The organism is Caballeronia calidae (assembly GCF_900044055.2).
Taxonomy (GTDB): Bacteria; Pseudomonadota; Gammaproteobacteria; order Burkholderiales; family Burkholderiaceae; genus Caballeronia; species Caballeronia calidae.
In genome coordinates this window covers 171,284-225,770 of the sequence record NZ_FCOX02000007.1, presented here as the reverse complement: position 1 = coordinate 225,770, position 54,487 = coordinate 171,284, and the positions used below count along the sequence as shown (strand labels likewise).

The following is a 54,487-nucleotide window of genomic DNA, read 5'->3' as shown; positions in this document are numbered from 1 at the left end:
GGCCTATGAGGGCACTCGCTACTGCCGGACCACGAGAGTACTTCTGTGCCGGGGCCGGCATGAAGTACTTTGGATGGGGAAAGCTGTTTCTTTGGTTACTTTCTTTGCAGCAGCAAAGAAAGTGACTGCCGCCCCGCACAGGGGCAATGCAAATAGACCGACACGAAATTAGGTTTCATGACGTGCATGGCCGATGCAGTTAGATAACAGCGTAAGCAAGGAAGCACAAGCGTTCCCGATGGACCGGTCGGCCGCGAAGCGGGCCGGAGCTATTTGGCGCCTTACCAGTCAGTTGAGCGGCGCGATGTGACAGACCGTGCGCGATCCAAGCCCGGAAAGGCCTATGAGGGCACTCGCTACTGCCGGACCACGAGAGTACTTCTGTGCCGGGGCCGGCATGAAGTACTTTGGATGGGGATAGCTGTTTCTTTGGTTACTTTCTTTGCAGCAGCAAAGAAAGTGACTGCCGCCCCGCACAGGGGCAACGCAAATAGACCGACACGAAAGCAAGCTCCACAAACGAAAAAAGCTCAAGGCTGATCGATCAGCGACCGGGTCGCTTCAGCAACCAGCCCCCGCAGCCAGCGCACTTCATCCGAGTAATGACAACGCTCATGCCAAAGCTGGTAATACTGCATCGGCGGAAAATCGAGCGGCGCGGGCACGACCGCGAGCGGCAGGAACCGCGCATAGTGGTCAGCAAACAACCGCGTCGTAGTGAACACGAGATCCGACTTGATGAGCACGTAAGGCGCGAGATTGAAGTAAGGCAGCGTGACGACGACATGGCGCTTCAGTCGCTCCCGCGCGAGGTGCACATCGATCGCCCCGCGCTGTCCGACGGAATAAGGCGTGGGCGCGAGATGCGGCGCGTTGAGATACTGATCGAGCGTGAGCCCGCCGCGCTTGGCGAACGGATGCGTGTTGCTGACGAGACACACGATCTTGTCGACGAAGAGATTCGACAAATGCAGTTGCTCCGGCGGCTCCGGCCAGTTCCCGACGACGATATCGAGCTTGCCGTCCTCGAGCGCCAGTTCGTAATCGAACGCGGGGCCGAGCGAATGAAACTCGAGCGTGGCGTTCGGCGCGGCCTGGCGGAAGCGCTCGACCACCGTCGGCACGAACAGCACGTTCAGATAGTCCGGGCAGCCGATGCGATAACACCGCACGGACGTGGACGGATCGAAGTTGTGCTGCTGAACCTTGATGCGCTCGATCTCGCGCAACGCATTCTGCGTCGGTTCGAGCAGGCGCAGGCCGTACTCGGTGGGCACCATGCCGGACTTGCCGCGCACGAGCAACGGGTCGCCGGTGATATCGCGCAGGCGGCGCAACGCAGCGCTGATGGCGGGTTGTGACTGATTGAGCTTGACGGCCGCGCGGGTCACGCTGCGTTCCATTAGAAGGGTATGCAAGACGCGCAATAAATACGTATCGATCGCCTCGCGTTGCTGACTCATGTTATCTCCACTATATGTTCTGGCTGATCGACGCAGGGGCGTGACATATCATTTTTAATATGTCGCAAAAATTTCGTCAAGGTGTGGCTAACCCGCAAATAATGGCTCTGCGGAAAAATGGCGGGCTATTTTGAGTTGTCGACTTAATGACCCGAATTCTGTAAATTCTGGCCGCGGCCCAATTCGTGCGACATCGAGATGTCACGCACCGGCCTCGCGGTAACTTTTTCCAGCCCGGCCTGCTCGGTGGCCGAGCGCATTTCTGGATATCAATGGGCGACGCCATCTCCACGTCGACGACGCCACCGCGCCTGGCGTTGTCCGGTATCAGCAAGCAGTATCCGTCCGTCAAGGCGAACGACGGCGTGAATCTCGTCGTCATGCCGGGCGAAATCCACGCCGTGCTCGGGGAGAACGGCGCGGGCAAGTCCACGCTGATGAAAATCATCTACGGCGCCGTGCGCCCGGACGAGGGCGAGATCCGCTGGCAGGGCGAAGCGGTCGAGATCGGCAGCCCGGCGGCGGCGCGCAAGCTCGGCATCGGCATGGTGTTTCAGCATTTCTCGCTGTTCGAGACGCTGACGGTGGCCGAAAACATCGCGCTCGCGCTCGACGATAAGTTCGACATGAAAGCGCTCGGCAAGCGCATTCGCGAGGTGTCGAAGGACTACGGCCTCGATGTCGATCCGCAGCGTCACGTGCACAGCCTGACGGTCGGCGAGCGGCAGCGCGTGGAGATCGTACGCTGCCTGCTGCAGAATCCGCGCCTGCTCATCATGGACGAGCCCACGTCGGTGCTCACGCCGCAGGCGGTCCAGAAGCTCTTCAAGGTGCTGCGCCGCCTCGCGTCCGAAGGCTGCAGCATTCTCTATATCAGCCACAAGCTCGACGAAATCCAGTCCCTCTGCGAGAACGCCACGGTGATGCGCGGCGGCCGCGTGACGGGCAACGTCGATCCGCGCAAGGAAACGCAGGCATCGCTCGCGCAGTTGATGGTCGGCCATTCGCTACCCGACTACACGCGCCGCGAGCACAATCCCGGCGACGCGCGGCTCGCGGTGAAGAACCTGTCGGTCGCGAGTCCCGATCCGTTCGGCACGTCGCTCGACAACGTGTCGTTCTCCGTGCACGCGGGCGAGATTTTCGGGATCGCGGGTGTATCGGGGAACGGGCAGGCGGAATTGCTCGCGGCGCTATCGGGCGAAATCCGCGACAGGCACGTCGCCGCCGATGCCGTGTCGATCTGCGGCAAGCCCGCCGCACGTCTGACCGCGGGCGGCCGGCGGCGCCTCGGCTTCGCATTCGTGCCCGAGGAAAGGTTGGGGCGCGGTGCGGTCCCGGCGATGTCCCTCGCCGATAACGGCCTGCTCACCGCGCATCGCGAGAACATGGTGCGCGGCGGCTGGATCAAGGCGGGCACGGTGAAGGCGTTCGCGGAGCGCTGCATCAAGTCGTTCGACGTGCGCTGCGGCGGCAGCGATGCGCTCGCGCAAAGCCTGTCGGGCGGCAACCTGCAGAAGTTCATCGTCGGACGCGAGATTCTTCAGGAGCCGAAGGTGCTAGTCGTCGCGCAACCGACATGGGGCGTCGATGTCGGCGCGGCGGGCTTCATCCGTCAGCAGTTGCTCGATCTGTCGGCGCGCGGCGTCGCGATTCTCGTCATTTCCGAAGAGCTGGAAGAGCTCTTCGACATCTGCGACCGGCTCGCCGTGATCGCGCGCGGCAAGCTCTCGCCGGTGCGCAAGACGAGCGAAACGAACGCGGAGGAAGTCGGCCTCTTCATGGCCGGCCTTTTCGAAGGCAAGCCCGCTCCCTCGGCCGAACCCGGCTCTCTCCTGAAGCACTGAACGAACGATGATCTTTCCCTATCGACTCGAAGCTCGCCCGACGCCCTCGCGCGTCATGCAGCTCGCGGTGCCCGTCGTCGCCGCCGTCGCGACGCTCGTCATCGGCTTCCTGATTTTCAGCCTGGTCGGCCAGGACCCGCTGCGCGCGATGCACGCGTTCTTCATCGAGCCGCTGTCGAGCATCAACGGCTGGTCGGAGCTCGTGCTGAAGGCGTCGCCGCTATGCTTGATCGCCCTCGGGCTCGCGGTCGGCTATCGCGCGAACGTGTGGAACATCGGCGCGGAAGGGCAGATGCTGCTCGGCGGCATCGTCGCGGGCGGCATCGCGATTCATGCCGGCGATGCCGCCGGCTGGTGGACGCTGCCGTTGATGATGCTCGGCGGCATCGTCGGCGGCATGCTGTGGGCGGCGATTCCCGCGCTGCTCAAGAGCCGCTTCAACACGAATGAAATTCTCACGAGCCTGATGCTCACCTATGTCGCGACGCAACTGCTCATCTATCTCGTGAGCGGCCCGTGGCGCGATCCGGAAGGCATGAACTTCCCGATCTCGGCGATGTTCGGCGACGACGCGCTCTTCCCGCGCCTCTACGGCGACTGGCACTGGACGTGGCTCAAGGGCACGCGCATCAACGCGTCGGTGTTTCTGACCGCGATCGCGATTCCGTGCGTGTGGCTCTTCATGAGGAAGAGCTTCGCGGGCTTCCGGATGAACGTCGGCGGTCTCGCGCCGCTCGCCGCGCGCTACGCCGGTTTCTCCGACAAAAAAACGATCTGGACCTCGCTGCTGCTTTCCGGCGGCCTCGCGGGCCTCGCGGGCATGGGCGAAGTGGCCGGCCCGATCGGCCAGCTTCAGGCGGGCTGGTCGCCGGGCTACGGCTTCACGGCGATCATCGTCGTGTTCGTCGGGCGGCTGCATCCGGTGGGCATCGTGCTGGCCAGTCTGCTGATGGCGCTGCTGTATCTCGGCGGCGAAGCGGTGCAGACGTCGCTGCAATTGCCGCAGGCGCTCGCGGGCGTGTTCCAGGGCTTGCTGCTGTTCTGCCTGCTCGGCTGCGATCTGTTCGTGAATTACCGCGTCAAGCGCAGGACGCCCGCGCATCACGCCGCCTAACGAGCTTCGAAGAATATGGATATCAATCAAGCCAGCAATCTCGCCTCGAGCGCCGTGATCGCCGCCATTCCGCTGATGTACGCGGGCGCGGGCGAGCTCGTCGCGGAGAAGTCGGGCGTTCTGAATCTCGGCGTCGAAGGCATGATGCTGATGGGCGCGGTCACGGGCTACGCCGTCACCGCGATTACGGGCAGCCCGTGGCTCGGCATCGTCGCGTCGGTGTTCGCCGGGCTTGCGATGGCGCTGCTCTTCGGCTTTCTCACCATCACGATGCTCGCCAATCAGGTCGCCACGGGCCTGTCGCTGACGATCTTCGGCATCGGCTTTTCGGCGTATGTCGGCAAGCCGTACACGTCGGCGGCGGTGCGCTCGACCATCGACGTGATGCCGATTCCGGGCCTCGCGAACATTCCCGTGCTCGGCCCCGCAATCTTCTCGCTGACGCCGCTCGGCTATCTCGCGTTCATCATGTTCGCGGTGATCGGCTGGTTCCTCTACAAGACGCGCGCAGGGCTCGTGCTGCGCTCGGTCGGCGAATCGCCCGCGGTCGCGCATTCGGTGGGCTTTCCGGTCGTCGGCGTGCGCTATGGCGCGACGCTCTTCGGCGGCGCGATGGCCGGCATCGCGGGCGGCTATTACTCGATCGTCTATCTGCATGTCTGGCAGGAACAGTTGACGTCGGGCCGCGGCTGGATCGCGCTCGCGCTCGTCGTGTTCGCGACGTGGCGTCCGGGCCGCCTGCTGATCGGCGCGCTGCTCTTCGGCGCGGTGATGGCGCTGCAGTTCTACGCGCAGGCGATCGGCGTGCCCGTGCCGACGCAGTTCCTCGCGATGCTGCCGTATATCGCGACGATCGTCGTGCTCGTGCTCATCTCGCGCAATCCGAACACGATCAAGCTCAACGCGCCCGCATCGCTCGGCAAGCCGTTTTTCGCGGCGAGCTGATGTCGCGGCGTTGCGCTTGCGCAGCATCGCGGTTTCATCGACATTTTTGACCGATGAAACTGATGCCGGCCTGCATAGACCGTTTCACACACAACATCGACCAGGAGAATCACAATGAATAAACCATGGCTGAAGGCGATCAAGGCGACGGTGGCACTGTCCGCCACCGTCGCGGCGCTGAGCGCGCGGGCCGCGGACGCGCCGGGTGTCGCGTTCGTCTATCTCGGCAATCCGGGCGATGCCGGCTGGACCTTCGCGCACGACGCGGGCAGCAAGGAAGCCGAAGCGAAGTTCGGCAGCAAGATCAAGATCACGCGCGTGGAGAACGTGCCGGAATCGGCGGACTCGGAGCGCGTGTTCCGCGATCTGGCGAACAAGGGCAACAAGGTCATCCTGGCCACGAGCTTCGGCTATCAGGATTTCGCGCTGAAGGTCGCGAAGGATTTTCCGGACACCATCTTCCTGACGGCCACCGGCTTCAAGAAGGCGAAGAACTTCGGCACCTATGACGTGCGCATGTATCAGGGCGCGTACCTCGCGGGCGTCGCGGCAGGTTATGTGACGAAGACGAACACCCTCGGCTTCGTCGCGTCGGTGCCGATTCCGGAAGTGGTGCGCAACATCAACGCGTACACGATGGGCGCGCGTTCCGTGAATCCGAAGGTCCACACGAAGGTCATCTGGATCAACAGCTGGTTCGATCCGGGCAAGGAGAAGCAGGCGGCCGAAACGCTGATCGGCCAGGGCGCCGACGTGCTGCTGCAGAACACCGACTCCAACGCGACGCTCAACACCGCCGCCGAGAAGAAGGTCTATGCCTTCGGCTGGGATTCGAACATGAAGAAGTTCGGACCGAGCGCGCACCTCGGCTCGGTGGTCGCGCACTGGGGCGTGTATTACAACTCCGTGGTCCAGCAGGTGCTCGACGGCAAGTGGAAGAACGATCCGGTGTGGCTCGGCATTCCGCAGAAGGCCGTGGATCTCGAAGACCTGAACAGCGGCGTGATCCCGGCGAAGGCGATGCAGGCGGTTGCCGCGAAGCGTGACGAGCTGCATACCGGCAAGTGGGATGTGTTCAGCGGCCCGATCAAGGACCAGTCGGGCGCGGAGAAGGTGCCGGCCGGCAAGACGCTGTCCGATCCTGAACTGCAGCGCATCAACTGGTACGTGGAAGGCGTGGACGGTTCGCTGCCGAAGTAAGCGAACGGTTCGCCGCAAAGTACAAAACGCGCCTCGCTTCGCAGCGAGGCGCGTTTTTTTATGCTTTGCGCAAAAGCATCAATCCTCGATGCGCAGTCCCACCTTGATCGTCACCTGCCAGTGCAGGATCTTGCCCTCCTCGACGTGCCCGCGTGTTTCCACCACTTCGAACCAGTGCATGTTGCGCAGCGTCTTCGACGCCTTCGAGAGTGCGACGCGCACGGCGTCATCGCTCGATTGCGGCGAGGAGCCGGTGAGTTCGATCTGCTTGTAGACGTGTTCCGACATGGTGTTCTCCTTGTAGTCGAGCGACCAGTTGTGTCGCGAGAAGCCTGCAATACCGATGCAGCAAGGCACGCGCCATCACGCTCTCGCGCGTGGCTTCCATTAAAGGACAGGAAAGCCCGCGGGAGTAGTCGGGATTTGCGCGAAGCGCGCGGGACGCGCGAACGACGACGCGCCGGGCCTCGTCACGAGGTCCGGGCGCATCAGGGTGAAACAGGGAACGTCAGGAAAGGATCAGCGCAGCGGCCGCGAGGCGGCGTCGCCCGCGTCCTGACGGCGCGTGCCGCGGCGCCTGCCTGCGGAGACCGTCGCGCCGAACTCGCTCAGGATCTGCGTGCGGGCACGGCTCGCGAATACAAGGAAACCGAAACCGTTCGCCTCGTACCAGTAACCGCCGTTCTCCAGTCCGTCGAGCGGCTGCTCGAGCGCGTTGGTGATCGATTCGACACAGCGCCTGTGCAGCTCGTCGATGGCCGGATACGGCGGCTGGGCGCCGCGCACGCTGCACAGCAGGACATCGAGCCCGGGCAGAACGTGGGCGTACAGCACCGGCTCATCCTGGGCGCGAGCGCGCGCGATCTTCGTGTCGAGTTGACCGAATGGCTTGAAGTGCCGAAGCACGGCGAGAAAAGACTCGTCGCCATCGGCCTTCACGCGTTTACGCTTTTTCGGGAAGGACATAAAAACTCGCCTGAAAAAGAATTGCAAGAAACGCAGCGTCCTCATGCGGCCACTCCCGTCTTGCGCGCCGCACGTCGATCTTTTATAGCGCATCGATGTGATTAGGTCACGGTGAAATCGGGCCCGCCGTATCGTGACCGGCAAGCTGCCGGAGCACATAGCGGCGCACGATTCGTGCCGATGACCGTTTGGCGGCCCGCCTTGGCATCCCTCTGAGCATCTATCCCAATAATAGTCCCGCTGCTACCCGCGCGAACAGCTTTCCTAAAGAAAAAAGCGGGTGGGCGCACCAAGGGTGCAGGGTGGCATCAGGGGAGACCCACGCGCGGCGCGCGGGTTCCGCTGCTTTGGCGCGGGTTTGCCCGGCTAGACGCGCGGCGACCTCTTCAGTTCGTCGCGAATCTCGCGCAGGAGCAGCACGTCTTCCGGCGTCGCGGGCGGCGCGGCGTCGGCCGGCTTGCGCAGATTGTTGATGAACTTGACCATCATAAAAATGATGAACGCGAGAATGATGAAATTGATCAGCGTGGTGATGAACGAGCCGTAGCCGAACACCGCGACGCCCGCGGTCTGCAGATCCTTGTACGAATCGGGATTGCCCTTGAAGGTTGGCGGTATGTGCCCGAGCCGCACGAAGAGATTGGAAAAATCGAGCCCGCCTGTGGCCACGCCGACCACCGGCATGATCAGATCCTTGACGACTGAGTTCACGATCGTCGAGAACGCCCCGCCGATGATGACACCGACCGCGAGGTCCATGACGTTGCCCTTCAGGGCGAAGTTCTTGAATTCTTCGATCATGCTCATGCGCGGCTTCCTCCGGTTCGAGTTGGACGATTGTGCGGGCCAGGGCGGCAGCAAAGGCTATGCCATGAAGACGCCCGCGTGACGCGTTTCATCGCGGGCACCGTCCATGATAGTCAATTCGATTGCGCGCCGCCCGCCCGCCGAAAATCGCGCGGGCTCCCGTGAGCTGGTGTGAGCGTCATGCGGCCGGCACGCGCCCCACGCTGATCGCCGCGCAGAACGCGGCATGATCCGCGACCGTCTGCGCGCCGTAGCGCTCGGCCCACATCGCGTACGCGGCGTCGAGCCGGTCCGAGTTGCCGCAATAGCCCGCGATGAGCGCGGCGTCGCCGGTGCGCGCGTGCGCGCGGGCGAGCAGCAGGCCGAGGCACCACGCGTAGAAATCGAAGGTGGCGCCATGCAGCCAGTCGACCGGAATCGAACCGCGGATCTGTTTCATCTGGCGTACGTAGAAATCGCGGCCGGAGATGGTCGTCCAGCCGAGCAGCGCGTCCGACGAGCTTTGCATCAACCGCTGCCCGTGCACCACGCGGCGTCCCTGATGCCGATACGGCTCGTCGAGCGGCGGCACGAACGGCGCGGCGGCGGGGACGATGCCTTCCTTCACCTGAATGAAGAGCGGATCGCCGAGCGCGCGGCCCTGCATCAGCACGAGATACGCGCGCGTGCCGACGCTGCCCACGCCGACGACCCGATGCGCGACATCCACGACGTCATAGCGCTCGAGCATCATGCGCCATTCGCCCGCGATGGTCTGCAGATACGCCTTCAGGCCATCGATCACATGATTTTTCTCGGCGGCGTCGAGTTTCGTGAGGATCGGCGGATCGACCTTGAAGCGATAGCTCTTGCCCACCGGCTCGGCGACTTTCGCGAGCATCGTCGCGTGCGAGCGCTTCATCGCGCGATCGACCGTTTTTTCGATGGTCGCGCGTTCTTCGGCATCGAGCTTCGTCGGCGCGTCCATGTGCAGCGCGCTCGCGTAGGAGCGCATCTGCCAGAGATCGTACGGGCTCACCTGCCAGAGATCCGCCATCGTCGTGCGATACGCGGCGCACGCCGAGCGCACCGCGCACTCGCGCCCGGCGGCATCGACGCCGTTCTCGCGCGCCGCGACGTTGATGCTCGCGGTCAGGCGCTTCAGATCCCACTCCCACGGACCGACGAGCGTTTCGTCGAAGTCGTTCAGATCGAACACGACGTCCTGGCGCGGCGTGCGAAACAGGCCGAAATTGTTGACGTGCGCATCGCCGTCGATGATCACGTTGTGCCCGATCGATGGCGACCTGGCCAGATCCCACGCCATCACCGTCGCGGAGCCGCGCAGGAACGCGAACGGCGATTCGGCCATGCGCTGCATGCGCAGCGGGATGAGCCGCTCCTGCCGGCCCGCGTTGCCCGCGAGCACCCGCTCGACCGGGTCGGGGCGGTCCGGCGCGGGCGTCCAGGCGCCGTGTGCGTCGAACGGAACGGCGTCGCGCAGCGCGCGGCCATTCGCGCGGCTTTCTTCGGCGGCGCCGTTGATCGGAGAATGGGCGGAGGCGAAACCGGGGCGCGTGGACAAGGCGTGTTCTCCTTCGGTGGAGGGCGTGTCGGATTCGTCGAAGGCCAAGCATTCGGCGCTCCCGAGAGGAACGTTTTACACGCGGCGCGCTCGAAGCGCGAGCATCGGAGCATCACGAAGCGCATGATGAAACTGGCCGCGCGCTGCCGTGTGATACGGGCATGCGAAATGCTTTCGATAAGCCGCTCGAGGCTTCGCATCTGGCCGAACACCCCCGCACGATCCCGACGCCTTGTGCGTCAACCAATCGAATACATCATCTCATGCCGAACGAACTCCGCATTGCCGAAGGCTCCCCGTTCCCGCTCGGCGCGACCTGGGACGGAAACGGCGTCAATTTCGCGCTCTTTTCCGCGAACGCAACCAAGGTCGAGCTGTGTCTCTTCGACGACAAGGGCGAGCAGGAAACGCAGCGCATCGAGCTGCCCGAATACACCGATGAAGTCTGGCATGTCTACTTGCACGGGCTCGAGCCCGGCACGGTCTATGGCTACCGCGTGCACGGTCCGTACGAGCCTGAAGCCGGACATCGCTTCAATCCGAACAAGCTGCTGCTCGATCCGTACGCGAAGGCGCACGTCGGCGAGCTGAAATGGGATGACGCCGTGTTCGGCTACACGCTGCACGCCGAAGGCGACGATCTCACCTTCGACGAGCGCGACAGCGCGCCCTTCATGCCGAAGTGCCAGGTGGTCGACCAGAGCTTCACGTGGACGCACGCGACGCGCGTGCGCGTGCCGTGGGAGCACACGATCTTCTACGAGACCCACGTGCGCGGTTACACCAAGCTGCATCCGGCGATTCCGGAGCACATGCGCGGCACGTTCGAAGGGCTCGGGCAGGACGAAGTGGTCGAGCACATCAAGAGCCTCGGCGTGACATCGGTCGAACTGTTGCCGATCCACGCGTTCGTCAACGACAGCTACCTGCTCGACAAGGGCCTCACGAACTACTGGGGCTACAACACGATCGGCTTCTTCGCCGCCGATCCGCGCTATTTCGCGCGCGGTCCGGGCGTCGTCGCGGAATTCAAGGAGATGGTCGACCGCCTGCACGAGGCCGGCCTCGAAGTGATTCTCGACGTCGTGTACAACCACACCGCCGAAGGCAACGAGCGCGGCCCGACGCTGTCGTTTCGCGGCATCGACAATGCGTCGTACTACCGGCTCATGCCGGAGGAGGCGCGCTATTACATCAACGACACGGGCACGGGCAACACGCTCAATCTTTCGCATCCGCGCGTCCTGCAGATGGTCACCGACAGCCTGCGCTACTGGGTCACGGAGATGAACGTCGACGGTTTCCGTTTCGACCTCGCGACGATTCTCGGCCGCGAGCCGTACGGCTTCGACGAAGGCGGCGGCTTTCTCGACAGTTGCCGGCAGGACCCGATTCTGTCGAGCGTGAAGCTCATCGCGGAACCGTGGGATTGCGGCCCGGGCGGCTATCAGGTCGGCGGTTTTCCGCCCGGCTGGGCGGAGTGGAACGACCGCTATCGCGATACCGTGCGCGAGTTCTGGAAGGGCGACGAAGGCGTATCGCCGGAGCTCGCGACGCGCATGACCGCATCGGGCGACAAGTTCAACAAGCGCGGGCGCAGGCCGTGGGCGAGCGTAAACTTCATCACCGCGCACGACGGCTTCACGCTCAACGATCTCGTGTCCTACAACGAGAAGCACAACGAGGCGAACGGCGAGGACAACAACGACGGCCATTCGGACAACAAGTCGTGGAACTGCGGCGTCGAAGGTCCGACGGACGATGCGGAAATCCGCGCACTGCGCGAGCGCCAGAAGCGCAACATGCTCGCGACGCTGCTGTTTTCGCAAGGCACGCCGATGCTGCTCGCGGGCGACGAATTCGGCCGCACGCAAATGGGCAACAACAACGCGTACTGCCAGGACGACGACATCAGCTGGGTGAACTGGGACATCGACGACGACGGCCGCGCGCTCATCGAGTTCGTGCGCAAGCTGACGACGCTGCGTCACACGCTGCCCGTGCTGCGGCGCCAGCGTTTTCTGACGGGCGAATTCAACGAGAACATGCAGGTCGCCGATGTCAGATGGCTCGGCACGACCGGCGACGAACTCACGCAGGAGCAATGGGACGATTCGAACATGCGCTGCTTCGGCCTCGTCATCGACGGACGCGCGCAGGCGACGGGCATCCGCAAGCCGGCCTCGGATGCGACGCTTCTGCTGATCGTGAATGCCTATCACGACGTGGTCGATTTCACGCTGCCGGATATTCCCGGCCCCGACGAATGGATCTGTCTGATCGACACGAATGCACCGATCCGCGAGGAGTTGCCGGAGTTCGGCTCGGACGACGTATATCAGGTGACCGGCCGCTCGCTGCTGCTGTTCGCGTTGCAGCCGCGCGGCGCGACGAAGCGCATCTTCAAGCGGCTGGAAGAGGCGCTGACGGACGAAGTGCCGCCCGAAAGCGCGGAGAAGAAGGAGGGCGGCTGATTCTGGCCGCGTAGCGCGACCGGTTATGATGCGGTCTTTGCGATAACGCTCGGAGGCGGCGCAAGCCGCCTTCATTTTCTTGCACGATGCACGTATCACGAACGCATGAACGCGCGAAGCTTCGCGGCCGCGCGGCGCTGAACGCATGATCCTGCATGCCATCCTGCGCGTCGCGAGCTGGGATCAGCTCGAGCGCATCTGGGAATTCATCGTCGGATTCTTCAAATTTCTCTGGGGCCTCTTGCGCTTTCTCGGCGGCGGCTGATGCCCCGATTCTCCGCGCCGAAAAGACAAAGGCCCCGCGAACGGGGCCTTGATCTTTCATGTGCGGCGCGAGGTCAGGAATCGCGCCAGTTGTCGTCGTTGCTGCCCAGATCGAGTCCGCCGCCACCGCCGTCGTTCCAGTCGTTCGAGCCATTGCCGAAATCGAGTCCGCCGCCATTGTTGTTGCCGAAATCGAGTCCGCCGCCGTCGTTCTGAACCGGGCGATCGACGGGCACTTCACGTTCGATCACACGGTCGCGCCCATGCGACAGCGCCTGGCCCAGCAGCACGCCGGTGAGAAGGCCGCCCATGCCGCCACCCAACCCGCCGCCGCCTTGCTGGATGATGACGGGCGGCTGCTGACCTTGTTGCGGCGGATAGGGCGGATAAGGGCCCTGTTGCGGATACTGCTGCTGGCCGCGTCCGAAGCGCTCGGCTTCCTGCGCATACGGCGATCCGTTCGGCGCGCCGGGCTGTGTGTAATTGGCCGCGTTGGGATCGGGACGGCCTTCGGCGCGCGCTTTCAGGCTCGCGACCTGATTCTCCAGATCCTCGATGGCATAAGGCGGCACCGGATTCTTCGAGTTCGACAAGGACTCGACCATTTCGCGCAACTGCGTCTCCGCGCCTTCGACATCTTTCAGCAATGCCTCGTGGCCCGGCGCGGTGGAGAGGCGCACGTCGAGCTTGAGCGTGCGCACGTCGTTGAGCAGTTCGGTCGCGCGCTTGATCTGCGCGCGGCGGTCGTTCTCGGCCTGTCCGTCGTCGCGCGCGCGGGCGCGGCGCAGGCCCCAGCGCAGCACGAGCGCGATCGCTGCGATCAGCACCGCGAGACCGATCCATCCGGCCATGCCGACGCCGTGTTTCTGCGGCGCGGGTGCGGCCTGGTTCTGGTTCTGACTGAACGGATTCTGCGCGACCGTGGCGTTCGAGCCGTTATTCGAGCGCGGCGAGATGTTCGCGCGCGTCGCATCGGCCTGAATGCGCGCCTGCGTGGCCGCGAATCGCGAGGGATCGGTGAAGCTCAACGAAGGATCGAGCGATTTCGCCTGCTGCAGTTGCGAAAGCGCGTCGTCGTAGCGGCCCTCGCGATCGAGCACCTGCGCGTAGAGATAGTGAGCGTGCGCGTTCTTCGGATGCGCTTCGAGCACTTCGCTCAGTTGCGAGTCGGCTTTTTGCCAGTTGCCCTGCGTCATCGACTGCTCGACCTGCTGCGCGGTCGGCACGGCGAACGCGAGCGGGGAGGCGAGCGACAGCGACAACGCGAGAGCCGTCAAAATCTTCTTCATGATGCGGACCGGACGCGATGAACGTCCGTCTCCTGTCGATGCTGCGATCGGGTGATGCAATTCGTATTGCTCAAGGTAACGCATATTCGTGCGACGCGCCGCTCGCCCGGGAGTTCGCGGCGCGCGCACTTTTCAGATGCCGATGCCGATATTTATTGCGCCGGCGTATTCAACTGCTTCTTCAGCGCTTCGAGACGATCCTCGACCGAAGGCCCGCGATTCAGCGCGGCGAGCTTCTCGTCGAGCGCCTTGCCGGATTTCTGGTCGGCGGAATTGAGGCGCGCATCGGAGCGGGCGTTCGCGAGCTGGACCTTGTCTTCGAGTTTCTGGAAATCCTCCGCAAGATTCTTGCCGCCGATACCGCCGAGCGCCGTCGCCGCGGTGTCCTTCGCCTGCGCGATCTGCTGCTTCGCCTGAAGGATGTTCGAGCGCGCGTTGAGATCGTTGCGGCGCTGACGCATGTCGGCGATCTGCGACTTCAGATGCTCGACCGAAGGCTCGAGCGTTTGCAGTTCCGCCGCGAGTGCATCGCGTTCGGTATCGGCGTTCGCCTGCGCCGCGAGCGCTTCGCGCGCGAGTCCTTCGTCGCCCGCCTGCAGCGCGCGCCGCGCGCCGTCCTCGTACTTCTTCGCCTTGTCGGCGGCGGCGTCGCGCTTGCTTTGCTGCGTCGCGACCTGCGCTTCGATCTCGATGAGCGAGTTCTCCGCCTTCGCGATGCTGTCGTCGAGTTCGCGCACGATCTGGCGTGCATCGCGCGAAGGATCCTGCATGGTGTCGGCGGCGTCGTTCAAGAGCCCTTTGACCGTGCGCGTGATGGAATCGAAAAGCGACATGTATTTCTCCTGGATGAAGACGGCGGCGTGCTCGCCTGCGTACCACGCGGCTCGAATGTGAGGCGCAACGCGCGGGATTGCAAGCGGCGCGTGAGTCCACGCGCACGCCGGGTTTACCCGCTCATTAGAGCATGCCGCGACTTAATCGGGACTTAACGGAAGGTTAATGAGTGTAACGGCGCGCGATGACACGGCGCGCACGGCCCACGGTGTGAAAAAGGGGAGGCGGGCCGTCAGCGCCCGGAGCGCGTGCCATCCGTCAGGGAGGCGTCGTCGCCTTGATCGGCGTCGTGCTCGAGTTCGGTTTCGGAGGCATCGGGAGCGGGATGGGCGGGCGGCACGCTGCGCGCCTGCGCCGCGCGCTTGGTCGCGTTCGCCGCCGCCTCGCGGGCTTCGCGCGCGGCCGCTTTCTCGGCGACGCTCTTCAGCGCGGCATTGAGCGGGTCGGGGGCCTTGGGCGCGCGCAAACGGTCGACGAGGCCCGCCACCTTGATCTGCTCGCTCGTCGCGTTGAAGTTCAGCACCGCGCGCCGCATGAGTTCGCTCACGCTGATGCCGAGGGTGTCCGCTGTCTTGCTGATGGCCAGCTTCTGCGCGGGAGTCACGAAAACAACGATGCGTTCGCTGGGTTTGGTCGTCATGAGCGGCTCGCAAACAGTAAGGCGATCGTAACGTAACGATTCGCGACTTCGGTTCATCAAACGGGGACGACAGTGTTGCCGCAGGCTACCCGAAAGACGCGCCAGGGGCCTGCGATCCGTGCATCCATCATATCGGTTTGCGCGCGGCCGTGGGTGCGGCCCACCTCGCATCGCAAGCGATGAGCATCGCGCGAAAGCGGCGCGCGATCAACGACTTGGCTATTTTCTCATACGGTTGTCCACAAGGCTCTCAACACTTGCTGTGGGTAACCGCGCATTTCCGCGCGTCTCGCCGGGCGAGCGGCATTTACTTACAAAAAAATCCCGGCGGTTTTGTAGCGGTCCGCGCGAATTCTTTAAAATGCGCTGTTACTCTCGGTCGAAACCGGCCCGCACATCCGCTCGTCCCGTCTTTGCAGTAGCGCCGCCAACGGCGCATCGCAGCGCGGCAGCGCGCGCGCTTCGACAGCGCGCCGAACGATCCCAGTCATGCCTATCATCAAACGACCCGACTCATCGAAATCCTCGCGATACGATCGCGAACCCCGCTGGAACGACTCTCGCAACGATTCACGCAATGACTCGGGCGGCCGCGACGGCGGCGGACGCAACGGCGGTGGCGGCCGCAATGGCCGCGACGGCCGCGGCGACCGCAACGAACGCGGCGGCCGAGGCCGCTCTCCGTTCGGACGCATCGCGCTGTGGTTCGCGGGTCTCGCGGCCATCGGCGTGGTGGTCGGCGCGCTCATCGTCGGTTATGCGCTCGTCGTCATGGGGCCGAATCTGCCGTCGCTCGATGCGCTCATCGACTATCGGCCAAAGGTGCCGTTGCGCGTCTACACGGCGGATCACGTGCTGATCGGCGAATTCGGCGAGGAGCGCCGCAGCCTCGTGCGCTTCCAGGACATTCCCGACCAGATGAAGAAGGCCGTCCTCGCGATCGAGGATTACCGCTTCTATGATCACGGCGGCGTGGACTTCGTCGGCATTTTGCGCGCGGGCGTGACCGATCTGATGCACGGCGGCGCATCGCAGGGCGCGAGCACGATCACGATGCAGGTCGCGCGCAACTTCTTCCTGTCGAGCGAGAAGACCTACACGCGCAAGATCTACGAGATGCTGCTCGCCTACAAGATCGAGCGCGCGCTGACGAAGGACCAGATTCTCGAGCTGTACATGAACCAGATTTATCTGGGCGAGCGCGCGTATGGTTTTTCGGCAGCGGCGCGCGTGTATTTCGGCAAGGATCTGAAGGACATCACGCTCGCCGAAGCGGCGATGCTCGCGGGCCTGCCGAAGGCGCCGTCGGCGTATAACCCGGTCGTCAATCCGAAGCGCGCGAAGGTGCGTCAGCAGTACATCCTGAAGCGCATGCTGGACCTTAACTTCATCACGCGCGAGCAGTACCAGCAGGCCATCGCCGAAGAGATTCACACGAAGTCCGCGGGCACCGAGTACGGCGTGCATGCCGAATACGTCGCGGAAATGGTGCGGCAGATGATGTACGCGCAGTACAAGGAAGAGACCTACACGCGCGGTCTCACGGTCACGACCACGATCGATTCCGCCGATCAGGACGCCGCGTACAAGGCCGTGCGCAAGGGCGTGATGGACTACGAGCGCCGGCATGGCTATCGCGGACCGGAGGGCAACATCAACCTGCCGTCGAATACGGATGACCGCGCCGAGGCGATCGAAGACGCACTCGTCGATCATCCCGACAACGGCGAGCTCGTCTCCGCGGTCGTGACGGCCACGAGCCCGAAGCAGGTGACGGCGCAGTTCGTCGGCGGCGATACCGCGACGATCGCAGGCGAGGGCCTGCGCTTCGTGGCGGCCGCGCTGCGCAGCAATGCATCGAAGGCGCTCGCGATCAAGCCGGGCTCGATCGTGCGTCTCACGAAGGACGACAAAGGCAACTGGCAGATCACGCAGCTTCCGCAAGTGGAAGGCGCGCTCGTGTCGATGACGCCGCAGGACGGCGCGATCCGCGCGCTCGTCGGCGGCTTCGACTTCAACAAGAACAAGTTCAATCACATCACGCAGGCATGGCGTCAGCCGGGCTCGAGCTTCAAGCCGTTCATCTATTCGGCGGCGCTCGACAAGGGCCTCGGACCGGCGACCATCATCAACGACGCGCCGCTGTCCTTCCCGGCGGCCGGCGGCGGCGATGCATGGGAGCCGAAGGACGACGACCAGCCCGACGGCCCGATGTCGATGCGCACCGGCCTGCAGAAGTCGAAGAACCTCGTGTCGATCCGCATCCTGTCGTATATCGGCACGAGCTACGCGCAGGACTTCGTCACGCAGAAGTTCGGCTTCGACAAGGACAAGACGCCGCCTTATCTGCCGCTCGCGCTTGGCGCCGGACTCGTCACGCCGCTGCAGCTGAGCGGCGCGTATTCGGTGTTCGCGAACGGCGGCTATCGCATCAATCCGTATCTGATCGCCGATGTCGCCGATGCGCGCGGCACCGTGATCTCGCGCGCCAATCCGCTGACGGCCGGCAGCAACGCGCCGCAGACGCTCGAGCCGCGCAACGCGTACATCATGAACAGTCTGCTGCACACGGTCGCGACGCAGGGCACGGGTTCGGGCACCAACGTGCTGAAGCGCAACGATCTGCAAGGCAAGACCGGCACGACCAACGACGCGAAGGACGGCTGGTTCGCGGGCTATCAGAAGCAGCTCGTCGCGGTCGCGTGGATGGGCTATGACCAGCCGAAGACGCTCGGCAGCCGCGAGTTCGGCGCGCAGCTCGCGTTGCCGATCTGGGTCGAATACATGGGACGCGCGCTGCGCGGCATTCCGCAGCAGCAGATGCCGATGCCCGATGGCCTCACGACCGTCGACGGCGAGTTGTTCTACGCGGACCGCACGCCGGGCGCGGGCTTCGTCGCGAGCATCGGGCTGGATAACACCAACCCGATGGCGGGCGATGCCACGACGATGGGCGGCGTCGGTCCGGCGGGCATGCAGGCGCCACCGGCGCCGCAAGTCACGACCGACGAGCGCAAGCAGATCATGGATTTGTTCAGCAAGCACTGATCGGCTTTTGCATGGCCGATAAAAAAGCGCGCCGGGCTTCAAACCCGGCGCGCTTTGTTTTTGATCGCGATGCGCTCAGTGACCGACGGTTGCCGCCGACTTCACCGCGCAGTTCACGTTGAGCGTGGACTTGTCGGCGAACGAAAGCGTGAGGGGAATCGTCGAGCCGACCTTGAGCGGCTTGCCCGGCTCTTCGAGCATCAGGTGATAGCCCTTCGGCGCGAAGCTCAAGGTGCCGTGCGCGGGGACATCGACGGAATCGACGGCCGACATCGTCGCCGTGCCGTTCTTGCTCTCGGACTTGTGCATCATCGCCATGCCGAACGCGGGCGTTTCCGCGGCGGTGAGCGTCGCGGGCTTGTCGCCGTTGTTCGCGACCGTGAAATAGCCCGACGACGGGACGTTCGGCGGCATCGCGCGGACCCAGCAATCGCGCGCTTCGAGCGTCGCGGCCTGGGCGAAGGAAGCGCAGGCGAGCGCGCCCACGAGTACAGCGATTCTCTTCATTGTGTTCTCACTTGACGGTGAAGTTGTAGTGACCTTGCGTGCGGTGCCCATCCGCGGCGACCGCGGTCCATTGCACCTTATAGATACCCGGTGCGAGGTCGGGGAGCGCGACGCTCATGTGTTTTCTGTCGTTCGTATCGACGGTGGATTTCGCGGCGTTGACCTGCGTGCCTTGCGCGTTCGTGACGATGAGTTTGCTGAAGGTCGGTTCGAGGGCTTCGCCGAAGTCGATCGCGACTTCGTGCGGCGCGCTGACGGTCGCGCCGGGGCCCGGGTTCTGCAGCTTCGGCAATGCATGCGCGAGCGCGATATGCGCCGTGCCGGCGAGTGCCAGCGCGAGCGCGCCGCGCATGAGCGATGATGAAAGCATGATGTGTCCTTGCGTGCCCGAGGCGCAACGCGCATCGGGCGATGACCGATTGGATGATGGCGCTTCGCGCCGCGTCATGCGGCGAGCGAAGTCTTTGCGTATGAACGCGAATCAGGCGAGGGCGGGCGGGGCGCGGGGTTGCGCGGCGCCGGGCAGTTCGCGGCGCGGCGCGTCGGTGAGAAGGGGCGCATCGAGAACGTCGCGCGACGAAAAAGCGTGGACGGCCCGATCGGACGATGCAGGCGGCGTGGGCGCGTGCGCGATGAGATCGCAATAAGCACACGCCTGCAGATGACCGGCGACACCATGCTCGACATGACGATGCGCGTCTTTCGACGCTTGCGTATCGGATGCGCATACGGACGCGAGCAGTGCATCGATGCGCGCATGTTCGAGCGCCTGCGATGCGGCGGGCGCGAGCGAGAGCAGCAGGATCGCGCATATCGCTGCGAGCCCGCCGATCTTCCTGATGATGCCCCGACGCAATGAATGCATGCCGCGCTCTATCCGACTCGTTGCCGATACAAGGACGATGATGAACGGACGATTATGCCACGCGTGTTTCCATGCTCTTCGCTTCGAGCCGAGGCGCTTCGACGCAGCGTCGCTTCTTCGTTTCATCTCTTTTCTTCGATCGAAGCAAAGAAGGCATTGCATCGAACTAAGCGATGGCTTATAATCTTTTCTTCGACGGACGCGGGGTGGAGCAGTCTGGCAGCTCGTCGGGCTCATAACCCGAAGGTCGTAGGTTCAAATCCTACCCCCGCAACCAACCCGTCCAGCATTACATCGAAAAGCCCGGTCAAGCCGGGCTTTTTGCTTTTCTGCGCGCATGTCCAATGCGCTCGACGCAAGGCCCACCAGCCCAACGCGAAGTCGCAATTCACCCGGTTCATGACCGACCTGCACATCGCGGTATCGCGTTCGCATGTCAAAATCGCAAGGCACGAGGCTCGGCCAGGCCGCACACGCCACCTCCATTCCACGCACGCAAAAGGAGCCGCTCGCTCATGGACATTCCACACGTTCTGCAAGCCATTGCGCATCAGGAGCGCACGCTCGTGTTCCCGCAGTTTCACGCGGAGCATGCGTGGCAAATCGGCTCGCAACTGCGCGAGATGGCGCTCGCGCGCGACGCGGCCATCGTCATCGATGTGCGTACCTTCGGCTGCAAGCTCTTCTACGCCGCGCTCGACAACACCACGCCCGACAACGCACGCTGGGTCGAGCGCAAGTCGCGCACCGTCGAGCACTTTCGCCGCAGCTCCTATGCGCTCGGGCTCTCGCTGCAGCAGGCCGGCACGACGCTCGCCGACAAGTACGGCCTCGACCTCGCCGAGTTCGCGACGCACGGCGGCGCGTTTCCGCTGCGCGTCGCGGGCGCGGGCGTGATCGGCTCGGTCGCGGTGTCGGGCCTGCCGCAGCGCGACGATCATCAGATGGTCGTAGAAGCGCTCTGCGCCGTGCTCGGCGAGAACTTCGGCACGCTCTCGCTCGGGCGGGACTGAGCCGATCGACGAAGAACAGAACCCGGAGAGACTCCACGCCGATGCGCTCAACCGCTTATGTGCTCCTCGCCATCGCGATCGTCACCGAAGTCATCGCGACCTCCGCGCTGCGCGCCTCCGATGGCTTCACGCGCGCGCTTCCCGCAGCCATCGTCGTGGTCGGATACGGGCTGTCGTTCTACCTGTTGTCGCTGACGCTGCGCGCGCTGCCCGTCGGCATCGTGTATGCGGTGTGGTCGGGCGCGGGCATCGTGCTCATCACGCTCGTCGCCGCGCTGCTCTTCAAGCAGACGCCCGATCTGCCCGCCATGTTCGGCATGGGCCTGATCGTCGCGGGCGTGGTCGTGCTCAACGCGTTCTCGAAAATGAGCGCGCATTGAACGCGCGCTGGCGGGCGCTTACTTGCAGCGCACGATCATCGAGCGATTCTTGACGTTCGCCGAGATCACGTTGGTGATGCCGCCGCCGGTCGGGCCGCCTTCCTCGTTGTCCTTCGAGACGATGTCGTAACCCGTCGCGCCGCATTTCTGGCCGGCGAGCACGTAGCAGCTCGCCCAGCTCGATCCGGCATCCGCGCCGCTGCAGTTCACGGCATAGCCGGTCTGTCCGTCGGGCAGATTGATGAGCGACGCCTCGTTCGACGACGCGCACGCGCCGAGGCTCGCCACGGCAACGACAGCAGCGCCGAGCGCCGACGCGCGCAGCCAGGAGAAGCGCGAACGGGCGCCGCCATGCGCCGCGCGTGCGGAGATACGGCGCATGCGCCGACCGTGTTCCTTCATCTTTACCTCGTGATGAGCGAATTGCGATGCGCGCCGCCGGCCGTCGAATTCGCGGCGAGGGCGCATTTTTGAGATGTGCATTGTCCCATAGGCGCCTTACGCGACACGTAAGCGGATGTTAGCGGCGGAGCGCGCGCCGGGATGCGGCGTGGCGCGCGGGCGCGATGCTTGCGAATTAGGCAAGTGGCAGGCTCGCGCTCAATGCGCCAGACATACCGATGAACTATTTTCCGGATCGCGCGCCTTATTCATCTCGAATGTCGGTTGGAATTGCCTGCCGGAGACCGCGGGCGACAACGGGCGCACGCCGCACGCATATAGGGAGGCAAGGACATGGCGGAAAGAGTCACGGGGCCGTACAGAGGGTTCTACATCAGCGCTTCGGCGCGGCTCGTGCAGACGCACACCGAAGGCGACGGCGGCGCGCCGATCTATGTCGGCTCGGTCAGCCTCGCGCGTGGCGGGCCTGACGACGTGCATCGCTTCGAGGCGCTCGTCGATCTCGGGCCCGAGCGGCGCTTCGCGACCGAAGACGAGGCGCTCGCGCATGTGGAGCAGGCCGCGCGCGAATACATCGACCGCTTGCTGCAAGCGACGTGATGCGCCCCGTTCACCTTCGACACACTGTGCTGTACGACGTCGCGAGTTGCCTCATCGATCTCTTCCCGAGTGGCGCCGATGTCGCGGAAGTGGGTCTGGAGGCAACGCCCGCGCTTTTCGTGAGCTGGCGTACGGGCGGCGTGGCGAATCATCCCGGCAATATCGCGTGGGGCGTGCACTATCGCTTCGACGCGCAGGTGCTGCGCGACTATCCGCACCTGTCCGGGGAAGCACGTCAGCGCGTATGCGATCGCGTGCGCGACATGAGCCGGCTGCTCGACTTCAACTATGCGAATCCTTCGGCGAGTTCGCTGCTCGTCGTCGATGTCGACGAATCCGTGCTTGCCGCGTAAAGCGGGCGGCGCTGGACCGCGCGATGCGAGCGCGAGTACCATAATCGCCGAATCGATTCGTGGGATCGTTTGCGGCGGCGCAAGCGGGTTCGCGCGAACGAAGCGATGGAGCGTCTGAACGTCTTCGCGTCGGTCCCGGTCGGATGCCCGCCTCATCGGCGCCACGCCCCAGCAACGAGACAATCATGAATATTCGTTTCCTTCCGGATGCGCCCGACTACCGCGATTCCAACCTGACCGTCGAGTTCGCCGCGATCGTCGACGGCCGGCGCGTGCCCTGCGCGATTTCGGTTGAAGCGCTGGAAGATCATTTCGGCGCGCAGACCTACGACAGTATCGGCTGGATCAGCGCGTTCGATGCGGGCCGCCCGCGTATCGAAGAAGTCGCGCGCGAGCATCTGCGCGTGACCAACGGCATGCCCGTGCTCCTGAAAAGCGGACACTTTCCGCCGGGGCGCGTGACGGTCTGATGCGCTGACCGGCGCAGTCGCGCAAAGCCAACTTCCCGCTCTTACACGCCGCGATGTAAGTCCTCCATCGCATTGTGTTTTTATCGACGCGAGATGCGTCGCGCGCCTTCCGCGCGATCGCGCAACGGAGTACCATCCTTCTATTCGCCGCACGCGATGCGATTCGCTCGGCACATTACTTGCTCAACGGCTTGCGCTTTCGTTCGGGCAATCAAATATAAAAATCGCGCGGGGTCATCATGCTTCAGTCCTTTCTTCACTCACTTGTCGAGTCCAACGCGCTATGGCTCATCTGGGCAGCCGTCGGTGTCCTGATTCTTGCGTTGTGCATCGTGTTTGCGTCCGTCGTGCTGGGCGATTCGGAGGAGCCGCTTTATCGCGCGGCATCCCGGCGCCGCGACGACAGCAAGATGACCATCTGAGCGTGCGCCGCCGCGCCGCGATTTGACTTCGACAGAAGCGGTGCCGACAATGCCTCGCATGGGACTGCAAGAGCGCCGCACGGAGCAACGACGCGAGCAGCGCCAGGCGCTGCGCGAGCGCATACTCGAAGTCTCGCGCGAAATCGTGAAGCGTGAAGGCTTCGCATCGCTCTCGATGAGAAAGCTCGCCGACGCGATCGACTATTCGCCCGCCGCGCTCTATCTTCATTTCAGGAGCCGTGGCGAGATCGCGCGGGCGTTGCGCATGGAAGGCCACGCGCGCCTGCATGACGCGTTTCTCGCGCACGCGACCATCGCGGACCCGGCCGCGCGCCTGAACGCGATGGCGCGCGCGTATGTCGAATTCGGGCTGGCCGAGCCCGAGACGTATCGGCTGATGTTCATGGAGCCCGCGGGTTTCACCGACACGGATGCGAACGCACGTGGTGCCGATCCTGCCGATCGCACCGACGAGCCGGCCGGGTCAGGCGCGGCGACGCTCTCGCTGATCGCGGATGCGTTCGTCGAACTGCGTGCGGCCGAGCAACTGCCGCCGCATGCCGCGCCGACCGCGTGCGCGGAAGGGCTGTGGGCGAATCTGCACGGCATCGTCGCGCTGAAGCTGAACGGCGCGCCGCTGCCCGAGACGCCTGCCGCGACGCTCGTCGACTTGTCGCTCGATGCGTGGTTCGCGCAGGCGCACGCGCCTCGACCCGAGGGAACCGAACTTCGATTCAATTCAGCGAACCGACCCGACACTTCAACACGATGACCACCGAAGACATCCGTATCGACACCGCCAACGGCATCGGCTTCATTGCGCTCGATCGTCCGAAGGCACTCAACGCGTTGACGCCGCCGATGCTGCGCGCGATCGGCGAGGCATTGCGCGCGTGGCGCCACGATCAGGCGATCCGCGCTGTCGTCGTCTATAGCCCGCACGTGCGCGCGTTTTCCGCGGGCGGCGATATCCGCTTCCTGTACGAGTCCGCGACGGCGGGCGAGCGCGACGCGATCGACGCGTTCTTCACCGACGAATACAAGCTCAATCACGCGATCTTCACGTTCCCGAAGCCGTATGTCGCGGTCGTGAACGGCGTGGTGATGGGCGGCGGCATGGGCATCTCGCAGGGTGCGCATCATACGGGCGGGCTGCGTCTCGTCACGCAGTCGACCAAGATGGCGATGCCCGAGACGCGCATCGGCCTCTTCCCCGATGTCGGCGTGAGCTGGTTCCTCGCGCGCGCGCCGGGCGCGATCGGCCGCTATCTCGCCGCGACGGGCGCGAGCCTGGCCGCCGCCGATGCGCTCTATGCCCGCATGGCCGATGCCTATCTCGACGACGGCGCGCTGCCCGGCCTCGTCGAATCGCTGCGGCATCAGCGCTTTCTCGACGGCGTGGAGATCGTGCGCTTCGTGCAGAACGAGACCACGAAGTACAAGGTCGCGCCGATCCCCGAAAAGAGCGAGCTCGCCGCTGCGCGCACGATGATCGACAAGCACTTCGCGGCGGGCAACGGCGCGTCGATTCTCGCGTCGCTCGAGCGCGAGGCGGACATCGGCAACGACTGGGCGAAGCGCACGGCCGCCGAGCTGCGCGAGCGCTCGCCGCTTTCCGTCGATATCGCGTTGCAGCAGGTCGACCGCGCGAAGTTCTCGACGATGGCCGAGACGCTGCGACGCGATCTCGACCTCACGCGCACGGTGTTCGAGCGCGGCGACGTGCTGGAGGGGATTCGCGCGCGCATCGTCGACAAGGACAACGAGCCGCGCTGGCGGATCGCGCGCGCCGAGGATGTGGAGGCCGCCGATGTGGATCGGATGTTCGAAAGCGCGTGGACGCCGGCGGCGCACCCGCTGCGGCTTTTGAAGGACTGACGCTGAGAAGAGCGGCCCGCGTGGGCCGCTTTTGATTCGAGCGCGGCGTGAATCAGCGCTGAATCAACGCGGCTCGCTGCCCGCCATGAACGCGCGCATGAAGACGAGCGCGCCCCAGCCCCAGATCGCGTTCGCGATGAAGCCCGGCGCGAGACGCGGCAGCATATTGCCGCTCGGCCAGATGCCGCGCGCCGGATCGATCACGAACACGCCCACTGCCGTCAGCACGATGCCGCCGAAGACGAGTGCGCCGATCCAGGGCGCGCTGCGGTCGGGCGCGACGCGCAGCAGCCACGCCATCAACACGCCGAAGATCGAACTCCACAGCGCATTGGCGATGAATTCGGGGATGCCGAGCGGAAGGAACGGTGTGGTGGAGAAGCCGGCCGGATCGACGAGACCCGCTGCATGCAGCAGCGCCAGGGTCGATTCGCGGAAGAAGAGCGCGGCAAGGAAACCAGATACGAACGGCAGAATGACTTTTTGCATTGGCTAGACCGCTTGGAGCCGGAGGCGCGGTTCTCTCCGATTATCGAGACGAGCGCCATTATAGTGGCGTCGCGCGTGCTTCCAAGCCGGGTCCGAGGTTCTTGTGCGCTATTTTGCGATGGCGTCGCTCGCCGGGCTGTGATGCAGCATGCGGTCGCTGTTCGGCGGCGGGTTCGGGCGCTTCACGGGCATGTTGTCGGGGTTGTCGGGCCGCGTGGCGCTCGCGGAAGGCGCGCCGGGGGCGTTCGGCGGTTTCACCATCGATGCGCTGTCGTCGGGGCGGGCGGTCTGAGCGTGGGCCGCGAATGTGGTGACGAGCAGGAGAGCGGCTATCGCGAGATGTTGCCGGGGCATGATTGTTCTCCGCGAAGGGGAGAGTATCGACGTGCATGCCGCGTGCCCGAGGCGGATCGGAAAAGCAAAAAGCCCAGTCGGATGACTGGGCTTTTTGCATGAATTCTCGGTGGGGTGGCTGATGGGACTCGAACCCACGACGACAGGAATCACAATCCTGGACTCTACCAACTGAGCTACAGCCACCACTGTTACCGCGATCCTGACTGCTTCAGCGCTGCCGCAGCAATCAAGAAGCGAGATTATACGAACATTGATTGCACTTGCCTAGTCCTTTTTGAGCATCTTTTTCCGCAAGCCGCGCATCAGGATTCGATCGCTTCCACGGCCTCACGCAGATGAGCGCGCGCCTCGTCGAAAATCGTGAGATCGCCCGTCGCGAGCCGGCGGCTGTCTGACAGCACGCGGCGCCATCCACGCGCGCCCGCGACACCGCGATAAAGACCGAGCGCATGCCGTGTCACCGCGCCGAGATACGTGCCGCGCGCGAGTTCATGGCGCGCATAGCCGATGAGCCCCGCCTCGATCTCTTCGCGCGAGGGAATGGGCGTGTCGGCGCCATAGAAGCGCGTATCGACGCCGGCGAGCACGTACGGATTGTGATAAGCCTCGCGCCCGAGCATCACGCCGTCGACATGCTTCAGATGCTCCTCGACTTCATCCAGCGTCTTGATGCCGCCGTTGATCGAGATCTCCAGATGCGGGAAGTCACGCTTCAGCCGATACGCGTACTCGTACTTGAGCGGCGGAATCTCGCGGTTCTCCTTCGGGCTCAGGCCTTTGAGGATCGCGTTGCGCGCATGCACGATGAACACTTCGCAACCGGCATCGGCGATGGTGCCGACGAAGTCGCCCACGAACTCGTAATCCTCGACCGTATCCACACCGATGCGATGCTTCACCGTCACGGGAATGGACACGGCATCGCGCATGGCTTTCACGCAGTCGGCGACGAGACCCGGCTCTTTCATCAGACACGCGCCGAACGCGCCGCGCTGCACGCGCTCGGACGGGCAGCCGCAGTTCAGGTTGATCTCGTCGTAGCCCCATTGTTCGCCGAGCTTCGCGCTCTTCGCGAGATCAGCCGGCTCGCTGCCGCCGAGTTGCAGCGCGACGGGCGCTTCCGCCGGCGTGAACGCGAGATGGCGCGCGACATCGCCGTAGAGCAGCGCGCCCGTCGTCACCATTTCCGTGTAGAGCCACGTGTGGCGCGACACGAGCCGGTGCAGGGAGCGGCAATGGCGGTCGGTCCAATCCATCATCGGAGCGACGGACACGCGGCGGGGGCTGATCTTCGATACGGCTGACATGGGCGAAGCGGCCGCGCTTTCGGGCGAACCGCTTGAATCTGAAAGGGAATCCGCAATTTTACCGCAGTGCGGAAGATCGGTCGTGCCGCGCGATCGTTTCGCGCGGCGCAAACGTGCGCCGCCTTCGCCACACCATGTTACGATTTCCAAGTCACCCCCAACGACGACATTGGAGGCATATATGGCTACTTTGGCGATCGACGGTGTGCGCTGGATCAACGACCGCGTAACCAGCGTGCGCTGGGGCAGTTTCGATCCGGCCACCAACAACTGGGCCGCGCCCACCACCATCGTGGATATCCAGCAAGTCGTGGATGCCATCAAGAGCGGCAAGGAAGTCCGCACGCTCTTCACGCTCGGCGGCCACCCCTTCCTCGGCCCGAAAGTCAGCGCGCTACCATATACGAACGGACATATCGGCATCGAGGCGCGCGCGCAGGACGGTCAGATCGAGAAATCGCTCGAAGACCTGCCGCCCGTCTGAGCGCGTCGCAACGGGCGCGGCCTCGCGGCAGGCGTCCCGCTCGCGGAGACAAGCATTGAATCGACAACAGGCGCTCCGGTTCGAGACCGAGTTCATGCCGCGCATCGTCGAGCGCGTGGCGCGTGTCGTCGAGCGCGTGGCGCGTGTCGTCGATCATGGCGTGCGCGTCGAAGTCGTTCCTTATGAAAGTCCGCTCGTGCCGACGCGCCTGCGCGTCAGCGCGGAACGTGCGCCACGTGAGGGCGGCACGCATCGGCGCGCTTTCCCGTATCCGCTCAATGTTGTTCTGACCTGGGACGACGACGAGATCGAACGCGTGCTCGCCGCCGGCGGCGAGGCCCGATTCATGCGCTATCTCGATGCGATCGGCGCCAAGCTCGATGCCTGGCAGGGCGCGCGCGAAGTCGATCTCGTGACGCGCTCGCAGGCGGAACCGTCGGTGATGCTCGGCGGTCTCGACTTCGAGGCCTGATCACGGCGGCCGGCTGCCGCCTGCAAGCGCCCGTTCAGCCGACGCAGTGCATCGCCGGTGGCACCGCGTCCCGCGGCACCGGCAGGGCGCACCACCATGAACGAGGAGGTCGGTATGGCATCGTCGAATGAAGGCAATCTGCGCGCATTCGTGCAGACCGCGGAACAGGCGGGCGGCTTCGTCTGGGTCATCACGCTCGTCGATTTCGCGGCGCACGAGGTCAAGCGCGCCATGGTCTCCGAAGAGAACTTCTCCACCGCCGACGCGGCCCGCGACGCGGGCAACGATCGCCTGAAAGGCATGTCGAACGATCGCTGACGACGCATCGCGGCGCGCGGCCCCGCGACGCGCTCACTTCGTCGCGATCACCATCGAATCCGCTCCGACGAGCGGTTCGACGCGCGCCGACGCAAAGCCCGCTTCCTTCATCCACGCGCAGCATTGCGCGCCGGTGTAGTCGAAGCCGCCCGGCGTCTCGATCAGCATGTTGAGGCTCATCAGAAGGCCGAACGCGTTGTGACGGCGCTCGTCGTCGATGATCGCGTCGTACACGATGAGACAGCCGCCCGGCGGCAGCGCCGCGTGGCATTTCCGAAGCAGCTCGAGCTTTTGCGGCAGATCCCAGTCGTGCAGTATGTGGCCCATCACGAGCACGTCCGCCGACGGGCACGGGTCCTTGAAGAAATCGCCGGGGTAAAAACGCAGCCGGTCCTGCAGGCCGTTCGCGGCGATGTAGTCGTCGAAGATCGGGCCGACGACGGGCAAATCGAAACCGCCGCCCGTCAGATGCGGGTGTGCGCGCGCTACTTGCACCGGCAACGCGCCCTGCGCGGCGCCGATATCGATGAACGTGCGGTATTCGCTCCACGGAAACTGCTGCGCGATCGCCTGGGCCGCGCCCATGCTGACGCCGCTCATCGCATGGAGAAAGCCGCGCAGACGCGCCGGGTCGCTGTAGAGCGCGTCGAAGGGGTTGCCGCCGTGCTTCGCTTCGTTCTGCGGCAGCCCGGTGCGCAGCGCTTCGGTCAGCGAGCCCCAGAACGGATAGAGGCGCGCGTTCGCCATCTCCAGCAACCCGCCGACATACGAAGGCTTGTTGCGATCGAGGAAGAGATCGGCGTCGTCCGCGTTGGCGTAGCGGCTGTCTTCGCGCGTGAGCACGCCGAGCGCGACGAGCGTATCGAGGAAATCGAGCGCGGCGCGCGGATGCAGTCCGAGCGCCTGCGCGAGATCGTCCGCTTCGCTCGGGCCATTCGCGAGTTGCGTGAAGACCCCCAGCTCGACAGCCGAAAGCAGCGCTTTCTACGCCCAGAAACCCATGCCTATTTGCAGCAGCCGCTCCGGCGTGGGCTGCGCGTCGGGATTGCCGTGCGCGTCTTGCATGGTGCGCCTCCTGTTGAAAGTGCGGCGTCAGCGGGCCGAGAGGACCGCGTAACTCTAGGCGCCGGCCGCGTCCGATTCAAGGCGGATATGTACGCAGCGTCACGCAGACGAAAGACGTTCGATGAAACCGAACGAGTGCGCCGGCAACGTCGTACAACAAGGCGCAAAGCATTGTCCATAATGCCTTCACACTGATCAACGTTCACAAGGAGAGCGTCATGAATCGCTTCGAAGGCAAGACAGTTCTGGTTACCGGCGGCAACAGCGGCATCGGTCTCGCGGCGGCGCAGGCATTCGCCGCGGAAGGCGCGCGGGTCGTCATCACCGGACGCGATGAAACGTCCCTGGCGCAGGCACGCGCCTCGCTCGGCGCGAACGCGATCGCGATCCGCAACGTGGCGGGCACCGTCGCCGCGGCGCGCGAACTGGCGCAAAGCCTCGTCGACGCCGACATCCGGCTCGATGCCGTTTTCGTCAACGCGGGCGTCGCGAAGCTCGCGCCGTTCACCGACATCGACGAATCGACGTGGGACGAAACCTTCGCGATCAACGTGAAGGGGCCGTACTTCCAGATCCAGTCGCTCGTGCCGATCCTGAACGAAGGCGCGTCGATCGTGCTGAACGGTTCGATCAACGCGCATATCGGCATGCCGATGTCATCGGTGTATGCGGCGAGCAAGGCGGCGCTCGTGTCGTTCGCGAAGACGCTGTCGGCGGAACTGCTGCCGCGCGGCGTGCGCGTGAATGTCGTGAGCCCCGGTCCGGTGACCACGCCGCTGCATGACAAGCTCGGCCTCGGCGATGAAATGGGCGCGCAACTGCAAAGCCAGATTCCGCTCGGACGCTTCGGCAAGTCGAGCGAAGTGGCGGCGACGGTGCTGCATCTCGCATCGCCGGAATCGGGCTTCATCGTCGGCACGGAGATCGTGATCGACGGCGGCATGAGCCAGCTTTGAGTCGAACGCTTCGGGCGCAGGCGGGGCACAATCGCTGAAGTCCACCACGCGGATCATCGGCATGAGCGACAACCAGGAGCACAGCGATGCGCAGGCGGCCCGCGAAGCACGTTATCGCCGCTACGAGGCGGCGGGCGAGCCGTCGATCCGCGCGGACCTCGATGAATCCGCCGACACCGATCCCGAAGCCGGATTCAAACGCGCCTGGCTGCGCCGCAAGGAAGCGGCGCGCCAGGACGAACAGTTCCGCGCGATGTTCGCGTCCGTGACGTCCGCCAACGACGCCGCGCAGCTTGCGCGCGACTCCGCGCAGGCGTCGCGCCGCTCGGCCTTCTGGACGATGATCGCGGCGCTTGCGGCGACGATCGGCGTGATCGTCAATGCGGCCATCGCGCTCGGCTGGCTCGACTGGCTGCGGCGCTAGAGCGGGCCGTGCTCAGCGCATCGCGGGCTGCAACTCGCCCCAGCCGACGAGAATCTGCTGGATGCTGCGCGCGTAGGCATCGCGATGCTTCGGCGATTCCGAGTGATACGCGCCGATCGCCTGCCACGTGTTGCCGTACTTCACCATCTTCTGCTTCAGCAGCCACGCGGCGACGAATACGTTGACGCACGGATCGGCGAGCGCGCGATGCGGGATGCCGTGGCGCGCCAGATCGGGAAAATGGATGGAATTGATCTGCAACTGGCCGATATCGACCGAGCCGTTCGCGTTGCGGTTGATCGCGGCGGCATCGCCTTTCGATTCGCGCCACGCCACGGCGCGCAACACGAGCGGATTGACGCCCTGATAGGCGGCGGCCTGCTCGAAGCAATCGTCGGCGCGGGCAGCGCTCGCGGCGAGCAGCAGGCAAGCGGCGAGCGCCGCGTGAATCGGACGGAACATTGCGTGGCTCCTTCGATTACTGCGCGAGCGCGATCTCGATGCGCTGCTCGACGTCCTTCAGATACGAGCGCGATTCGCCGGACACGACGAGGCGCGGTTCCGGGCCGTTGCATTTGCAATCGACGACGCGGCGCGCCTTCCTGCCTTTCCTGCTCGCGGATTTGACGGGCGGATCGTCGTCGTCGCTGGCGGCGGGCGGCAGCATCGCAAGCGTGGGCAGCGGCGGATAGACCTTCTGCACGGCGGGCCCGAGGGCGGCGAGCGTTTGCACGGATGCCGGCGCGCTCACATCGAGCGGACCGGCGAAGGCGCCCGATGCGGCGATCATGCCGGCTGCCAGAATCAGGATGCGGCGCATGACGTCAGCCTCCCTGCGTCGGCTTGATCGACACGCTGTACGGCTGTCGTGCGCCGGCGGTCAGGTTTTCGAGGCTGAGCCTGACCGTGTGCTTCGGCGGCACGCCTTTCCAGATCGCCTGGTTGAGGTAGGCGAAGTCCTGCGCGAGCGCGGTGACGAGAATCGTCGTCGGTTGCTTCTGCGCGGCTGCGAGCGCGCCTGCTTTCGCGAGAACCGCGGTGAGTTGCGGGTCGCGCGCGCCGAGCGCGTCAGCGGGAATCTCGAAGCGGATGATCTCGGCGGACACCGCCGGCTTGTCGATCTGAGTCGTGTTGGCCGGGGGAATCGGCGCGCAGCCCGTCGCGGCGAAGGCGACCGCGATGGCGAAAAGTGACGCTGCCCACTTCACTGGCATCTCCTGATTGGGTCATGGCGATATGCGAGTTGTCGGCGCGCGTGCGCGCGACTTGATAGCCGCACGCAAACGTTTCGCCAATTAGCAAAAGTTGACTCAGAAGACGTCGATTCGGGGAATCGAATCATGCGGATCGCGGCTTTGCCGACGCGATGACGCAATGACGCGGCATATCGGTCAGATAGGCCACCACGCGCCGATGCTCGGCGCGGCGTCGAGCGCGCGCAGGAAGTCGTCGGCGAAAGCGTCCGCGGCGAGTTGGCGTTCGGGCGTGCCTTCGGGAAGGTCGTGCGGATTCTTGAGGCCGCGAGCGTGGCGGATGGCGGCGACCGTTTCGGTCAGGGCGGCGAGGGCATCGAGGGTGTGCGAGTTCATACCGCGGTTATCGGCGCGAAGGGCGCGGGCTTTAGGGATGGAACGCAGCGCCGTGCGCGATTGCTTTAATGTACCAAAATTGGTACGATCGATTCCGAGTGATGTTGCATGGAGAAATGATTTTGCTGCACGGCTTCATCAAGAAATCACAGGCGCTGCCAAAAAACGATTTCGATCTGGCCGAAGCACGCATGAAAGATGTTCACGACGGAGTGCGATATGACTAAGAAGCACGTCGGAAGCGACTTCGACGACTTCCTTCAGGACGAAGGCATCCTCGAGGAGGTCACGGCCACGGCGATCAAACGAGTGATCGCGTGGCAGATCGAGCAGGAGATGAAGGCGCAGCACATCACGAAAACCGCGATGGCGGCGAAGATGAAAACCAGCCGCTCGGCGCTGAACCGATTGCTGGACGCGACTGATACCAGTCTCACTCTCACGACATTGGCGAGCGCGGCGGCGGCACTCGGCAAGCGATTCAGATTCGAGCTCGTCAATGCGTCGTAGGTCGCGAATGCCTCTGGCGCGCTTCACGCCTTCGGCTTCCCATGCCCCGACACGAGCGCGCCCGCATCCCTCGCCAGCCCGAACAGATCCATCACGCCCACCAACCCGACGAACGCGACGATCAGAAACGCGACGCTGAAATCCTCCGGCCCGATGGACTGCGCGTCGTGCCCGTGAAACCACTCGCCGACGCGCAGCGCGATCGCGCCGACCGCGACGCCGATGCCCATCGTCATCTGAAAGAGCGTGCTGGACAGTGCCGACGCGCCGCTCATCTGCGCTTTCGGCACGTCGGCGAAGGAGAGCGTGTTGAGCGCGGTGAACTGCAGCGAGCGCGACAGCCCGCTCGCGAACAGCACGACGACGATCACGAGCCTGGGCGTCGATGGCGTGAGCAGGCTCATCGCGGCAAGCGACAGCGCGGCGAGCACGCCGTTCACGATCAGCACCGGCCGAAAGCCGAACTGCCGCATCACGGGCGTGGTGACGAGCTTCATCGACAGGTTGCCCGCGAACACCGCGAGCGTGAGCAAACCCGATTCGAACGCGTTCATGCCGAAACCGACCTGAAACATCAGCGGTAAGAGGAACGGCGCCGCGCTGATGGCGATGCGAAAGAGCGAGCCGCCGCCCATCGCCACGGCGAAGGTCTTCACCTTCAGCGCCGACAGATCCACGACCGGCTGCGCCGCGCGCCGCAGATGCCACCACGACGCGATGCCCGCCACCACGCCCGCCGCGACCAGCACGCCGACGAAGCGCCAGTCCACGTCGCTGCGGCCGATCAGCTCCATCGCGTAGAGCAGCGTTGTGCATGCGATGCCGCACAGCGCGAAGCCCGGCAGATCGAAGCGGCGCTTCGCGTCCTCGCGCACGTTGTCGATGTAGCGCAGCGTCAGCAACAAGCCGATCAGACCGAGCGGCACGTTCAGATAGAAGATCCAGCGCCACGACGAATACGTCGTGATGAAGCCGCCGAGCGGCGGGCCGATCACCGGCGCGACGAGTCCCGGCCACGTGATGATCGCGATGGCGCGCATCAGGCCTTCCTTGGGCGTCGCGCGCAAGACGGCCAGGCGTCCGACCGGCACCATCATCGCGCCGCCGATGCCCTGCAGCACGCGCGCCGCGGCGAAGGCGGGCAGGGTGGAGGTCGTCGCGCACAGCACGGAGGCCGCCGTGAACACGGCGATCGCGCTCGCGAACACGGTGCGCAGGCCGAAGCGGTCGGCGGCCCAGCCGGAAATCGGAATGAAGACGGCGAGCGTCAGAAGATAAGCCGTGATGCCGAGGCTCATGTCGGCGGGATGCACGTTGAACGAGCGCGCCATCTGCGGCAAGGCAGTGGCGATGATCGTGCCGTCGAGGTTCTCCATGAAGAAGGTCGCGGCGACCAGCGTGATGATGAGCGACGAGCTTTTTTTATTGTCGCGGTCGCGTGCGGACGGCATCGGTCGGGCGCTCCTTCACGGCATCGATGGAAGCTTGCCATTCTAGCCGCGAGAGCAGACCTTTCGCGGCTATGGTAGGTTTTGCGATTGCCGGAAGCCAGCCAGGGCAGCATGTCCGACAATGCGCCGACGGCGCGCAAACACAATGCCAACAAGAGGAACGAGCAAATGAAGTTTCGGAAACTGGGTGATTCGGGTGTCGACGTGAGCCTGATCGGGCTCGGCACCATGACCTGGGGCGAGCAGAACACCGAAAGCGAAGCGCACGAGCAGATCGACTACGCGCTCGCACAGGGCGTGAACCTGATCGACGCCGCCGAGATGTACCCGGTCCCGCCGCGCCCCGAGACGCAGGGCCGCACCGAGGAATACATCGGCACGTGGCTCGCGAAAAACGCCGCGAAGCGTGCCGACATCGTGCTCGCCACGAAGATCGCCGGTCCCGCGCGCCAGCCGCACAATCCGCGGCATATCCGCGGCGCGGGCAACCAGTTCGACCGCAAGAACCTGAACGAAGCCATCGACGGCAGCCTGAAGCGCCTGCAAACCGATTACGTCGATCTGTATCAGCTGCACTGGCCCGACCGCAGCACGATGACCTTCGGCCGTCCGTCGTACCCGTATATCGACGATGAGTACACCGTGCCCATCGAGGAAACGCTCGCCGCGCTGGCCGATCTCGTGAAAGCGGGCAAGATCCGCCATGTGGGCGTGTCGAACGAAACGCCGTGGGGCGTCGCGCAATTCCTGCGCGCGGCCGAGAAGGCGGGCCTGCCGAAGATCGTCAGCATTCAGAATCCGTACAGCCTCGTGAACCGCACGTACGAACAGGGCCTCTCGGAGTTCACGCACAAGGAAGGCGTCGGGCTGCTGGCGTATTCGCCGCTCGCGTTCGGCTGGCTGTCGGGCAAGTACGAAGGCGGCGCGCGTCCGGCGGGCGCGCGCATCACGCTGTTCGAGCGCTTTCAGCGTTACAGCAAGCCGCAGGCGGTCGCCGCGATCACGTCCTACGTCGAGCTGGCGAAGCGCCACGGCCTGACGCCGACGCAACTCGCGCTCGCGTTCGTCAACACGCGGCCGTTCACGACGAGCACGCTGATCGGCGCGACGTCGATGCCGCAACTGAAGGAGAACATCGCGAGCGTGAACCTGGAACTGTCGGAGGAAATTCTGGCTGAAATCGACGTGCTGCACGAGCGCCAGCCGAATCCGGCGCCCTGAAATTTCCTGTCCGGTCAGCGATTTGACGAAGAATCGGATGGGCAGGCCGCGAATGTGTCAGCATTGACGTTCGTGCGGCAGGCCAGCCCCTCCGCCTGAAAATACCGCCGTGCCGCGCGAGGCCCCATGTCTATCACGCCTCGCGCGCACGGCGCACCCCTCGCAATACCCGCAACACTCGCCGTGCGGTGCCGGCTGCAAGGCACTACACTTGCTCGATGGTCCTGGTTGCCCGCTGCGGCGCCGTTCGCCACAGCGCGCTCTTTGCAAAGGAGTCGTCGCTCATGTCTCAAGCAACACCTCAGGCCAAAGATCTCGATCAACTCACGATCGACACCATCCGAACCCTGTCGATGGATGCCGTGCAGAAGGCCAACTCCGGCCATCCCGGCACACCGATGGCGCTCGCGCCCGTCGCCTTCCATCTCTGGCAGAACCATCTCCGCTACGATCCCGACGCGCCGCTGTGGCCGAATCGCGACCGCTTCGTGCTGTCGGTCGGCCATGCGTCGATGCTGCTGTACTCGCTGCTGCATCTCGCCGGCGTGAAGGAATTCGACGACGACGGCAAGCCGACCGGCAATCCCGCGGTGTCGCTCGACGACATCGAGCACTTCCGCCAGCTCGACAGCAAGACGCCCGGCCACCCCGAATACCGCATGACGACCGGCGTCGAGACGACGACCGGCCCGCTCGGGCAAGGCCTCGGCAACAGCGTCGGCATGGCGATGGCCGCGCGCTGGAAAGAGGCGCGCTTCAACAAGGGCAAGGACGCGATCTTCGATTACCGCGTCTACGCGCTCTGCGGCGACGGCGACATGATGGAAGGCGTGTCGCACGAAGCGGCATCGCTCGCGGGGCATCTGCAGCTCTCGAACCTGATCTGGATCTACGACAGCAACCGCATCACGATCGAAGGGCACACGGATCTCGCCTACAGCGACGACGTGGAAGCGCGCTTTCACGGCTACAACTGGCACACGCTGCACGTCGACGACGCCAACGACGCGGCCGCGCTCGAAAACGCCATCAACAAGGCGAAGTCGCACACCGACAAGCCGACGCTGATCGTCGTGAAGAGCATCATCGGCTGGGGCGCGCCGAACAAGCAGGACACGGCGAGCGCGCACGGCGAGGCGCTCGGCGAGGAAGAGGTCAAGCTCGCGAAGAAGTTCTACGGCTGGCCCGAAGACAAGCAGTTCTACGTGCCCGACGGCGTGATGCAGCACTTCGCCGACGGCATGGGCGCGCGCGGCAAGAAGCTGCACGCGGAGTGGAAGCAGCGCTTCGATGCCTACGCGAAGTCCAATCCGGAGCTCGCGAAAGAAGCGTGGCAGATGCTCGAATCGAAGCTGCCCGACAACTGGGACGCCGACATTCCGACCTTCGAGCCGGACGCGAAGGGCATCGCGACGCGCGATTCGTCGGGCAAGGTGCTGAACGCGATCGCGCCGCGGGTTCCCTGGCTGCTGGGCGGCGCGGCGGACCTGGCGCCATCGACGAAAACGAACCTCAAGTTCGAGGGCGCAGGCAGCTTCGAGCACGACAGCTATGGCGGACGCAACCTGCACTTCGGCATCCGCGAGCACGGCATGGGCGCGGTGGCAAACGGGCTTGCGCTGTCGGGGCTGCGGCCGTACGCGTCGACGTTCCTGATCTTCAGCGACTACATGAAGCCGCCGATCCGCCTCTCCGCGATCATGGAAGTGCCGGTGATCTACGTGTTCACGCACGATTCGATCGGCGTCGGCGAAGACGGTCCGACGCACCAGCCGATCGAACAGCTCGCGTCGCTGCGCGGCGTGCCGGGCCTCTGCACGCTGCGTCCCGCCGATGCCAACGAAGTCAGCGAAGTGTGGCGCGTGGCGCTGTCGCAACCGAAGGAGCCGTCGTGCATCGTGCTGACGCGCCAGCCGCTGCCGACCTTCGATCGCAAGAAATACGGATCGGCCGATGGCGTGAAGCACGGCGCCTACGTGCTCGCCGACACCGAAGCCGGCAAGAAGCCCGAGGTGCTGCTGCTCGCGACTGGCAGCGAAGTGTCGCTGTGCGTCGAGGCGTACGAGAAGCTGAAGGCGGAAGGCATCGCGGCGCGCGTCGTGTCGATGCCGTCGTGGGACATCTTCGAGAAGCAGGATCAGGCGTACAAGGAATCGGTGCTGCCGCCCGACGTGCACGCGCGCGTCTGCGTCGAGCAGGCCGCGACGCTCGGCTGGGACCGCTACGTCGGCCGCCTGGGATCGCAGATCGTCATGCACACGTTCGGCGCGTCGGCGCCGCTCAAGGCGCTCAAGACGAAGTTCGGCTTCACGCCGGAGCGCGTCTACGACGAAGCGAAGAAGCAGATCGCGCGCGTGAAATCCAACGGCAAGGAGTAACCATCATGCAGATCGGCATCGTGGGACTGGGGCGCATGGGCGGCAACATCGGGCGGCGCCTGATGCGCAGCGGCCATGCGTGCGTCGTGTACGACCATGCTCCGCAAGCGACCGAAGCGCTTGCGGCCGAAGGCGCGACGGGCGCGAAGGATCTCGGCGATCTCGTCGCGAAGCTCGACGCGCCGCGCGTCGTCTGGCTGATGCTGCCCGCCGGGAAAATCACCGAGGACACGCTCAACGATCTGCACAAGATCCTCGGCGCGGACGACGTGATCATCGACGGCGGCAACAGCTTCTACAAGGACGATATCCGGCGCGCCGCGCAGTTGCGCGAGCAGGGCATCCATTATGTGGATGTGGGCACGTCGGGCGGCATCTGGGGACTCGAGCGCGGCTACTGCATGATGATCGGCGGCGATGAAGCGGTCGTGCGCCGGCTCGATCCGATTCTCGCGACGCTCGCGCCCGGACGCGGCGATATTCCCGCGACGCCGGGCCGCGAAGGGCGCGACTCGCGCGTCGAGAACGGCTATATGCATTGCGGGCCGGTCGGCTCGGGGCATTTCGTGAAGATGGTGCACAACGGCATCGAGTACGGGTTGATGCAGGCGTATGCCGAGGGCTTTCATATCCTCAGGCACAAGGAGTCGAAGGATCTCGTGGAAGGCGAGCGCTATACGCTCGATCTCGCGGATATCGCCGAAGTATGGCGGCGCGGCAGCGTGGTGTCGTCGTGGCTGCTCGATCTGACCGCGGGCGCGCTCGCCACCGACGGCACGCTCGAGCGCTTCTCGACGGAAGTCGCGGACAGCGGCGAAGGGCGCTGGACCATCGAGGCGGCGATCGAGGAAGCCGTGCCCGCGCAGGTGTTGTCGGCGGCGCTTTACACGCGCTTCCGCTCGCGCGATGCCGAGTCGTTCCCCGAGCGCATGCTGTCCGCGATGCGCTTCGGCTTCGGCGGGCACCACGAGTTTCCGGCCAAGTAGCGCGTATTGCCGATGATGTGAAAACGGCGATGGACCTTGCGAATCCATCGCCGTTTTTCATTTCATCATGCGCCGCCTGAAAAGCCACGCGCACAGGAAGAACGGCACGATCGTATACGCGACGAGCACGAGCACATGTACCGCGAGGCCATCGAAGGGGCGGGCGAGCATCGCCGGACGGATCAATTCCACTGCATGAAACAGTGGCAGCACTTGCGTCACGTGCTGCGCGACGGCGGGCAGCTGCGTGATCGGGAAGAACACGCCGGAGAGCAGGAGCATCGGCGTGAGCGCGAGCGTCTGATAGAACATGAAGAAGTCGTAGCTCGGCGCGAGCGCGGTGATGACCATCGCCGTACTGGCGAACGCGAGCCCCGTCAGCACGATGACGGGCAGCGCGATCAGCATCGACGGAAAGTTCGCATAGCCGAGCGCCCCCGCCACGATCATGATCGCCACGCCCGACAGCACCGATTTGCTCGCCGCCCAGACGATCTCGCCGAGCACGATATCGCCCAGCGTGAGCGGCGTATGCATGATCGCTTCCCACGTGCGCTGCACGTGCATGCGGGAGAAGCCCGAGTACATCGACTCGAAGCTCGCCGACATCATCACGCTCGATGCCGCCGTGCCCGCCGCGAGGAACGCGATATACGACACGCCGTCGACATGGCCGACCATGAGGCCGAGACCTAGTCCGAGCCCGAAGAGATAGATCATCGGATCGGCGAGATTGCCGATCATCGAGGCGATCGCGAGCTTCCTCCAGACGAGATAGTTGCGCCGCCACACCGACATCCAGTGCGTCGCGTTGGCAGGCAGCGCGCTCGCGAGCGGCGTGAAGCTTTCCGCGTGCTTCGGCTCGCGCTTTCTTTCCATGCGAGGTCGTTCGAGCGTATCCATGGATTCAATCCACCATCTCGCGTCCCGTGAGACGCAGAAACACATCCTCGAGATTCGCCGGACGATGCAGATAGCGCACGTCGGCGCGGCCTTTCACGCGCGCATGCACGGGCTGCGGATCGTCGACGTAGCAGAAGAGCGTCTCGCCGCTCACTTCCATGCGCTCGACGAAAGGCGCGAGCTCGGCGGCGAGCGCCTGAGGATCGGGGCCGTAGATCTCGATCACATCCGAGCCGATCACCGATTCGATCAGATCGCGCGGCCGTCCCTCGGCGATCTTGCGGCCTTCCTCGATCACGCAAAGGCGGTCGCACAAACGCTCGGCTTCTTCCATGAAGTGCGTCGTCAGAAGGATTGTTTTGCCGCGCGCAAGCAATGAGCGCAGCCGTTCCCAGATGAGATGCCGCGCCTGCGGATCGAGGCCGGTGGTCGGTTCGTCCATCACGAGGACGTCCGGATCGTTGACGAGCGCGCGCGCAAGCGTAAGACGACGCTTCATGCCGCCCGACAGTTCGCCGACGCGCGCATCGGCCTTGCTCTCCAGCCGCGCGAATTCCAGAAGCGACGGCACGAGCGCGTCCATCCGCGCGCCCGTCAAACCGAAATAACGACCGAACACGGTCAGATTTTCGCGCACGGTGAAATCGGGGTCGAGATTGTCGAACTGCGGCACGACGCCCACGCGCTCGCGTGCGAAACGGGCGCGCGCGGGCACCGGCTCGCCGACGAGCCGGATTGCGCCGCTATCGGGCGAAGTGATGCCGAGCAGCATCTTGAGCGTCGTCGTCTTGCCCGCGCCGTTCGGACCCAGCAGTCCGAAGCATTCGCCGGGCCGCACGTCGAACGACAGGCCGTCGACGACCGTGCGCTCGCCGTAATGCTTCCTGACTTCGCTGAACTCGATGGCCGCCGGCGTGCCGCTTTCATCGGCTTCGCTGCGCGTGGTCTGCTGCAATGTTTGATCAGTCATGCATTCGTGTTGCAAAGAGAAAAAGCGCATGAGGAATCCAGCGGGCTAGTGTAATCCAATGCACCAAGGCGGCGCTTGGCGTGCAAACGCAAACCGCGCGCCGTGTCAAATCTGTGCCTGGTGCACTGAACCCGCACTGAATCCGAGCTGAACCGGTTCCGGCCGAATGTGCCAGAGGCTTGTCCGTCGCGGTGTTCGGGGATCTGGCACGGTGCGAGCTAGCGTGTTCGCGCCGGTTAGCGTTTTCCAGCGTTGTCACTCGGCGGGCGACGCACGATGATGAAGCAACGCCGTGGGCAAGTCGCGCTCAAAGGCAAGTTGGCCAGGGAGGTCAGGATGGAAAGCTATCGAAAAATCCTGCTGTGCTACGACGGCTCCAGAGAGGGCCGCAAGGCGCTTCGTCAGGGCGCCAATCTCGCGCTGGACCTGAACGCGGAGACGCACGTGCTCGCGGTGGTGGACATGCGCTCCAGCATCGCGCAGAGCGCCGGACTGCTAACCGATATGGCTTGCGGACGCTTCGAAGAGGCCGCGCGCGACATTCTGCAGGAAGGCGTCGACTGGCTGCGCGAGCGCGGTCTGCAGGCGCAGGGGCATTTCGCGTTTGGCCATCCGATCGACGAGATTGCAGCCCTTGCGGACAGTCTTCAGGTCGATCTCGTCGTCGTCGGCCATCGCTGCCGCAGCGGTCTCGCGCGCTGGTGGATGGGCGCGGGCAATACGCCGCTGCTCGATCGCGTGAAGTGCAGCATTCTGGTTGCCGTGTGTCAGGCAGGTGAATCGGCCGAGGCGGAAGACGAAGCGGCGTACGCGGCGAAGCCGGTCAAGGCCGAAGCCGGGGCGTGAGCGCGTGAAGCGCCTCGCGCGCTTGACGCGTCAACCGTTCAGATCGACCGCCACGAGCTTCCACGACACGAGCCCGTCGCGATGGAAGATCGCCGAATAACGCGCATCGCCCGCGCCGTGCTGGTACGTGACGACGAACGTGTTCAGGCTTCTGTAGCCGGCGGTGGTCTGCGGCGGTTCCCTGGGCGGCTGTTGCGCGGTCGTGACACCGGATGAAGGCGCGTTCGCCGGCGTGGCCGACGAGCCATCGCCGGCCTGCGGCGGACGCTCGCCCGGAACGCCGCGCGGCGGAATGCCGTTCAGAATGGCCGCGACGCCGTCCGGCGTCGCATACGAATCGACCAGCGGACCGACGAGCGCCGCGCCGATCATCGCTCCGATGATCGCGAGCGGATTGCCGCTTTTCTGAATATCCACGCGCCGCGTCAGCAGCGCGGCGACCTGTTCCTTGAGACTTGCCCGCAGCGCGGGGAAATCGACGTATTGGTTGACGGTCTGCGCATCGCGCGCATCGGCCGCGCGCTTCACGCGATTCAGTGCGATGTACGGCGACGCGTAGATGAAACCGAGCGCCGCGATGAGAATCAGGACGACGAGCGCGGTGGCGACGGATCGGGTAGAGCGGGTCATGCGACGGCAAAGCCTCTCTTGCAAAACGTGAATCAAGGATTGACCACGCGGGCGCGGGTTATATCCCGGGAATTCACGTCGTTCGCGCGCTGGGTCTCGATTCGCCGCCGCAAAGCCTCGTAGATCACGCCAGCGTGCCGCCGGCCAGGTCCGCGCTTTCCTCGGCGATGCAGCGGTCGATCATGCGCGACACTTCGTCGATCTTCCCCACCAGAATGACGCGCGACTGCCCGCGATAGACGCGCACCGGCGCGCGCTCCGCGGGTTCTGCATGCACGGCGCTGTTCAAGGATAAGCGCGCGAAAGCCGGCTGACGCGACGGCAGCGCGGGCATCTCGTCGAAGAGATCGGGCGTAGTCTCGGCGCGCGGCATGCCACAACCGATCAGTGTGCGCAGATGGCGCAGACGGCCGAATTGACGGAAGGGCAGCAGACGGGCAAAACGTTCCATGATGACTCTCCAGACGATAGGGCGCACCGCGGCGCACCGCGAACGGTGGCCGTCATGCTTGTTTAGATGAAACCGAAATATCTCTGGTCGCGGTTGCGGGGCCGGATGTGGCCTTGGAGATATTTATCTTCTTACGATCGGCGGCCGGAAGGCTGCGCGCCGATCGCTGTTGATGAGGTTATTCTGCGTGTCCAGCGAGACATTTTTTGTCTCAAAAATCTCGAAGTCCCGATTTATTTTCGGCCTTCGCCGTGCCGCCTATGCGCGAGGCCGGACCGTCAGAACTCGCCCGAGCGGATCAATCCCACTGCAATGCCTTCCAGCGCGAAATCGCTGCTGCCGGAGCGCACGAAAATGTTTTCATAGTCAGGGTTCTCGGCGATCAGTTCGACGCCGTCCGGACGGCGCTTCCAGCGTTTCACCGTGACGTCGTCGCCGAGGCGCGCGACCACGATCTGCCCGTCTTTCGCTTCGCTGCGCTTTTGCACCGCGAGCAGGTCACCGTCGAGAATGCCCGCGTCGCGCATCGACAGGCCGCGCACTTTGAGCAGATAGTCCGGCTTGCTGGAGAAGAGCGCGGGATCGCATGCGTAATGCTGCGAGATGTGCTCTTGCGCGAGGATCGGGCTGCCCGCCGCGACACGCCCGACCAAAGGCAGCGAGAGCTGCATGATGGCCGGATGCGGCAGGGTGAGCTGATGCGGCAACTCCTCCGAGCGATCGATGCGCGATGCATCTCCGAGCAGCCGGATGCCGCGCGACGAGCCCGCCGCCAGTTCGATCACGCCCTTGCGCGCCAGCGCCCGCAGATGCTCTTCGGCCGAGTTCGCCGAGCTGAAGCCGAGCTCCGCCGCGATCTCGGCGCGCGTCGGCGGGAAGCCGGTGCGGTCGATGGCGCGCTGGATGAGTTCGAACACCTGTTGCTGCCGCGCGGTAAGTTTTGATGTTTTGGTCACTGGCTCGGGCCCCTGATGCACTGTATGTATGGACAGGTGACTGTATTTTTATACAGTATTTCGCGCTTTTCAAGCTTTACTTTAAGTTCGTGCCTGCCGGGCTTCCGAACGCTCGTACTACGCTCCTGCGTGCTTCTTCCATCCGGGAATATCGTTCTTAGCAGCTTTACGTATAAAAAAGTGAAGAACGATTATTTCTAATCATATAGACGCCTCGATAGACTGATTCCGTCAATTCGATAAGACGGAGAGCGGGGAATGCAAAGCATCAGACTGGGATTGGGCAAGGGGGCGCGACGCCTGTTCGCGGCGGCGGCATTGACGGCGGCGAGCGTCGGCATGACCGCGCATGCGGTCGCGCAGACGTCGTTTCTGAACGTCTCCTACGACCCGACCCGCGAGCTGTACCAGGATTTCAATCAGGCGTTCGCGAAGAAGTGGAAGGCGGACACCGGCGAGACCGTGACCTTCAAGCAGTCGCACGGCGGCTCGGGCGGCCAGGCGCGCGCGGTGCTCGATGGTCTGCAGGCCGATGTCGTGACCCTCGCGCTCGCTTACGACATCGACGCGCTCGCGAACAAGGGGCTCGTCGGCGCGGACTGGCAGAAGCGTCTGCCGGACAACGCCTCGCCGTACACGTCGACGATCGTGTTCCTCGTGCGCAAGGGCAACCCGAAGCACATCAAGGACTGGGACGATCTGACGAAGCCGGGCGTGTCGATCGTCACGCCGAACCCGAAGACCTCGGGCGGCGCGCGCTGGAATTACCTCGCGGCGTGGGCGTACGCGCAGCACAAGCCGGGCGGCAACGAGCAGACCGCGAAGGATTTCGTGACGAAGCTCTACAAGAACGCCGGCGTGCTCGATTCCGGCGCGCGCGGCGCCACGACGAGCTTCGTGCAGCGCGGGCAGGGCGACGTGCTGATCGCGTGGGAAAACGAGGCGTTCCTGTCGCTGAAGGAATTCGGTCCTGACAAGTTCGAGATCGTGGTCCCGTCGGTGAGCATTCTCGCGGAGCCGCCGGTCGCGGTGGTGGACAAGGTCGTCGACAAGCACGGCACGCGCAAGCTCGCCGACGCCTATCTCAAGTATCTGTACAGCGACGAAGGCCAGCAGATCGCCGCGCGCAATTTCTATCGGCCGCGCTCGGACAAGGTGCCCGCCGAGCTCACGAAGCAGTTTCCGAAGCTGAAGCTCTACACCATTGACGACACGTTCGGCGGCTGGACCAAGGCGCAGAAGACGCACTTTGCGGACGGCGGCGTGTTCGATTCGATCTATCAACCGCAGTAAGCGGAAGAAGCGGGCGACGCGGCGCGCCAATGACGCCGCGGGCCCGAAGCAATGCGCGCCCGACCCCGGCGCGCAAACAAGGATGAATCAAGGATGACGACCCTCACATTCAAGAAGCCGAGCGCGCTTCCCGGGTTCGGCCTGACGCTCGGCATCACGGTGGCGTACTTGAGCCTCGTGGTGCTGATTCCGCTCGCCGCGACCTTCGCGAAGACCGCGACGCTCGACTGGGCGCAGTTCGTGCGCGCGGTGAGCTCGCCGCGCGTGCTCGCGTCGTACCGGCTCACGTTCGGCGCGGCGCTCGGCGGCGCGCTCATCAACGCGGTGTTCGGCTTTCTCGTCGCGTGGGTGCTGGTGCGCTACACGTTCCCGTTCAAGCGCATCGTCGATGCGATGGTCGATTTGCCGTTCGCGCTGCCGACTTCCGTCGCGGGCATCTCGCTCGCGGCCGTCTATGCGAGCAACGGCTGGATCGGGCAGTATCTCGCGCTCGTCGGCATCAAGGTCGCGTTCACGCCGCTCGGCGTGCTCGTCGCGCTGACGTTCATCGGCTTGCCGTTCGTCGTGCGCACGGTGCAGCCGGTGCTCGAAGATTTCGAGCGCGAACAGGAAGAAGCCGCCGCGTGCCTGGGCGCGACGCGCTGGCTCACGTTCCGCCGCGTCGTGCTGCCGTCGCTCCTTCCGGCGCTCCTGACCGGCTTCGCGCTCGCGTTCGCGCGTGCGCTCGGCGAGTACGGCTCGGTCATCTTCATCGCGGGCAATGTGCCGATGAAGTCCGAGATCACGTCGCTGCTCATCATCACCAAGCTGGAGCAATACGACTATGCCGGCGCGACGGCGCTCGCGGTCGTGATGCTCTGCGTGTCGTTCCTGATGCTGCTGCTCATCAACACGTTGCAGTGGTTCCTGCAGCGTCGCACGAGCAAGACCGGCGCGGCGCCCGTCAATGTCGCGCTGGCTGCGGGAGAAACGGCATGAGCAAGGTTCTTCCGCTGCAAACGGCGACGCCGCGCGATACGCATAGCCTCAATCCCGTCACCGAGCCGCGCGCCGTGCGCTGGGTGCTGACCGGCATCGCGCTCGCGTTCCTCGCGTTCTTTCTCGTCGTGCCGCTCGTCGCGGTGTTCGTGCAGGCGTTCGCGAAGGGCGTCGACTATTACTTCGAGTCGTTGAAGGATCCCGACGCGTGGTCCGCGATCAAGCTCACGCTCATCACCGCGGCGATCGCCGTGCCGCTGAACGTCGTGTTCGGGCTGGCGGCATCGTGGGCGATCGCGAAGTTCGACTTCCGCGGCAAGGCGCTCCTGACGACGCTCATCGACTTGCCGTTCTCCGTGTCGCCGGTGATCTCGGGTCTCATCTACGTGCTGATGTTCGGCGCGCAGGGCTGGTTTGGCCCGTGGCTCGCGGCGCACGACGTGCAGATCATCTTCGCGGTGCCCGGCATCGTGCTCGCGACGATCTTCGTCACGTTCCCGTTCGTCGCGCGCGAGCTGATCCCGCTGATGCAGGCGCAAGGCAACGACGAAGAGGAAGCCGCGCACGTGCTCGGCGCATCGGGCTGGCAGATTTTCCGGCGCGTGACCTTGCCCAACGTGAAGTGGGGCCTGCTCTATGGGGTGATCCTCTGCAACGCGCGCGCGATGGGCGAGTTCGGCGCGGTGTCGGTGGTGTCGGGCCACATCCGCGGCCAGACCGACACGATGCCGCTGCACGTCGAAATTCTCTACAACGAATACAACTTCTCGGCCGCGTTCGCGGTGGCGTCGCTGCTTGCGCTGCTCGCGCTCGTGACGCTCGCGTTGAAGCTCCTCGCGGAGCGGCGCATGTCGCAAGCCGTCACCGAAGCCAAAGCCACCGCACAGCATTGAGAGGCCGATAACATCATGAGCATCATCGTTCGCAATCTGCAAAAACGCTTCGGCGATTTCACCGCGCTCGACAACGTCACGCTCGATTTTCCGGCGGGTGAGCTCGTCGCGTTGCTCGGGCCTTCGGGCTGCGGCAAGACCACGCTCTTGCGCGTGATCGCGGGCCTCGAATTCGCCGATGCGGGTCAGGTCGTGCTGCACGGCGAAGACGTTGCGGAAGTCGGCGCGCGCGAGCGGCAGGTCGGCTTCGTGTTCCAGCATTACGCGCTTTTCCGGCACATGACCGTGTTCGAGAACGTCGCGTTCGGGCTGCGCGTGAAGCCGCGCCGCGAACGTCCGAGCGAGGCCAAGATCCGCGAGAAGGTGCATGAGCTTCTGAAGCTCGTGCAGCTCGACTGGCTCGCGGAGCGCTTTCCATCGGAGCTGTCGGGCGGTCAGCGGCAGCGCATTGCGCTGGCGCGCGCGCTCGCCGTCGAGCCGAAAGTGCTGCTGCTCGACGAGCCGTTCGGCGCGCTCGATGCCAAGGTGCGCAAGGAGCTGCGCAGCTGGCTGCGCCGCCTGCACGACGATCTGCATATCTCGACGCTCTTCGTCACGCACGACCAGGAAGAGGCGCTCGAAGTGGCGGATCGCATCGTCGTGATGAATCACGGGCGGGTGGAGCAGGTGGGCAGCCCGCAAGACGTGTACGATCATCCGCAGACGTCGTTCGTCTACGAGTTTCTCGGCGCGGCGAACCGGCTGCAGGGCAAGGTCGATGCGACCGGCTTCATCGCCGATGGCGCCGCGAGCCCGATCGCCGCTGAGGCGCACTTCAGCGGTCGCGCGCTCGCGTATGTGCGCCCGCATGACATCGCGCTGTATCCGGCGGATGGCGCGCATCGCGACGGCATCGTGGTCGGCGTGCGGCGCGTCGTGACGCTGGGCGGCTCCGTGCGCGTAGAGCTCGAAGGCAGCGCGGGCGGCGTGATCGAGGCGGAACTGGATCGCGAGGCATGGCGCGCGCTCAAGCTCGATATCGGCGACGGCGTGACCGCCGTGCCGCGCGCGCTGCGCGTGTTTCCGGCGCAATGACATAACAACATAAAAGCATCACGAGAGAGGTACACATGAATTTCCAGCAATTGCGCTTCGTGCGCGAGGCCGTGCGTCAGAACATGAATCTGACCGAGGTCGCGAATGTGCTCTATACGTCGCAGTCGGGCGTGTCGAAGCAGATCAAGGATCTCGAGGACGAACTCGGCGTCGATATCTTCATTCGCCGCGGCAAGCGTCTCACCGGGCTCACGGAGCCGGGCAAGGAAGTGCATCAGCTGATCGAGCGCATGCTGCTCGACGCGGAGAACCTGCGGCGCGTCGCGCGTCAGTTCGCGGATCAGGATAACGGCCATCTCGTCGTCGCGACGACGCACACGCAGGCGCGTTACGCGCTGCCGAAGGTCATCCGCCAGTTCACCGAGGTCTTCCCGAAGGTGCATCTCGCGTTGCGCCAGGGCAGCCCGCAGCAGATCGCGCAGATGATCATCAACGGCGAGGCGGATATCGGCATTTCGACGGAAGCGCTCGACCGTTATCCCGACATCGTCACGTTCCCGTGCTACTCGTGGCATCACACGGTCGTGGTGCCGAAGGATCATCCGCTCGTCGGGCGCGAGCACATCACGCTGGAACAGATCGCCGAATATCCGATCGTCACTTATGACCAGGACTTCACCGGCCGTTCGCACGTCGATCAGGCGTTCGCGAGCGCGGGCGCGATGCCCGATATCGTGCTCACCGCAATCGACGCCGACGTCATCAAGACGTATGTCGAGCTCGGCATGGGCATCGGCATCGTCGCGGCGATGGCGTATGACGCGAAGCGCGACACCGAATTGGTGGCGCTCGACACACAGCATCTGTTCGAAGCGAGCACGACGCGTGTGGGCCTGCGAAAGGGCGCGTTCCTGCGCGCGTATGCGTACCGGCTGATCGAGATGTTCGCGCCGCAGCTCGACGAAGCGCAGATCGCGGCCCAGCTTCGCGAGGCGGCGTGATTGCAGCGTGAATCCAGCGTGAATCCAGCGTGAATCCAGCGTGAATCCAGCGTGAATCCAGCGTGAATCGCATGCCGGCTGATTTACAATCGCCGGCATGAACACATCCTCTCTACCTCGCATCGCCGTGCTCGCAACGGGCGGCACCATCGCCGGACAGGCGGGCGATGCATCGAAGACGGCGGGCTACAAGGCGGGCGTCGTCGGCGTCGACAAATTGCTCGATGCGGTGCCCGCGCTCGGCGCCGTCGCGCAGATTCATGCAGAGCAGATCGCGAGCATCGACAGCAAGGACATGAGCGCCGCGCTGTGGACCGCGCTCAGCCGCCGCATCGACGAACTGCTCGCGCAGGACGATATCGACGGCGTCGTCGTCACGCACGGCACCGATACGCTCGAAGAAACCGCGTACCTGCTGCATCTCACGGTGAAGAGCGCGAAGCCCGTCGTGCTGACGGCGGCGATGCGTCCGTCCACAGCGCTTTCCGCCGATGGTCCGCTGAACCTGCTCAACGCGGTCACGGTCGCGGCGTCGAAGGACGCGGCAGGCAAGGGCGTGCTCGTCGCGTTCAACAACCAGATTCACAGCGCGCGCGATGTCACCAAGACGAGCACCTATGCCGTCGATGCATTCCGTTCGCCCGAAACCGGCCCGCTCGGCTTCGTGCAGGACGGACGCGTGGAGTTTCAGCGCACGGTCGTGCGGCCGCATACCGCCGCGAGTGAATTCGCGGTGACGGAGCAATGGCCGATGGTCGAGATCGTCGCGAGCTACGCGGATGCATCGCGCGTGACGGTCGATGCGCTCGTCGCGGCGGGCGTGAAGGGTATCGTCGTCGCGGGCACGGGCAACGGCTCGATGCACGCGACGCTCACGCAGGCACTCGCCGATGCGGTGAAGCAGGGCGTCGCGGTGGTGCGTGCATCGCGCGTGGGCTCGGGTCATGTGATGCGCAACGGCGCGGCCAACGACGACGCGCTTGGTACCGTCAGCGCGGGCACGCTCAATCCGTACAAGGCGCGCGTGCTCTTGCTGCTCGCGCTATCGGCGGGCGCGAAAGATCTGCAACGCATCTTCGACAGCTACTGAAAAGCAAAAACGCGAACCAGGGTTCGCGTTTTCTTCATTCAGGCAATCGAGAAGTGTCAGGCCGCCGGAATGCGCAGCACCTGTCCCGGATAGATCTTGTCCGGGCTCTTCAGCATCGGCTTGTTCGCTTCGAAGATCAGATCGTTCTTCGAGCCATTGCCGTAATACTTCTCGGCGATCTTCCAGAGATTGTCGCCCGACACGACGGTGTAATACTGCGACTCGGGCGCTGCGTTCGGCACGGTCAGCTGATCGTCCACCTTGTCGACGTGCTGCACGTTGCCCGCGGCGACGAGGATCTTTTCCTTCGTGGCCTGATCCGGCGCCTGGCCCGACACGGTCACCGTATGCGATGCGCCGTCATACTTCACGTCGAGATTGTCGGCGTTGAGACCTTGCGAGCGGATGTACGTCGCGATGGCTTCACCTGCTTTCTGATTCAGCGCGGCGACATCGACGGGCGCGGCAGCGGGAGCCGCCTGTGCGCTCGGCGTGGCAGCGCCGAAGAGTTTCTCGCCTGCTTCCTTGATAAAGCTGAGGATACCCATTGTTTAACTCCTTGATTGACGATGTTGATACGGCCCGCGAAGTCTAGGCACGTTAGTCGCGATCGCTACCAGATAGTTCTGAGTTTCAACAAAAGGATTTGTAGCATCCCCCATGCATCAAGGATAGGACGCAGTTTGCAACAATCCGACGCGGACACCCGACGACAAACCGTCTGACCGACCAAGGCTTACCCGGCGCACCGCCGGGTGCCGCTCTCGGACCCCACTTGCCGCCCTCAGCCCAGAGCGACATTTGTCCCGCGTGCCCATACGCGGGACGCCCCACGGTTCAGGTATGGGACGTTACGCAGCCTTGGCTTGCTGCGGCTCGTCCGCCACCTGGAAGTTCGACATGATCTCGAGCGCGCGCACGAGCGCCGAGTGATCCCACGCCTTGCCGCCATTCGCCGCGCACACGCTGAAAAGCTGCTGAGCGCTCGCGGTATGGGGCAGGGCGAGGCCCATCTTGCGCGCGCCGTCGAGCGCGAGGTTCAGGTCCTTCTGATGCAGTTCGATGCGGAAGCCCGGATTGAAGGTGCGCTTCGTCATGCGCTCGCCATGCACTTCGAGAATGCGCGACGACGCGAAGCCGCCCATCAGTGCCTTGCGCACGCGCTCGGGATCCGCGCCCGAGCGGGCCGCGAAGAGCAGCGCTTCCGCGACCGCCTCGATGTTCAGCGCGACGATGATCTGGTTCGCGACCTTGCAGGTCTGGCCCGCGCCGTTGTCGCCGATGAGCGAGATGTTCTTGCCCATCAGTTCGAAAAGCGGCTTGGCGATGTTGAACGACTTTTCCGGGCCGCCGACCATGATCGTGAGCGTCGCTTCGCGTGCGCCGACTTCGCCGCCCGAGACCGGCGCGTCGAGGTAGTCGCAGCCGAGCGCGTTGATCTTCTTCGCGAACTCCTGCGTTTCCAGCGGCGCGATCGAGCTCATGTCGATGACGAGCTTGCCCTTCGTGAGACCCTTCGCGACGCCGTCATCGGCGAACAGCACATTGGCGACATCGGGCGTGTCGGGCACCATCGTGATGACGATCTCGCTCGCCTGCGCGACCGCGCTCGAATCTTCCACGACTTTCGTCTGCGCGCGGATATCGTCCGGCACCGGATACTTGCCGTTCACGACGAGCGAGTGGCCGCCCTTGATGAGATTGCGCGCCATGTGCGCGCCCATGATGCCGAGGCCGATGAAACCGATCGTTGCCATACTTCGAGCTCCTCCTGTGTGTCAGATTTAAGCGGCGGCGTGCGCCTTCATTCCGCCAATGCTTTGCAGCCAGCCGAGGCCCGCTTCGGTGCCGTTGAGCGGCTTGTACTCGCAGCCGATCCAGCCTTCATAGCCGATCTCGTCGAGCAGCCCGAACAGGAACGGGTAGTTGATTTCGCCCGTACCCGGTTCGTTGCGGCCGGGGTTGTCGGCGAGCTGGATATGCGCGATCTTCGGCAGGTTCTTCTTGATCGTCGCGGCGAGCTCGCCTTCCATGCGCTGCATGTGATAGATGTCGTACTGCAGGAACAGGTTGTCCGAGCCGACCGCCTGAATCACGTCGAGGCCTTCCTTCGAGCGGTTCAGCGCGAAGCCCGGAATGTCGTACGCGTTGCACGGCTCGACGAGCAGCCTGATGCCTTCCTTCTTGAGCGCTTCCGCTGCAAAACGCAGGTTCTCGACGATGGTCGCGCGCGCCTGATCCGCCGATACACCCGCCGTCGGAATGCCGACGAGGCAGTTCAGTTGCGGCACGTTCAGCGCCTTCGCGTATTCGATCGCGCGCGGCACGCCTTCGCGGAATTCCGCGACGCGATCCGGCAAACAGGCGATGCCGCGCTCGCCCGCTTCCCAGTTGCCCGCGGGCAGGTTGTGCAGCACGATCCGCAGGTCGTTGTCCTTCAGGCGCGTCTGGATATCGCTGATCGAGAACGCGTAAGGAAACAGGAACTCGACCGCCTTGAAACCCGCGTTCGCCGCCGCCGCGAAGCGGTCGAGGAACGGGACTTCGTTGAACAGCATGGTCAAATTCGCGGCAAATTTCGGCATTGTTCTTTCCTGATGGTCGGTCAGTGGAGGGGCGCCGCGCGTCCGGTCGATCGGACGCGCGGCGGCGATGCTTCAGTCCAGCGGCGTGATGGCGGTCGGCGCGTCGGCCTTCGTTTCGGCGAGCTCTTCGAACTCGTTGATCGCGTCGATCTCGGTGCCCATCGCGATGTTGGTCACGCGCTCGAGAATCATCTCGACGACCACCGGCACCTGATGTTCGGCGGCCAGGGCTTGCGCTTGCTTCAATGCAGGCGCGATGTCTTCCGGCTTGTGCACGCGCAGCGCCTTGCAGCCGAGACCTTCGGCCACCGCCACGTGATCGACGCCATAACCTTCGAGCTCGGGCGCGTTGATGTTGTCGAACGCGAGCTGCACGCAGTAGTCCATGTCGAAGCCGCGCTGCGCCTGACGGATCAGGCCGAGGTACGAGTTGTTCACGACCACATGCACGTACGGCAGCTTGAACTGCGCGCCCACGGCGAGCTCTTCGATCATGAACTGGAAGTCGTAGTCACCCGAGAGCGCGACGATCTTGCGCGACGGATCGGCCGCACGCACGCCGAGCGCGGCGGGAATCGTCCAGCCGAGCGGGCCGGCCTGACCGCAGTTGATCCAGTTGCGCGCCTTGAACACGTGCAGGAATTGCGCGCCCGCGATCTGCGACAGACCGATCGTCGTCACGAAGCAGGTGTCGCGGTCGAACGCGAGATTCATCTCTTCGTAGACGCGCTGCGGCTTCATCGGCACGTTTTCGAAGTGCGTCTTGCGCAGCATCGTGCGCTTGCGCTGCTGGCAATCCGCAACCCATGCGCCGCGATCCTTGAGCTTGCCCGCGGCCTTCCATTCCTTCGCCACTTCGACGAACAGTTCGAGCGCGGCCTTCGCGTCCGACACGATGCCGAGGTCCGGCCCGAACACGCGGCCGATCTGCGTCGGCTCGATATCCACGTGCACGAACTTACGGCCCTTGGTGTAAACCTCGACGCTGCCGGTGTGACGATTCGCCCAGCGGTTGCCGATGCCGAGCACGAAGTCGGAGGCGAGCATCGTCGCGTTGCCGTAGCGGTGCGACGTCTGCAGGCCGACCATGCCGGCCATCAGCGGGTGATCGTCGGGAATCGCGCCCCACGACATCAGCGTCGGAATGACGGGCACGCCGAGCGTTTCCGCGAATTCGACGAGCAGGTTTTCCGCCGCCGCGTTGAGCACGCCGCCGCCGGAGACGATCAACGGCTTTTCCGCGTCGTTGAGCATCGTCAGCGCCTTTTCGATCTGCGCGCGCGTCGCCTTCGGCTTGTAGACCGGCAGCGGCTCATACGTGTCGATGTCGAATTCGATCTCGGCGAGCTGCACGTCGATCGGCAGATCGACCAGCACCGGACCCGGACGGCCCGAGCGCATCAGATGGAACGCCTGCTGGAACACACGCGGCACGAGCGCCGGCTCGCGCACCGTGACGGCCCATTTCGTGACGGGCTTGGCGATCGATTCGATATCGACGGCC

The 54,487-nt window shown here is 64.5% G+C and carries 59 protein-coding genes, 2 tRNA genes and 2 pseudogenes (1 of these 63 only partly in view); 32 read left to right on the top strand and 31 right to left on the bottom strand.

The features are described from left to right. Positions 1-530 precede the first annotated feature (530 nt). Complete coding sequence (locus tag AWB78_RS10200) at positions 531-1,463, bottom strand: LysR substrate-binding domain-containing protein (protein ID WP_008349998.1); 933 nt, start codon at positions 1,461-1,463, stop codon at positions 531-533. A gap of 272 nt (positions 1,464-1,735) precedes the next feature. On the opposite strand from AWB78_RS10200, the gene AWB78_RS10195 reads away from it, so the two are divergent. From AWB78_RS10195 to AWB78_RS10180, 4 genes are all read left to right on the top strand, one after another. Further along, positions 1,736-3,310, top strand: a complete 1,575-nt coding sequence (locus AWB78_RS10195) for an ABC transporter ATP-binding protein (RefSeq protein WP_062604432.1) — start codon at positions 1,736-1,738, stop codon at positions 3,308-3,310. Positions 3,311-3,317: 7 nt separating this feature from the next. Further along, positions 3,318-4,424 (top strand): ABC transporter permease, encoded by a 1,107-nt coding sequence (locus AWB78_RS10190; RefSeq protein WP_062604431.1) that lies wholly within the window; start codon positions 3,318-3,320, stop codon positions 4,422-4,424. A 15-nt stretch (positions 4,425-4,439) separates the two neighbouring features. Continuing rightward, positions 4,440-5,369: an ABC transporter permease gene (locus AWB78_RS10185; protein ID WP_062604430.1), complete on the top strand. Its 930-nt coding sequence runs from the start codon at positions 4,440-4,442 to the stop codon at positions 5,367-5,369. 114 nt (positions 5,370-5,483) lie between these two features. After that, the gene (locus AWB78_RS10180) at positions 5,484-6,569 is read left to right on the top strand and encodes a BMP family ABC transporter substrate-binding protein (RefSeq protein ID WP_062604429.1); all 1,086 of its coding nucleotides are present in this window, start codon (positions 5,484-5,486) and stop codon (positions 6,567-6,569) included. Between the two features lie 78 nt (positions 6,570-6,647). On the opposite strand, the gene AWB78_RS10175 is transcribed toward AWB78_RS10180, so the two are convergent. From AWB78_RS10175 to AWB78_RS10160, 4 genes are all read right to left on the bottom strand, one after another. After that, positions 6,648-6,857 (bottom strand): dodecin, encoded by a 210-nt coding sequence (locus AWB78_RS10175; RefSeq protein ID WP_014191178.1) that lies wholly within the window; start codon positions 6,855-6,857, stop codon positions 6,648-6,650. Between the two features lie 231 nt (positions 6,858-7,088). Beyond that, positions 7,089-7,580 carry a hypothetical protein gene (locus AWB78_RS10170; RefSeq protein WP_062604428.1) on the bottom strand — a complete coding sequence of 164 codons (492 nt, stop codon included), beginning with the start codon at positions 7,578-7,580 and terminating at the stop codon, positions 7,089-7,091. 321 nt (positions 7,581-7,901) lie between these two features. Further along, positions 7,902-8,342: a large conductance mechanosensitive channel protein MscL gene (gene mscL / locus AWB78_RS10165; RefSeq protein WP_062604427.1), complete on the bottom strand. Its 441-nt coding sequence runs from the start codon at positions 8,340-8,342 to the stop codon at positions 7,902-7,904. A gap of 178 nt (positions 8,343-8,520) precedes the next feature. Continuing rightward, on the bottom strand, positions 8,521-9,906 hold the full coding sequence (locus AWB78_RS10160) for a DUF2252 domain-containing protein (RefSeq protein WP_062604426.1): 1,386 nt from the start codon (positions 9,904-9,906) through the stop codon (positions 8,521-8,523). Between the two features lie 263 nt (positions 9,907-10,169). On the opposite strand from AWB78_RS10160, the gene glgX reads away from it, so the two are divergent. Next, positions 10,170-12,380, top strand: a complete 2,211-nt coding sequence (glgX, locus tag AWB78_RS10155) for a glycogen debranching protein GlgX (RefSeq protein WP_062604425.1) — start codon at positions 10,170-10,172, stop codon at positions 12,378-12,380. Positions 12,381-12,718: 338 nt separating this feature from the next. Here glgX and AWB78_RS10150 read toward each other — a convergent pair whose 3' ends face one another. The 3 genes and pseudogenes from AWB78_RS10150 to AWB78_RS10140 form a co-directional block, all read right to left on the bottom strand. Continuing rightward, positions 12,719-13,933, bottom strand: a complete 1,215-nt coding sequence (locus AWB78_RS10150) for a tetratricopeptide repeat protein (RefSeq protein ID WP_062604424.1) — start codon at positions 13,931-13,933, stop codon at positions 12,719-12,721. Positions 13,934-14,085: 152 nt separating this feature from the next. After that, positions 14,086-14,766: a PspA/IM30 family protein gene (locus AWB78_RS10145; protein WP_062604423.1), complete on the bottom strand. Its 681-nt coding sequence runs from the start codon at positions 14,764-14,766 to the stop codon at positions 14,086-14,088. 302 nt (positions 14,767-15,068) lie between these two features. Further along, positions 15,069-15,407, bottom strand: a pseudogene (locus tag AWB78_RS10140) (plasmid mobilization protein); the annotation flags it as partial. 489 nt (positions 15,408-15,896) lie between these two features. On the opposite strand from AWB78_RS10140, the gene AWB78_RS10135 reads away from it, so the two are divergent. Next, positions 15,897-18,455 carry a penicillin-binding protein 1A gene (locus AWB78_RS10135; RefSeq protein WP_062604421.1) on the top strand — a complete coding sequence of 853 codons (2,559 nt, stop codon included), beginning with the start codon at positions 15,897-15,899 and terminating at the stop codon, positions 18,453-18,455. 75 nt (positions 18,456-18,530) lie between these two features. On the opposite strand, the gene AWB78_RS10130 is transcribed toward AWB78_RS10135, so the two are convergent. The 3 genes from AWB78_RS10130 to AWB78_RS10120 form a co-directional block, all read right to left on the bottom strand. Continuing rightward, complete coding sequence (locus tag AWB78_RS10130) at positions 18,531-18,962, bottom strand: copper chaperone PCu(A)C (protein WP_062604420.1); 432 nt, start codon at positions 18,960-18,962, stop codon at positions 18,531-18,533. 7 nt (positions 18,963-18,969) lie between these two features. Next, on the bottom strand, positions 18,970-19,332 hold the full coding sequence (locus tag AWB78_RS10125; protein ID WP_062604453.1) for a copper resistance protein CopC: 363 nt from the start codon (positions 19,330-19,332) through the stop codon (positions 18,970-18,972). Positions 19,333-19,443: 111 nt separating this feature from the next. Beyond that, complete coding sequence (locus AWB78_RS10120; RefSeq protein ID WP_062604419.1) at positions 19,444-19,827, bottom strand: DUF2946 domain-containing protein; 384 nt, start codon at positions 19,825-19,827, stop codon at positions 19,444-19,446. A 200-nt stretch (positions 19,828-20,027) separates the two neighbouring features. On the opposite strand from AWB78_RS10120, the gene AWB78_RS10115 reads away from it, so the two are divergent. The 3 genes from AWB78_RS10115 (at position 20,028) to AWB78_RS10105 (ending at position 21,220) form a co-directional block, all read left to right on the top strand. Next, positions 20,028-20,104, top strand: a tRNA-Met gene (locus tag AWB78_RS10115). Positions 20,105-20,342: 238 nt separating this feature from the next. After that, the gene (locus AWB78_RS10110) at positions 20,343-20,840 is read left to right on the top strand and encodes a heme-degrading domain-containing protein (RefSeq protein WP_062604418.1); all 498 of its coding nucleotides are present in this window, start codon (positions 20,343-20,345) and stop codon (positions 20,838-20,840) included. 41 nt (positions 20,841-20,881) lie between these two features. Continuing rightward, positions 20,882-21,220 (top strand): DMT family transporter, encoded by a 339-nt coding sequence (locus AWB78_RS10105; protein ID WP_062604417.1) that lies wholly within the window; start codon positions 20,882-20,884, stop codon positions 21,218-21,220. An 18-nt stretch (positions 21,221-21,238) separates the two neighbouring features. Here AWB78_RS10105 and AWB78_RS10100 read toward each other — a convergent pair whose 3' ends face one another. Continuing rightward, positions 21,239-21,622 (bottom strand): hypothetical protein, encoded by a 384-nt coding sequence (locus AWB78_RS10100; protein ID WP_198399246.1) that lies wholly within the window; start codon positions 21,620-21,622, stop codon positions 21,239-21,241. Positions 21,623-21,955: 333 nt separating this feature from the next. On the opposite strand from AWB78_RS10100, the gene AWB78_RS10095 reads away from it, so the two are divergent. From AWB78_RS10095 to AWB78_RS10070, 6 genes are all read left to right on the top strand, one after another. Continuing rightward, positions 21,956-22,222, top strand: a complete 267-nt coding sequence (locus AWB78_RS10095) for a hypothetical protein (protein ID WP_062604416.1) — start codon at positions 21,956-21,958, stop codon at positions 22,220-22,222. A 26-nt stretch (positions 22,223-22,248) separates the two neighbouring features. Beyond that, a complete protein-coding gene (locus AWB78_RS10090; RefSeq protein WP_232477660.1) occupies positions 22,249-22,575 on the top strand; it encodes a hypothetical protein in 327 nt (108 codons plus the stop codon). A 185-nt stretch (positions 22,576-22,760) separates the two neighbouring features. Further along, positions 22,761-23,045 carry a DUF1488 family protein gene (locus tag AWB78_RS10085; protein WP_062604414.1) on the top strand — a complete coding sequence of 95 codons (285 nt, stop codon included), beginning with the start codon at positions 22,761-22,763 and terminating at the stop codon, positions 23,043-23,045. A 239-nt stretch (positions 23,046-23,284) separates the two neighbouring features. Next, positions 23,285-23,467 carry a hypothetical protein gene (locus tag AWB78_RS10080; protein WP_062604413.1) on the top strand — a complete coding sequence of 61 codons (183 nt, stop codon included), beginning with the start codon at positions 23,285-23,287 and terminating at the stop codon, positions 23,465-23,467. A 58-nt stretch (positions 23,468-23,525) separates the two neighbouring features. Then, complete coding sequence (locus tag AWB78_RS10075) at positions 23,526-24,239, top strand: TetR/AcrR family transcriptional regulator (protein WP_062604412.1); 714 nt, start codon at positions 23,526-23,528, stop codon at positions 24,237-24,239. Then, positions 24,236-25,345 (top strand): enoyl-CoA hydratase/isomerase family protein, encoded by a 1,110-nt coding sequence (locus tag AWB78_RS10070; RefSeq protein WP_062604411.1) that lies wholly within the window; start codon positions 24,236-24,238, stop codon positions 25,343-25,345. Before AWB78_RS10075 ends, AWB78_RS10070 begins: the two co-directional genes overlap by 4 nt. Positions 25,346-25,408: 63 nt before the next feature. Here the strand turns inward: AWB78_RS10070 and AWB78_RS10065 are convergent, their stop codons facing one another. The 4 genes from AWB78_RS10065 to dusA all read right to left on the bottom strand — a co-directional run bounded on the left by AWB78_RS10065 (position 25,409) and on the right by dusA (position 27,498). Then, positions 25,409-25,834, bottom strand: a complete 426-nt coding sequence (locus AWB78_RS10065; RefSeq protein ID WP_062604410.1) for a hypothetical protein — start codon at positions 25,832-25,834, stop codon at positions 25,409-25,411. A 108-nt stretch (positions 25,835-25,942) separates the two neighbouring features. Further along, on the bottom strand, positions 25,943-26,188 hold the full coding sequence (locus AWB78_RS46405) for a hypothetical protein (protein WP_157697448.1): 246 nt from the start codon (positions 26,186-26,188) through the stop codon (positions 25,943-25,945). Between the two features lie 110 nt (positions 26,189-26,298). Beyond that, positions 26,299-26,374 (bottom strand) — tRNA-His (locus tag AWB78_RS10060). Positions 26,375-26,493: 119 nt separating this feature from the next. Beyond that, positions 26,494-27,498, bottom strand: coding sequence for a tRNA dihydrouridine(20/20a) synthase DusA (dusA, locus tag AWB78_RS10055; RefSeq protein WP_062604409.1), 1,005 nt, complete (start codon positions 27,496-27,498; stop codon positions 26,494-26,496). Between the two features lie 181 nt (positions 27,499-27,679). Here dusA and AWB78_RS10050 point away from each other — a divergent pair, with 181 nt between their 5' ends. The 3 genes from AWB78_RS10050 to AWB78_RS10040 all read left to right on the top strand — a co-directional run bounded on the left by AWB78_RS10050 (position 27,680) and on the right by AWB78_RS10040 (position 28,772). Then, complete coding sequence (locus AWB78_RS10050) at positions 27,680-27,982, top strand: hypothetical protein (RefSeq protein WP_062604408.1); 303 nt, start codon at positions 27,680-27,682, stop codon at positions 27,980-27,982. Positions 27,983-28,037: 55 nt separating this feature from the next. Further along, entirely contained in the window at positions 28,038-28,454 is a 417-nt protein-coding gene (locus tag AWB78_RS10045; RefSeq protein ID WP_082883276.1) for a DUF5594 family protein, read from the top strand. A gap of 114 nt (positions 28,455-28,568) precedes the next feature. Beyond that, positions 28,569-28,772, top strand: a complete 204-nt coding sequence (locus AWB78_RS10040; protein WP_062604406.1) for a hypothetical protein — start codon at positions 28,569-28,571, stop codon at positions 28,770-28,772. Positions 28,773-28,805: 33 nt separating this feature from the next. On the opposite strand, the pseudogene AWB78_RS10035 reads toward AWB78_RS10040, so the two are convergent. After that, a pseudogene (locus tag AWB78_RS10035) lies at positions 28,806-29,837 on the bottom strand (methyltransferase). 218 nt (positions 29,838-30,055) lie between these two features. On the opposite strand from AWB78_RS10035, the gene AWB78_RS10030 reads away from it, so the two are divergent. Next, complete coding sequence (locus AWB78_RS10030) at positions 30,056-30,793, top strand: SDR family oxidoreductase (protein WP_062604405.1); 738 nt, start codon at positions 30,056-30,058, stop codon at positions 30,791-30,793. Positions 30,794-30,854: 61 nt separating this feature from the next. Beyond that, positions 30,855-31,217 (top strand): hypothetical protein, encoded by a 363-nt coding sequence (locus tag AWB78_RS10025; RefSeq protein WP_062604404.1) that lies wholly within the window; start codon positions 30,855-30,857, stop codon positions 31,215-31,217. Between the two features lie 12 nt (positions 31,218-31,229). Here the strand turns inward: AWB78_RS10025 and AWB78_RS10020 are convergent, their stop codons facing one another. From AWB78_RS10020 to AWB78_RS10005, 4 genes are all read right to left on the bottom strand, one after another. Then, positions 31,230-31,679 (bottom strand): lytic transglycosylase domain-containing protein, encoded by a 450-nt coding sequence (locus AWB78_RS10020; RefSeq protein ID WP_062604403.1) that lies wholly within the window; start codon positions 31,677-31,679, stop codon positions 31,230-31,232. A 16-nt stretch (positions 31,680-31,695) separates the two neighbouring features. Beyond that, on the bottom strand, positions 31,696-32,037 hold the full coding sequence (locus AWB78_RS10015; protein WP_062604402.1) for a hypothetical protein: 342 nt from the start codon (positions 32,035-32,037) through the stop codon (positions 31,696-31,698). A 4-nt stretch (positions 32,038-32,041) separates the two neighbouring features. Beyond that, positions 32,042-32,431, bottom strand: coding sequence for a hypothetical protein (locus AWB78_RS10010; protein ID WP_062604401.1), 390 nt, complete (start codon positions 32,429-32,431; stop codon positions 32,042-32,044). A gap of 177 nt (positions 32,432-32,608) precedes the next feature. Beyond that, entirely contained in the window at positions 32,609-32,806 is a 198-nt protein-coding gene (locus tag AWB78_RS10005; RefSeq protein WP_062604400.1) for a hypothetical protein, read from the bottom strand. Between the two features lie 68 nt (positions 32,807-32,874). Here AWB78_RS10005 and AWB78_RS45210 point away from each other — a divergent pair, with 68 nt between their 5' ends. Together AWB78_RS45210 and AWB78_RS10000 are read left to right on the top strand one after the other, a co-directional pair. After that, positions 32,875-33,033 (top strand): type II toxin-antitoxin system RelE/ParE family toxin, encoded by a 159-nt coding sequence (locus AWB78_RS45210; protein ID WP_082883275.1) that lies wholly within the window; start codon positions 32,875-32,877, stop codon positions 33,031-33,033. Next, positions 33,026-33,316 carry a helix-turn-helix domain-containing protein gene (locus tag AWB78_RS10000; RefSeq protein ID WP_096031767.1) on the top strand — a complete coding sequence of 97 codons (291 nt, stop codon included), beginning with the start codon at positions 33,026-33,028 and terminating at the stop codon, positions 33,314-33,316. Before AWB78_RS45210 ends, AWB78_RS10000 begins: the two co-directional genes overlap by 8 nt. 23 nt (positions 33,317-33,339) lie before the next feature. On the opposite strand, the gene AWB78_RS09995 is transcribed toward AWB78_RS10000, so the two are convergent. Then, positions 33,340-34,767 (bottom strand): MFS transporter, encoded by a 1,428-nt coding sequence (locus tag AWB78_RS09995; RefSeq protein WP_062604398.1) that lies wholly within the window; start codon positions 34,765-34,767, stop codon positions 33,340-33,342. 168 nt (positions 34,768-34,935) lie between these two features. On the opposite strand from AWB78_RS09995, the gene AWB78_RS09990 reads away from it, so the two are divergent. From AWB78_RS09990 to gnd, 3 genes are all read left to right on the top strand, one after another. Continuing rightward, a complete protein-coding gene (locus AWB78_RS09990) occupies positions 34,936-35,988 on the top strand; it encodes an NADP(H)-dependent aldo-keto reductase (RefSeq protein WP_062604451.1) in 1,053 nt (350 codons plus the stop codon). 284 nt (positions 35,989-36,272) lie between these two features. Then, on the top strand, positions 36,273-38,366 hold the full coding sequence (tkt, locus tag AWB78_RS09985) for a transketolase (protein ID WP_062604397.1): 2,094 nt from the start codon (positions 36,273-36,275) through the stop codon (positions 38,364-38,366). Beyond that, complete coding sequence (gene gnd, locus AWB78_RS09980) at positions 38,348-39,352, top strand: phosphogluconate dehydrogenase (NAD(+)-dependent, decarboxylating) (RefSeq protein ID WP_074173418.1); 1,005 nt, start codon at positions 38,348-38,350, stop codon at positions 39,350-39,352. The genes tkt and gnd overlap by 19 nt, the downstream gene beginning before the upstream one ends. 57 nt (positions 39,353-39,409) lie before the next feature. On the opposite strand, the gene nodJ is transcribed toward gnd, so the two are convergent. Both nodJ and nodI read right to left on the bottom strand, forming a co-directional pair. Next, a complete protein-coding gene (gene nodJ, locus AWB78_RS09975; protein WP_062604395.1) occupies positions 39,410-40,231 on the bottom strand; it encodes a nodulation factor ABC transporter permease subunit NodJ in 822 nt (273 codons plus the stop codon). A 28-nt stretch (positions 40,232-40,259) separates the two neighbouring features. Beyond that, positions 40,260-41,225, bottom strand: coding sequence for a nodulation factor ABC transporter ATP-binding protein NodI (nodI, locus tag AWB78_RS09970; protein WP_062604450.1), 966 nt, complete (start codon positions 41,223-41,225; stop codon positions 40,260-40,262). A gap of 336 nt (positions 41,226-41,561) precedes the next feature. Here nodI and AWB78_RS09965 point away from each other — a divergent pair, with 336 nt between their 5' ends. Continuing rightward, the gene (locus AWB78_RS09965; protein WP_062604394.1) at positions 41,562-42,071 is read left to right on the top strand and encodes a universal stress protein; all 510 of its coding nucleotides are present in this window, start codon (positions 41,562-41,564) and stop codon (positions 42,069-42,071) included. Between the two features lie 30 nt (positions 42,072-42,101). Here AWB78_RS09965 and AWB78_RS09960 read toward each other — a convergent pair whose 3' ends face one another. The 3 genes from AWB78_RS09960 to lexA form a co-directional block, all read right to left on the bottom strand. Next, positions 42,102-42,701: a DUF2939 domain-containing protein gene (locus tag AWB78_RS09960; protein ID WP_062604393.1), complete on the bottom strand. Its 600-nt coding sequence runs from the start codon at positions 42,699-42,701 to the stop codon at positions 42,102-42,104. A gap of 124 nt (positions 42,702-42,825) precedes the next feature. Continuing rightward, a complete protein-coding gene (locus tag AWB78_RS09955) occupies positions 42,826-43,152 on the bottom strand; it encodes a hypothetical protein (protein WP_062604392.1) in 327 nt (108 codons plus the stop codon). 278 nt (positions 43,153-43,430) lie between these two features. Further along, complete coding sequence (gene lexA / locus AWB78_RS09950; RefSeq protein WP_062604391.1) at positions 43,431-44,108, bottom strand: transcriptional repressor LexA; 678 nt, start codon at positions 44,106-44,108, stop codon at positions 43,431-43,433. 258 nt (positions 44,109-44,366) lie between these two features. On the opposite strand from lexA, the gene AWB78_RS09945 reads away from it, so the two are divergent. The 6 genes from AWB78_RS09945 (at position 44,367) to AWB78_RS09920 (ending at position 50,398) form a co-directional block, all read left to right on the top strand. Further along, the gene (locus tag AWB78_RS09945) at positions 44,367-45,401 is read left to right on the top strand and encodes a sulfate ABC transporter substrate-binding protein (protein WP_062604390.1); all 1,035 of its coding nucleotides are present in this window, start codon (positions 44,367-44,369) and stop codon (positions 45,399-45,401) included. Between the two features lie 93 nt (positions 45,402-45,494). After that, positions 45,495-46,379 carry a sulfate ABC transporter permease subunit CysT gene (gene cysT / locus AWB78_RS09940; RefSeq protein WP_062604389.1) on the top strand — a complete coding sequence of 295 codons (885 nt, stop codon included), beginning with the start codon at positions 45,495-45,497 and terminating at the stop codon, positions 46,377-46,379. Next, positions 46,376-47,272, top strand: coding sequence for a sulfate ABC transporter permease subunit CysW (cysW, locus tag AWB78_RS09935; RefSeq protein WP_062604388.1), 897 nt, complete (start codon positions 46,376-46,378; stop codon positions 47,270-47,272). Before cysT ends, cysW begins: the two co-directional genes overlap by 4 nt. A 15-nt stretch (positions 47,273-47,287) precedes the next feature. Beyond that, positions 47,288-48,346: a sulfate/molybdate ABC transporter ATP-binding protein gene (locus AWB78_RS09930; RefSeq protein ID WP_062604387.1), complete on the top strand. Its 1,059-nt coding sequence runs from the start codon at positions 47,288-47,290 to the stop codon at positions 48,344-48,346. Positions 48,347-48,381: 35 nt separating this feature from the next. Further along, positions 48,382-49,308, top strand: a complete 927-nt coding sequence (locus AWB78_RS09925; protein ID WP_062604386.1) for a CysB family HTH-type transcriptional regulator — start codon at positions 48,382-48,384, stop codon at positions 49,306-49,308. 97 nt (positions 49,309-49,405) lie between these two features. Next, a complete protein-coding gene (locus AWB78_RS09920) occupies positions 49,406-50,398 on the top strand; it encodes an asparaginase (RefSeq protein ID WP_074173416.1) in 993 nt (330 codons plus the stop codon). Between the two features lie 56 nt (positions 50,399-50,454). On the opposite strand, the gene lysM is transcribed toward AWB78_RS09920, so the two are convergent. The 4 genes from lysM to gcl form a co-directional block, all read right to left on the bottom strand. Further along, positions 50,455-50,946, bottom strand: coding sequence for a peptidoglycan-binding protein LysM (gene lysM, locus AWB78_RS09915; RefSeq protein ID WP_062604384.1), 492 nt, complete (start codon positions 50,944-50,946; stop codon positions 50,455-50,457). A gap of 303 nt (positions 50,947-51,249) precedes the next feature. Continuing rightward, positions 51,250-52,155, bottom strand: coding sequence for a 2-hydroxy-3-oxopropionate reductase (locus AWB78_RS09910; RefSeq protein ID WP_062604383.1), 906 nt, complete (start codon positions 52,153-52,155; stop codon positions 51,250-51,252). A 27-nt stretch (positions 52,156-52,182) separates the two neighbouring features. After that, on the bottom strand, positions 52,183-52,983 hold the full coding sequence (gene hyi, locus AWB78_RS09905) for a hydroxypyruvate isomerase (RefSeq protein WP_062604382.1): 801 nt from the start codon (positions 52,981-52,983) through the stop codon (positions 52,183-52,185). A gap of 72 nt (positions 52,984-53,055) precedes the next feature. Next, positions 53,056-54,487: the 3' portion of a glyoxylate carboligase gene (gene gcl, locus AWB78_RS09900; protein WP_062604381.1), read on the bottom strand. It continues 344 nt past the right edge of the window; 1,432 of the gene's 1,776 nt are visible here — the last part of the coding sequence; its start codon lies off the right edge, out of view — the gene reads right to left on this strand; the stop codon is at positions 53,056-53,058.

Coding starts and splice junctions, on each gene's coding strand:
- AWB78_RS10075 (WP_062604412.1), top strand. CDS start 23,526: ATGGGACTGCAAGAGCGCCGCACGGAGCAACGACGCGAGCAGCGCCAG.
- AWB78_RS10190 (WP_062604431.1), top strand. CDS start 3,318: ATGATCTTTCCCTATCGACTCGAAGCTCGCCCGACGCCCTCGCGCGTC.
- AWB78_RS46405 (WP_157697448.1), bottom strand. CDS start 26,188: ATGCCCCGGCAACATCTCGCGATAGCCGCTCTCCTGCTCGTCACCACA.
- AWB78_RS10125 (WP_062604453.1), bottom strand. CDS start 19,332: ATGCTTTCATCATCGCTCATGCGCGGCGCGCTCGCGCTGGCACTCGCC.
- hyi (WP_062604382.1), bottom strand. CDS start 52,983: ATGCCGAAATTTGCCGCGAATTTGACCATGCTGTTCAACGAAGTCCCG.
- dusA (WP_062604409.1), bottom strand. CDS start 27,498: ATGTCAGCCGTATCGAAGATCAGCCCCCGCCGCGTGTCCGTCGCTCCG.
- AWB78_RS09965 (WP_062604394.1), top strand. CDS start 41,562: ATGGAAAGCTATCGAAAAATCCTGCTGTGCTACGACGGCTCCAGAGAG.
- AWB78_RS09955 (WP_062604392.1), bottom strand. CDS start 43,152: ATGGAACGTTTTGCCCGTCTGCTGCCCTTCCGTCAATTCGGCCGTCTG.
- AWB78_RS10170 (WP_062604428.1), bottom strand. CDS start 7,580: ATGAGGACGCTGCGTTTCTTGCAATTCTTTTTCAGGCGAGTTTTTATG.
- AWB78_RS10175 (WP_014191178.1), bottom strand. CDS start 6,857: ATGTCGGAACACGTCTACAAGCAGATCGAACTCACCGGCTCCTCGCCG.
- mscL (WP_062604427.1), bottom strand. CDS start 8,342: ATGAGCATGATCGAAGAATTCAAGAACTTCGCCCTGAAGGGCAACGTC.
- AWB78_RS10030 (WP_062604405.1), top strand. CDS start 30,056: ATGAATCGCTTCGAAGGCAAGACAGTTCTGGTTACCGGCGGCAACAGC.
- AWB78_RS10000 (WP_096031767.1), top strand. CDS start 33,026: ATGACTAAGAAGCACGTCGGAAGCGACTTCGACGACTTCCTTCAGGAC.
- AWB78_RS10065 (WP_062604410.1), bottom strand. CDS start 25,834: ATGCAAAAAGTCATTCTGCCGTTCGTATCTGGTTTCCTTGCCGCGCTC.
- AWB78_RS10050 (WP_062604408.1), top strand. CDS start 27,680: ATGGCTACTTTGGCGATCGACGGTGTGCGCTGGATCAACGACCGCGTA.
- AWB78_RS10100 (WP_198399246.1), bottom strand. CDS start 21,622: ATGAAGGAACACGGTCGGCGCATGCGCCGTATCTCCGCACGCGCGGCG.
- AWB78_RS10150 (WP_062604424.1), bottom strand. CDS start 13,933: ATGAAGAAGATTTTGACGGCTCTCGCGTTGTCGCTGTCGCTCGCCTCC.
- AWB78_RS09960 (WP_062604393.1), bottom strand. CDS start 42,701: ATGACCCGCTCTACCCGATCCGTCGCCACCGCGCTCGTCGTCCTGATT.
- cysT (WP_062604389.1), top strand. CDS start 45,495: ATGACGACCCTCACATTCAAGAAGCCGAGCGCGCTTCCCGGGTTCGGC.
- AWB78_RS10195 (WP_062604432.1), top strand. CDS start 1,736: ATGGGCGACGCCATCTCCACGTCGACGACGCCACCGCGCCTGGCGTTG.
- AWB78_RS09930 (WP_062604387.1), top strand. CDS start 47,288: ATGAGCATCATCGTTCGCAATCTGCAAAAACGCTTCGGCGATTTCACC.
- AWB78_RS10110 (WP_062604418.1), top strand. CDS start 20,343: ATGGACATTCCACACGTTCTGCAAGCCATTGCGCATCAGGAGCGCACG.
- lysM (WP_062604384.1), bottom strand. CDS start 50,946: ATGGGTATCCTCAGCTTTATCAAGGAAGCAGGCGAGAAACTCTTCGGC.
- AWB78_RS10135 (WP_062604421.1), top strand. CDS start 15,897: ATGCCTATCATCAAACGACCCGACTCATCGAAATCCTCGCGATACGAT.
- AWB78_RS10025 (WP_062604404.1), top strand. CDS start 30,855: ATGAGCGACAACCAGGAGCACAGCGATGCGCAGGCGGCCCGCGAAGCA.
- nodJ (WP_062604395.1), bottom strand. CDS start 40,231: ATGGAAAGAAAGCGCGAGCCGAAGCACGCGGAAAGCTTCACGCCGCTC.
- AWB78_RS10120 (WP_062604419.1), bottom strand. CDS start 19,827: ATGCATTCATTGCGTCGGGGCATCATCAGGAAGATCGGCGGGCTCGCA.
- AWB78_RS10015 (WP_062604402.1), bottom strand. CDS start 32,037: ATGCGCCGCATCCTGATTCTGGCAGCCGGCATGATCGCCGCATCGGGC.
- AWB78_RS10040 (WP_062604406.1), top strand. CDS start 28,569: ATGGCATCGTCGAATGAAGGCAATCTGCGCGCATTCGTGCAGACCGCG.
- AWB78_RS10005 (WP_062604400.1), bottom strand. CDS start 32,806: ATGAACTCGCACACCCTCGATGCCCTCGCCGCCCTGACCGAAACGGTC.
- AWB78_RS10070 (WP_062604411.1), top strand. CDS start 24,236: ATGACCACCGAAGACATCCGTATCGACACCGCCAACGGCATCGGCTTC.
- cysW (WP_062604388.1), top strand. CDS start 46,376: ATGAGCAAGGTTCTTCCGCTGCAAACGGCGACGCCGCGCGATACGCAT.
- AWB78_RS10010 (WP_062604401.1), bottom strand. CDS start 32,431: ATGCCAGTGAAGTGGGCAGCGTCACTTTTCGCCATCGCGGTCGCCTTC.
- AWB78_RS10020 (WP_062604403.1), bottom strand. CDS start 31,679: ATGTTCCGTCCGATTCACGCGGCGCTCGCCGCTTGCCTGCTGCTCGCC.
- AWB78_RS09990 (WP_062604451.1), top strand. CDS start 34,936: ATGAAGTTTCGGAAACTGGGTGATTCGGGTGTCGACGTGAGCCTGATC.
- AWB78_RS10085 (WP_062604414.1), top strand. CDS start 22,761: ATGAATATTCGTTTCCTTCCGGATGCGCCCGACTACCGCGATTCCAAC.
- AWB78_RS09910 (WP_062604383.1), bottom strand. CDS start 52,155: ATGGCAACGATCGGTTTCATCGGCCTCGGCATCATGGGCGCGCACATG.
- glgX (WP_062604425.1), top strand. CDS start 10,170: ATGCCGAACGAACTCCGCATTGCCGAAGGCTCCCCGTTCCCGCTCGGC.
- AWB78_RS10095 (WP_062604416.1), top strand. CDS start 21,956: ATGGCGGAAAGAGTCACGGGGCCGTACAGAGGGTTCTACATCAGCGCT.
- nodI (WP_062604450.1), bottom strand. CDS start 41,225: ATGACTGATCAAACATTGCAGCAGACCACGCGCAGCGAAGCCGATGAA.
- AWB78_RS09925 (WP_062604386.1), top strand. CDS start 48,382: ATGAATTTCCAGCAATTGCGCTTCGTGCGCGAGGCCGTGCGTCAGAAC.
- tkt (WP_062604397.1), top strand. CDS start 36,273: ATGTCTCAAGCAACACCTCAGGCCAAAGATCTCGATCAACTCACGATC.
- AWB78_RS10185 (WP_062604430.1), top strand. CDS start 4,440: ATGGATATCAATCAAGCCAGCAATCTCGCCTCGAGCGCCGTGATCGCC.
- AWB78_RS10180 (WP_062604429.1), top strand. CDS start 5,484: ATGAATAAACCATGGCTGAAGGCGATCAAGGCGACGGTGGCACTGTCC.
- AWB78_RS09920 (WP_074173416.1), top strand. CDS start 49,406: ATGAACACATCCTCTCTACCTCGCATCGCCGTGCTCGCAACGGGCGGC.
- AWB78_RS10130 (WP_062604420.1), bottom strand. CDS start 18,962: ATGAAGAGAATCGCTGTACTCGTGGGCGCGCTCGCCTGCGCTTCCTTC.
- AWB78_RS45210 (WP_082883275.1), top strand. CDS start 32,875: ATGTACCAAAATTGGTACGATCGATTCCGAGTGATGTTGCATGGAGAA.
- AWB78_RS10200 (WP_008349998.1), bottom strand. CDS start 1,463: ATGAGTCAGCAACGCGAGGCGATCGATACGTATTTATTGCGCGTCTTG.
- AWB78_RS10080 (WP_062604413.1), top strand. CDS start 23,285: ATGCTTCAGTCCTTTCTTCACTCACTTGTCGAGTCCAACGCGCTATGG.
- AWB78_RS10145 (WP_062604423.1), bottom strand. CDS start 14,766: ATGTCGCTTTTCGATTCCATCACGCGCACGGTCAAAGGGCTCTTGAAC.
- AWB78_RS09945 (WP_062604390.1), top strand. CDS start 44,367: ATGCAAAGCATCAGACTGGGATTGGGCAAGGGGGCGCGACGCCTGTTC.
- AWB78_RS10105 (WP_062604417.1), top strand. CDS start 20,882: ATGCGCTCAACCGCTTATGTGCTCCTCGCCATCGCGATCGTCACCGAA.
- AWB78_RS09995 (WP_062604398.1), bottom strand. CDS start 34,767: ATGCCGTCCGCACGCGACCGCGACAATAAAAAAAGCTCGTCGCTCATC.